This window comes from Actinokineospora lacus (genome assembly GCF_053813445.1).
In genome coordinates this window covers 57,672-113,037 of sequence record NZ_JBQERA010000018.1, presented here as the reverse complement: position 1 = coordinate 113,037, position 55,366 = coordinate 57,672, and the positions used below count along the sequence as shown (strand labels likewise).

Sequence of the window (55,366 nt, the reverse complement as noted above, 5' to 3'; positions counted from 1 at the left end):
CTGCCGACGCAAACGCGACGGCGTCTGTCACGCCACCCGAGGCGTCGCCCAGATGCGCAACCTGGCCATGACGGCTTGAACGACCACCGGCCGCAGGCGACACCGCTATCACTCCCTTGCCCCGCCAAAACTCTCGACCATTACGGGACAACCTTTAGGAGGGGCAGCGAACTGGTCCGCCGCATCGGGGCCGATGCGGTGACACGATCAAAGAACGACGTGGCGTGGATCCCGATCGGGGGCGTGGGCAAAGCCAGCTGGTTCGATACGCCCAGCGGCACCGTATGAGCGAAAGTATCAGCCACGACTGTCAACTGCGAGTGGTCGCACACGATCGCCAGATCGTGGTCCTCAACGTCGACGGGGACCGCACGCCGATCATCGCCTGGGTGACCGGTGCCAGGTGAACGGGAAGCCACGGCCCGAAACCCAGTTCCTGCACGGGAGAGCGCAGCACGGGTGGTAGTGCGTCGAGCGCGTGCCACGGTTGCTCGGACACGGCGAGGAAGACCACGTCCGGTGCGAGTCGGGCCAAGACCTCGGCGAACTCACCGCCGTGCAGCGACTCGACGATGTCCGCGCGCACCGTCCCGGCCCGGCCGACCTGGTGCGCCGCCGATCGGGCCAAGTTCGCGGCCCGATCGGTGTCTCGGCCGACCAACGGAAGTGACAATGGGCGTCGACCGTTGCCGCGAGTTCCGCGGTCTTGCGCGCGACATCACCCGTTCCGACGGTCACCACACGGTTAAGCGTCGCAACGTCTTCTGCCGCTCGATGACCCGGTGTCCGTGGCCGACATTAGCCAACGGTTGTTCGCACGTCGATCCCTGAAGCCGCGAGAATTGTTGTGTGTGAAGGGAACCGACAAAATATGGTCGCCTTGCCCGATGACTGTGGTTCACTACTCGTGACGTTCGCAGGTTCTTAATGGGGGGCACCAAGATGGTGGGACAAGCGCCGCGCGGGAGCGGTTGGCGCTCCAACCCGGCGCGCGTGTATTACCTGCTCACTTGCGGCGGCGGCGTCTTCTTCTCTATGGCCTTCACCCTCGCGCTGGTCTACCAGATCCAGGTGGTGCACCTCTCGCCCCTGCAGCTGGTCGTCATCGGCACGGTCATGGAGTTGACGTGCCTCCTGGGCGAGGTCCCCACCGGCATCGTCGCCGACCTGTACTCGCGCAGACTGTCCGTCCTGATCGGGTTCACGATGATCGGCGTGGCGATCGTGCTCCAAGGGGCCGTTCCCAACTTCTGGTGGATTCTCGTCGCACAGGTGATCTGGGGAATCGGCTTCACGTTCACCTCGGGGGCGGTGGAGGCGTGGATCACCGACGAACTCGGCGACGACGCCATCGCCCACGTCTTCACCCGGGGCCAGCAGCTCGAACTGGGCGCGATGGTCCTCGGCGCGGTGCTCGCGGGCGCCCTGGGACTGATCAGCCTTCAGACGCCGATCGTAGTCGCCGGGATCGGCTACTTGGCGTTGGCCGCGGTGCTGGTGCTGGTCATGACCGAGCGGAACTTCGCCCCCGCCCCGCCGGAGGACCGCGGCTCCTTCCAGCACATGTACGCCATGCTCCAGATTGGCGTCGACCAGGCCAGGCGGCGGCCGGTGATCCGGTCGTTCCTGCTGATCAGCCTGCTGGTGGGCCTGTCCAGCGAGGCGTTCGACCGGCTGTGGACGGCCCGGATACTCCAGGACTTCCCGCTGCCGGAACTGCCCGGCGTGTCCGGTGCGGTCATCTGGTTCACCATCTTCGCCATCGTCGGCCAACTCATCGGCCTGGCCACCAGCCTGATCGTGCAGCGGGTTCGCGCCGATTCGGTCAACTCCCCGCACCCGTCCGGCCTGCTGGCCACGCTGACGATGGTGCAGGTGGTCGGCATCCTTGGCATGGCGCTGTCCGGCAGCCTCTGGTTCGCCCTGGCGGCGCTGTGGGTCAAGGAGGCGGCGCGGGCGGTGTCGATGCCGCTGGAGGCCGCCTGGCTCAACCGCAACATCGATTCGGGGTCGAGGGCCACCATGTTGTCGGTCAACAATCAGTTCAACGCCATCGGCCAGGTGGTCGGCGGTCCGCCGCTGGGTGCGCTGGCGGGGCGGACGTCCATCCCGGTGGCCCTGCTGTTCTCGGCGGGCATCCTGGCCCCCGCCTCCTACCTGTTCGCCCGGCTGGGCAGGCTGCGCGTCAAGGACGGCGCCGACCCGACCACGCCGACCCACACGGTGCCGTGACATGGATACCGCAGAAGTACTCGCCGTCGCTTGGTTCCGCTACCTTGGCAAACCCATGTGGGCGTGAAGCTCGATTTCTTCAAGACCGGTGGGGGATTCGAGGAATCGGCTTCAACGGCATCCGCGGCGACATCGGCGCCGTGGGATCAGAAGATAAGGCAGGACTCTGCGGCAGGCTCACAGACTGATCATCGCCGACACCCAGAACAGGAAGAGCGGAACCCTCTGTTCGCGAGACCACCGCTGAGAACAACGCGCCCCACGGGTCAGTGTCGCCTCAAGCGAGACTGTCAGCACGTCGTGGACGAACAGCGCCAGCTTTACCGTTGGCGAGAGCGTCAATGTCGAGATTGGCATCCCCGGCGTAGCGGGCGTGAAGGGTGGGCCATCGTTCAATTGCACTCACGGGTGGAGTTCGACCAAACTCAGGAACGCTCAGTCGCGCTGTCCGTGGAAAGCGGTGCAGGTCAATGTTCCCGCGCACTCGTGGAAACAGCCTATATGTGGAGTTCGATAGATTGTTTTCAGCCGTTGGGCAAAAGCAAGCCTGACGGGTCGACGGGAGGCCGCTGTCGAACCTTGCCATTAACCTGCCGCACATGGCTGGTAGGACTGGCTGGCAGAGCCTCCAGGATGTGTGGGGGTGGGGACCTCCGTCGGTAGTCGCCTCTGCAATGCGAGTGGTCCGATCGGGTACTACGCTGCGTGGCAAGTGGGTCCGCCATGCCGGTTTTCCATACTTCGGCCTCCGCTGATCGGGTGGCCACTGCCGCCTATTTGGGGCTGACACCTCAGGTTGGTATTCTCTCAGAGCTGGTCTCATGTGGCGTTGGGGTGTGGGATGGTGAGGGGTCATGGTTGACCGGTTGGCGTCGAGGTTGGTGCCCGACGAGCTTTGGGTCTTGGTCGAGCCGCTTGTGCCGGGGTTCGTCGCGCGTCCGCAGGGGGGTGGGACTGCCCCGGTGGATGACCGGGTGGTGTTCACCGCAATCGTGTTCGTGTTGACCAGTGGTTGTCGGTGGCGGGACATTCCCCCCTCGTTCGGGGTGTCCGCGCCGACAGCTCACCGCCGGTTCACGCAGTGGACCGAAGCGGCGTTGTGGCGGCGTCTGCACCAGGCGGTCCTGGACAGGCCCGGTGCCCGGGGGCTGGTGAACTGGTCGCGGGCGATCCTGGACAGCGCGAGCGTCCGGGCGGGGAAAGGGGACCTCTGAGCGGTCCCAGCCCTGCTCAGCAGGGGCAAGCCTGCTCGGAGATCCACACCGACCGCCCTCGTCTGCGTCGAGTGAATCGCCAATCACCACGTGAGACAGGATTTTATAGCTGGTCCATTCGGGGTGCCCTGGCGCTCGTGCTTTTCGGGGTTGAAGCGCTGTGGCATGCTCGAAAACGGAGACTGGGTGGACGATAAGGACGGTGGGGGTCTAATTCTCTTTTCGATTCCGATGTGGGGAGTCCGCTGAATATGCCGGTTCCCTGAACGCGATCGCGAGCGTTGATAACACTGTGGGGGGATGTGCGACATGCTCGGCAGAGGTTGTGGTGAGGGTGGGGTTGACCTGTGCTGAGCAGGGACGTCACCCTCGGCCTGCCCGCCCTGGGTATCGGCGGCCTGTCGGAGAACTGGCTGCTGCGCGAGGCAGGCGACCTGCACTGGGAACTCGTCGGCGAGCACTTCGGCGTTCCGGTGTCCGCGCTGGCGGACGAGGACGGGGTGCGGCTGCTGCCCGCGTTCGTGCGGGTCCAAGTGGTCGCGGGCAGCTCGCTGGCCGGCTTCGCCGAGCGGGACAGGGCGAGGCTGACCGGCCAGGTGTCCCGTGTGGACGATCATACCTTCGTCGGTGACGTGCGCTTCGAGACCGGCGCCGACCACGTCGACGTTCGGCTGATGACCGTCTTCGTCCGCCGAGGCGCCGGGAACGTCCTGGTGCCCGGCCTGCCCACGCTGATGGGGCCGCCGCCGGGCGAGCCCGATCCGGACGCAATGGAGTTCCACCGCAGCTTCCGTGACCGCACCGACCGCGCGGAGGCGGGCAGGCCGCTGCGCACCGAGCTGCACGAGCCGAACCCCTACATCGATCACAACGGCGCGGGCCTGCTCTACTTCGCCTCCTATCCGCACATCAACGACCAGTGCGAGCGCCGCCACCTGCACGGCCTGCTCGGCGTGACCGGCGCGGACTGGTCCGCCGAGGCGGCCACCGTCGCTCGCGACATCGTGTACCTGGGCAACTGTGGCACCGGCGACACCGTCCGGGTCCGGCTGAACTCCTGCGCGTTCCTGCCCGGCCACTGCGTCGAGCTACTGTCCACACTGCTCCGCGAGCGCGACGGCGCTGTGCTGGCCCAGGTCCGCACGCTGAAGCAGGTCGCGCCCACCAGCCCGTTCGCCGCGCTGTGGGCGGCTTCGGACGAGGTGGGGTCCGCGCAGGCGCCGGAGCGGAGCCACCGCGGGAAGGTCCTCGTCAACGACCTGTTGCCCCTGCTGGAACAGGTGCTCGACCTCCCGGTCGGAACCCTGGCCCCGGACGACGACCTGCGCGGGCGCGGACTCGACAGCTTCGCCCTCGCCACCTTCGCCACCACCGCGGCTCGAACGTTCGCCTTGGACGTCGACGCCGCGACGCTGTTCCCCGCCACCACCGCCACGGCCATGACCGACCTGCTCTGCGGCCGGGACGCCCAGGCCCTCCCCAGTCCGGTCACCGGTTCCGCCGCCACCCCCATCGCCATCGTGGGAATGGCGGGCCGCTTCCCCGGCGCCGACGACATCAACGCCCTGTGGGACCTGCTGGGCCGCGACACCGACGCCACCGGGCCGATCCCGGCTGATCGCTGGTCCACCGCCGAGCACCCCGACCTGGTCGACCGCGCCGCGTTGCTGAGGGACATCCGGCGGTTCGACCACTCGTTTTTCCGGATCAGCCCGCGCGAGGCGGCGCTGATGGACCCACAGCAGCGGCTGCTGCTGGAGACCTCCTGGGCCGCGGTCGAGGACGCCGGGTGGGACCCGACGTCGCTGGCGGGCAGCCGGACCGGCGTGTACGCCGGGGTCTGCCACACCGACTACGCCGCCGTCGTCGCCCGCCGTGCCGACCGCGACGAGCCCTACCTGGGCGTGGCGGTGTCCCCGTCGCTGGTGGCCAACCGGGTCTCCTACGTCCTGGGCCTGCGCGGACCCAGCGTCGCGATCGACACCCTGTGCTCGTCGTCGCTGGTCGCGCTCGCCGACGCCGTCGCCGCGCTGCGGGCAGGGGCCTGCGAGCAGGCGCTGGTCGGCGGGGTCAACGTGCTCTGCGACCCCGAGCGCCACCGGGCCTACCACGGCGCGGGCGTGCTGAGCCCGCGCGGCCGCTGCCACACCTTCGACGACGGTGCCGACGGCTATGTGCGCGGCGAGGGGGTCTGCGCGATCGTGCTCAAGCCGTTGGACCACGCCTTGGCCGATGGCGATCGGGTGCACGCGGTGGTCCGCGGCGCGGCGGTGAACCACGGCGGTCGGGCGCGCTCGCTCACCGCGCCCGACCGCGACGCCCAAGCCGACCTGCTCGTCGCCGCGCACATCGACGCAGGCATCGACCCGCTCACCGTCGGATACCTGGAGGCGCACGGCACGGGCACCCGGCTCGGCGACCCGATCGAGGTCGCGGGCATGCGCGCCGCCTTCGACCGCCTGCACGGGCAGTGGGGCCGGACCCCACCGTCCGCGCCGCACTGCGGTGTCGGCTCGGTGAAGACCCGCATCGGCCACCTGGAGGCCGCCGCCGGTCTTGCCGGGGTCGTCTCCGTGGTGCTGGCGATGCGCCACCGCACGCTGACCGCCCCGCGGAACCTGACCACGCCCAACCCGATGCTGCGCCTGGACGGCTCGCCGCTGCGCCTGCAACGCGAACGCGCCGACTGGCCCGAACCGCCGGGCGGCGGACCGCGCCGGGCCGGTGTCAGTTCCTTCGGCATGGGGGGGACCAACGCCCACGTCGTGCTGGAGGAGGCCCCCACCGCCGCACCGGCTCAGCCCATGGACGGCCCGGTCGTTGTGCCGCTGTCGGCATACACCGCCGAGGCCCTGCGCGACACCGCCACGAACCTGCTCGACGCCCTCGCCGCGGACGACTTGCCCCTGGCTTCGGTGGCCCGCACCCTGCGCGACGGCCGGGCGCCGCTGCCGGTGCGCGCCGCGGCCACGGTCGCCGACAACGCCGAGCTGCGCGAGTTCCTGCGCGGCGTCGCCGCCGGGCACACCGAACCCGCGGTGGACGGCACCGCCGCTCGATGGGTTGCTGGGGCGGACGTGCGCTGGGCCGAGCAGCCCGACGCACCCACCGCCCCACCGGTCTCACTGCCCACCTACCCGTTCCGCCGCGAGCGGCACTGGATCGACACGGCCCCGGCCACCGCCAAGGCCCGGGGACCTGCGCCGACGTTGCTCGCGACCCGTTGGGAGACAACGGCTGTTACCGCGGGCTCCGCGCCGGACGGGCCGGTCGTCGTGCTCGCCACCCCGGCCGCTCTGGACGTCGCCACGCTGCTGGCGGGGGACCACGGCGTGGTGCTGGCGCCGGGCGTCCCCCCGCCCCCGGCGCCCGCGCCCGCCGCGATCGTGGACCTGGTCGACTGGACCGACCCCGGTGCCTTCGCGGGCGAGCGGATCTCCGCCCTGCGGACCCTGCTCGCCGCCCACCCCCGCGCGGGGGTGCGCTGCGTGCACGCGGCGGGCGCGGCGTCCTCGCCGGTCGCCGGCCTGTACCGGGCGCTCTCCGGAGAGATGCCGGTGGTCTCCGCCCGCACCGTCCGGGTCGACGGCGACACCGCCGACCTGGTCGCCGCCGTCACCGCGGAACTCGCCACGGCCGATCGGCACACCGAGGTCCGTTACACCGGCCGCGAGCGCCGCGTCCCGGCGCTGGTCGCCGTGCCCGCGGGAACCGGCCCCGACCCGCTGCGCGACGTCGGCACCGAGCCGGTGCTGATCACCGGTGGCCTCGGCGGCATCGGGCTGCGCCTGGCCGCGCACGTCGTCGGCCGGGGCACGCGCAGGCTGGTGCTGCTCAGCCGCACCGGCAGGCCCGTCGACGCGGCGGGGGAGCGGGCGCTGACCGACCTGTCCGATCGCGCCGACGTCACCGTGCTGGCACACGCCCTCGACGACGCCGACTCGCTGCGTGCGCTGCTCGCCCCGCTCGGCACCCCCCGCGCGGTGTTCCACTGCGCCGGGACCATCCGCGAGCCGCACTCATTCCTCGTCGGTGACCAGGACGCCTTCGACGCGGTGCTCGCGCCGAAGGCGCGCGGCACCGAGGTGCTGTGGGAAGCCCTGCGCCAAGACCCGCCGCGGCTGCTGGTGCTGTTCTCCTCCGTCGCGGGCGCGGTTCCGCGGCTGGCGGCGGGCAGGCTCGACTACGCCACCGCCAACGCCGCCCTCGACACGTTCGCCGAGGACACCACCACCGGCGACTGCTCCGTCCGCGCCCTGCGCTGGCCGCTGTGGGAGGGCGTCGGCATGGGCGCGCACACCTCCGGGGCCGCAGCGGCCGGGCTGCCCGACCTCGACGCCGACACCGCCCTGGCGCTGCTGGACTCCGCGCTGCGCACCCCGGCGCCCGCGGTCCTGCTGCCGTGCCTGCTCGACCCCGCCACCGACCTGTCCGATCTGCTGTCGCCCCCCGCGCCGGCACACACCGCCGCGCCGCGCCCGGTCCCGGAGCGGACCGGGATGGATCTGCGCGCCCTGACGGCGGTGGTCTCCCGCGCGACCCGCGTCGACGCGGCGCTGCTCGGGCCGGGCTCCGTGCTCGCCGACCTGGGCGTGGACTCGCTGCTGATGGCCGTGCTCGTTCGCGCGTTGGAGGCCGAGCTGGGCGTCCCGGTGGACCCGGGCCTGCTGCAGGAACACCCGACCCTTGCGGGCCTGGCCGCCGCCCTGCCCGCCCCGGAACGCGGCGCCGAACCCGTCCCTGCGACCCGGAGCGCGCCCGTGGTGGTGGCTACGCCCGCGCGTGCCCCGACCGGACCGGTGCCGGTCGCGGTGATCGGCCTGGCCTGCCGGTTCCCCGGCGCGCCGGACGTGGCCGCGTTCTGGGACAACCTGGTGTCCGGGCGCGACTGCGTCACCGAGGTCCCGGCCGAGCGGTGGGACACCGCGGCGCTGTACGACCCGAGGGGCGGCCCCGGCCGCAGCACCAGCCGGTGGGGCGGGTTCCTCGACGACGCCGCGCTGTTCGACCCCGCGCACTTCGGGTTCGACGAGGCCACCGCGCCGCACCTGGACCCGCTGCTGCGCAAGACGATGGAGGTCGCCGAGGAGTGCCTGCGCGACGCCGGGTACCGCGACGAGGAGGTGCGCGGCGCGCGGGTCGGGGTCTTCGTCGGGGCCCGCGCGGCCACCTACCGCGAACACCTGCGGCCGCTGGGTCGCGAGTCGGTGCTCGGGCTCAACCAGAACTTCATCGCCGCCCACCTCTCCCAGCACTTCGACCTCACCGGGCCGAACATGGTCGTGGACAGCGCCTGCTCGTCCTCGCTGGTCAGCGTGCACTTGGCGGCGCGCAGCCTGGCGACCGGCGAGTCCGACCTGGCCATGGCCGGTGGCGCGGACATGCTCCTGGACGAGGAGCAGTACGTGATGCTCAGCGCGATGGGCGCGCTGTCGCCGACCGGGCGCTGCCGCGCTTTCGACGAGTCCGCCGACGGGTTCGTCCCCGGTGAGGGCGCCGGGATGGTGCTGCTCAAACGCCTCGACGACGCCGAGCGCGACGGTGACCGGGTGCTGGCCGTGCTGGAGTCCTCCGGGGTCAACAACGACGGCCGCACCATGGGGCGCACCACCCCCAACGGCAAGGCACAGCGTGCGCTGGTCACCGACGTGCTGGCCAGGGCGGGCATCGATCCGCGCACCATCGGCCACGTCGAGGCGCACGGCACCGGCACCATGATCGGCGACCCGATCGAGCTGCGGGCGCTGACCGCCGCGCACCGGGCGGCCACCGACGACCGCGGGTACTGCGGCATCGGCAGCGTCAAGAGCTCGGTGGGCCACCTGCTCAGCGCCGCGGGCATCGCCGGGTTCATCAAGACGGTGCTCGTCCTGCGGCACGCGATGCTGGTTCCGACCCTGCACTGCGACCGGCCCAACCCCCGGTTCGCCTTCGCCGGGTCGCCGTTCTTCCCGGTGCGCGGGGTCCGTCCGCTGGATACCTCCCGCGGCCCGGGGCGGGCGGCGGTCAGCGCCTTCGGCTTCGGTGGCACCAACGCCCACGCCGTGCTGCGCCGGGGCACCCCTGACACCGGGCGGCCACCGCTTCCCGTGCCGGAGTACCGGCGCGCGCGGTACTGGCACTGCCCCGAGGGCGGCCCCGCCGACCGGCCGCGGGCGGCCTCCGCGCGCCGCCGCTCGGCACGCCTCGTGCTCACCCCGGCCACCGCCATCGGCGGCGCGGCGCACACCTGACCGACCGCGCACTGGGAGACGACAGTGGATCACACTCGCGCACTGCGCTGCGCGCTGTCCCTCGACTGGGACAACCCGCTCGTGGACGACCACCGCGTGCACGGTGTCCGCACCCTGCCCGGGGTCGCGTTCCTCGACCTGGTGTGCCGCGCCCTGGCCGAGGACGGCGTCGACCTGTCCGGGGTGGAGCTGCGCGAGGTGTTGTTCACCGAGCCGGTGGTCACCACCGAGGGCGTGGGCCGGGAGCTGCTGCTGACCATCGAGCCGGACGGCGACGGGTCCAGCGTCACCGTCGTGAGCAGGCGCGTCCCCGAAGGCGGCGAGCCGGAGGCCGGGTGGACCACGCACGTGCGGGCCCGCCTGCGCCGCACCACCACCCCGCTCACCGGAGACATCCCGGACGAGCCCGCGACCCCGGTGCGGGACGTGGACGAGTGCTACGCGGCGGGCCGCGCGGCCGGTGTCGCCCACAGCTCCTACATGCGCTGCCACGGCACCCTGCGCGCGCAGGGCGGCCGGATCGTCTCCCACATCCGCCTGGGCGAGGAGGCCGCGAGCGCCGACGACGGGTTCCTGCTGCACCCGGCCCTGCTCGACGGGGCCACCATGCAGGCCTACGCCGAGGTGTTCTCCGCTGAGGACGCCGACGGCCGCCCGCTGATCCCGTTGCACGTCAACGCTTTCCGTGCCGCCGGCCCGTTGGGCGCGGCGTGCTCGGTCGACCTGCGGCTGGCCGAGGTCCGCGCGGGGGCCGATGTCGTGCGCGCCGACCTGGACCTGCGGTCGGACTCCGGCGAGGTCATCGCGCGGCTCTCCGGCCTGACCTACAAGCGGGTGCGCTCGACCTCGGCCATCACCGGGCTCACCGGGTCCGCGCGGCCCGTCGTCGACACCCCGGTGGCGGCACCCGCCCCGGTGCGGGCCGTGGCCGACGGCGCGCTGGTCGACGCGCTGGTCGAGCTGGTCAGGGCCACAGCGGGGGACCCGGCGCTGGTGGTGGAGCCCGACCGCGGGTTCTACGAGCTGGGCCTGGAATCGACCCACCTGCTCGCCTTGGTGCGGGCCATCGAGGTCCGCTTCGGCGTCGAGCTGTACCCGACGCTGCTGTTCGAGCACCCCACGGTGGACGACGTCGCCGAGCACCTGCGCACCGTGCTGCCCGCCGCCCCGACCACGGGGGCCGTCGAGGTGCCCGCGCCACCGGGCCGGACCGGGATGCTCACCGGTCTCTGGCAGAGCGCTCCCGCTCCCACCGCGCCGCGGCTGGGCACCACCGTGGTGGTCGGCGACGCTCCCGAACTGGTGCGCGCGCTGCCCGGCCGCGTTGTGACCGCGCCGCTTGGCGCCGACTTCGGCGCGCTGTTCGCCGACTTGGACCCGGACGCCGTCTTCCACGTCTTCCCCGCGGGCGACGGCGACGTGCCCGCCGCGGTCGGCGCGGCGTGCGCGCAGGTCATCGCGTTGGCGAAGTCGTTGGCGCGCAAGCCGAACCGCACGCCGCTGGTGCACGTCTCCGCGACCCCGACCGCCGCCGCCGTGGCGGGCCTGGCCCGCACTGCCCGCGTCGAGCACCCGCGCCTGGCGGTCACCGCTGTCGAGTGCGACGGCGTCCTGGACCCCACCGCGCTCCTGGCCGAGGCGGGGGAGCACGGTGAGCACTGGGTGCGCCACGACGGCGGCAGGCTCGTCCGCCGGTACTCGCCGTTCGAGGGCTCCGACTCGGTGCGGCCCAAGCCCGGCGCGGTGTACCTGATCACCGGTGGCGCGGGCGGCATCGGCCGCGCGGTGTCCACCTGGCTCACCGGCGCGGGTGCCCGCGTCGTCGTGGCCGGTCGCACCGAGCCCGCCACCGCGCTGCCCGCCGGGGTCGAGTCCATCCGGGCGGACGTCACGTCGAAGTCTGATGTGGACAGCTTGGTCGCGGGCGTGCTCGCCCGGCACGGCAGGCTCGACGGGCTCGTGCACGCCGCGGGCGTGCTGCGCGACGGCCTGCTCACCGGGGTCGACGCCGACGACCTGGCCGCGGTGCTGGCCCCGAAGGTCACCGGGATCAGCGTGCTGGAGGCCGCGACCGCCGGGCTGGACCTGGACTTCCGCGTGGTGTTCTCCTCCGTGACCGGTGTCGCGGGCAACGCGGGCCAGTCCTGCTACGGCGCGGCCAACGCCTTCTGCGACGCGCACGCCCGCGCGCACGGCTGGGTGTCGCTGGCCTGGCCGCTGTGGGCCGAGGGCGGCATGTCCACCGACGCCGCCACCGAGGCCGTGTTCGGCAGGCAGGGCCAGGTGCCGCTGCCCACCCCCGAGGGCATCGCCGCCACCGCCGCCGCGCTGGGCGCCGCCGGGCGTGAGGTCGTGGTCCTGCACGGCGATCCCCAGCGCGTCGCCGAATCCCTGGGCCTGCGCCCCGCCGACCCGCCCCGCCCCGCTCCCGCCACGTCCGCCGCTCGGGCCGCCGAGCCGGTGGCCGCGGGCGCCGAGCCGATCGCGATCGTCGGCCTCGCGGGCCGGTATCCGATGGCCGAGAACGTCGACGCGTTCTGGGACAACCTGGTCTCCGGCCGCGACTGCGTCACCGAGGTGCCGCCCGATCGCTGGGACCTCGCCGGGTTCTACTCCGCCGAGCGCGCCCCCGGCCGCTCCTACGCCAAGTGGGGCGGATTCCTCGACGAGATCGCCGACTTCGACCCCGGCTTCTTCCGGATCACCCCGCGCGAAGCCGCGGGCATGGACCCGCAGGAGCGGCTCTTCCTGCAGGCCGCCTGGCACGCCATGGAGGACGCGGGCACCACCCGTGCCGATCTGGCGGGCACCTCGGTCGGCGTGTTCGCCGGGGTCATGTTCACCCAGTACCAGATGCTCGGCCTCACCGCGCCGGAGCGGCTGGCGGTGCTGCCCACCTCGTTCTCCTCCGCGGTGGCGAACCGGCTGTCGTACTTCCTGGACCTGCGCGGGCCGAGCCTGTCGGTCGACACCATGTGCTCGTCCTCGCTCACCGCGCTGCACCTGGCCTGCGAGAGCCTGCGCTCCGGGGACTGCGACGCGGCGTTCGCGGGCGGGGTCAACGTCATCGTCCACCCGTACAAATACCTGCACCTGAGCCAGGTCGGGTTCGTCTCCACCGACGGCCGCTGCCGGGCGTTCGGCGCGGGCGGCGACGGCTACGTCCCCGGCGAGGGCGTGGGCGTCGTGCTGCTCAAGCGCCTCAGCCGGGCCGTCGCCGACGGCGACCGGGTGCACGCGGTGATCACCGGCAGCGCGGTCAACCACGGCGGCCGGGCCGCGGGCTTCTTCGCTCCCGGACCCGCCGCCCAGTCCGCGGTCGTGCGCCGTGCCCTCGACCGCGCCGGGCTCGCCCCGGCCGACATCGGCTACCTGGAGGCGCACGGCACCGGGACCGAGCTGGGCGACCCGATCGAGGTCAGCGCCCTCACCGCGGTGTTCGGCACGGACACCGAGGTGCCGGTGGGGTCGGTGAAGACCGGCATCGGCCACCTGGAGTCGGCCGCGGGCATCGCCGGGCTCACCAAGGTGCTGCTGCAGATGCGCCACCGCACCCTCGCCCCGTCCCTGCACGCCGAGCCCGCCAACGCCGCCATCGACTTCTCCGCGACCCCGCTGCGCGTGCAGCGCACGGCCGAACCCTGGTCCGCCAAGGGGAACGCGCCGCTGCGCGCGGGCATCAGCGCATTCGGCGCGGGCGGCGCCAACGCCCACGTCGTCGTCGAGCAGCGACCCGATCACCTGCCTCCCGGGACCGCGGCCCCGGGACCGCACGCGGTCCTGCTCTCGGCCCGCACCCCGGTCGCCCTGCGCGCGCTGGCCGAGCGGTACCTGCGGATGCCCGCGGGCGCCGACGTCCTGCCGGAGGTGCTGGACCTGGCCGCGCAGGTGCTCGGCAGCCGCGTCGACCAGGGGACCGCCCTGGACGAGCTGGGCTTGGACGCGGCTGACCTGCGCAAGCTGGAGAGCGCGCTGGCCGAGCGGTTCCCGGCCGCGTCCCCACGGGTTGACGCGGGCGGCACCCTCGCCGCCTTGGCGGGCACCCTCACCCGGACCGCCCGCGCGGACCTCGCCGACATCGCCCACACCACACAGGTCGGTCGCGAGCCGCTGGCCGAGCGAGTGGCCGTGGTCGCCACCGACACCGCGGACCTCGCCGCCGCCCTCCAGGCGTTCGTGGCCGGGGAGGCCGACGCCCGCCTGCACCGGGACAGCGCCACCGCGGGGGCACGGGCGCCGAGGTCCGACGACCCGCACGCCCTCGCGGCGGCGTGGGCCGGTGGCGCGAAGGTCACCTGGCCGCGTCCCGCCGGGCGCGCGCCGCGCAAGGTCGCCCTGCCGCTCTACCCGTTCGACCGGGTCCGCTGCTGGGTGGACGTCGACCCGCCGACGTCCACCGCGGTCCCGGCAGGCACCGCGGTCCCGGGGAGCATCGCGGTGCCCATGGCCGAGGTCGGCGGGCTCCCGGTCGCCACCACCGACGACATGGAGCCGCTCGTGCCGGTGTGGCGCCCGGCGCCCGCCGGGGTTGGCCGCGGCAGGCCCGGCCCGGTGCTCGTCCTGTGCGCGCCGTCAGCGACGGCGCTCGCCGCCGACCTCGCCGCCCGCCTCGGCCGCGCCACCGTCGTCGAGCTGAACAGCGCCACCGCGGAGCTGCCCGTCCCGGGCGCGGTCTACCTGCTCGCGGGCCGTCCCGCCGCGGGCTCGGAGACCGCGCGCACCGCGGAGGCCGAGGTGACCGTGCGGGCGCTGGCCCGGCTCGCCAAGCAGTGGGCCACCGCCCCGCGCGTCGACTGGGTCGTGGTGACCGAGGGCGCGCTGCCCGCGCCCGGCCGCCCGGTCACCCAGCCGCACACCGCGGGCCTGGTCGGCTTCGCCCGCGTGCTGGAGAGCGAGTTCCCGGCCTGGACCGTCCCGGTCGTCGACCTCGACCCGGCGTGCGTGGACGCGGCGCTCGTCGCCGCCGAGCCGCCCGCGCGGGGTGTGCGCGCCGCCTACACCGGACGTGTCCGGCACCTGCCCGCACTCGCGCCCGCCCCGGCCGCCGAGCCCGGTGAGGTGCTGCGCAGCGGTGGGCACTACCTGGTGATCGGCGGTGCGAGGGGGATCGGGCTCACTGTCGCGAAGTCGTTGGTGGACAAGTACTCCGCGCGGGTGACGTTGCTCGGACGGTCCACATTGGACGACGAAAGGGCTCTCGCCGTGGCGGCGCTCGGCGACCGCGCGCGCTACCTGCGCGCCGACGCCGCCGACCCCGCGGAGCTGGCCGCCGCGCTCGCCGAGGCCGAGATCCGCGGCCCAGTGCACGGCGTGCTGCACGCCGCGCTGGTCCAGCGCGACCGGCTGGTGCGCGGGCTCAGCGACGAGGAGCTGTCCGCCAGCCTGGCCGCCAAGGCAGGCGTCGCGGCGGCGCTCATGGACGCCCTGGCCGACCCCACCGCCGGGCGCGCCCCGGACTTCGTCCTGTTCTTCTCCTCCGCCCAGTCCTTCCTCGGAGACCCGGGCTTGGCCAACTACGCGGCCGGGTCGGTGTTCCTCGACTCCTACGCCCATGCCCTCGACGCCCGGCTGCCCCTGCGGGTGCGCTCGGTCGACTGGGGGTACTGGGGCACGGTCGGCGCCGTCGCCGACGAGCGGCACCGGGCGGGGTTGGGCGCCGCCGGGTTCGCCGTGATCACGCCCGAGACCGGGTTCGCCGCGCTGGAGCGGGCGCTGCGCACCCCGGCGCCCCAAGTCGTGGTGGTGCCCGGAACCGGGGAGCTGCGGCGCAGGATGGGTGCGGGAACGCTGACCCCGACCCAGGTGCGGGCCATTACCCACTACCACGCCGCCGACGCGGCGATGACCAGGCTGGCCCGCGGCGCGCTGCTGGCCCTGTTCGACGACATGGGCGCCTGGCGCGGCGCGGACCCGGACGCCGCCGAGGTGGCCGCCCGGATCGGCGTCACCCCGCGCTACGCCCGGCTGCTGGAGACCCTGCTCGGCATGCTGGTCGGCGCGGGCGACCTCACCGAGGTCGGCGGGCGGCTGCGCCCGGACCCGGCCGCGCTGGCCGGGGCACGGGCCGGTGGGCACCTGGACCGGTTGGCCGGGCTGGCCGAGCGGCACCCGGGCGCGGCGGTGTTCACCCGGCTCCTGGCGCGCTGCCTGGCCGCCTACCCCGCGCTGCTGCGCGGCGAGGTGCAGGCCACCGACCTGCTGTTCCCCAAGTCCGGCACCTCGCTGATGGCGGGCATCTACCGGGAGAACCCGGTCAGCGACGTCTACAACGACGTCCTCGCCGACCACGTGGCCGCACACGTCGAGCGCGCCATCACCGGCGCGGGCGGTGAGCCGGTGCGGGTCGTGGAGGTCGGCGCCGGGACCGGCGGCACCTCGGCCGGGCTGCTGCGCGCGCTCGACCGGTTCGCGGACCGGGTCGAGTACTGGTACACCGACCTGTCCGCGGCCTTCCTCGCCCACGGCAGGCGGCACTTCGGCCAGGGCAGGCCGTACTTGAGGTTCCGCAGGCTCGACCTGGACGCCGACCCGCTGGCGCAGGGCTTCCCCGGCGGCGGCTTCGACGTCGTCGTCGGCGCGAACGTGCTGCACGCGACCGCCGACCTCGGTCGCGCGTCACTCCACCTGCGGGCCCTGCTGCGCCCGGGCGGTGAGCTGGTGCTCAACGAGCTGACCACGGTGACGCTGCAGGCCACCATCACCTACGGCCTGTTCGACGGCTGGTGGGCCCACGACGACACCGCGCTGCGCCTGCCCGGCTCCCCGCTGCTCGACGTCCCCGGCTGGGACGCGCTGCTGCGCACCTGTGGGTTCGACGGCGTCACCGCCTACCCGACCCCGGCCGACACCGACCGCAACTTCCAGCACGTCATCGCCGCCCCCGCCACCGTCCCGACCGTCGCCGCCCCGGCGCGCGAGGCGGTGGGTGGCGACACCGGAGGCATCGGCGACACCGATGACCTGTCCCGGCGGATCTTGGAGATCACCGAGGCCGCGTCCGGCATCCCGGTGTCCGAACTGGACCTCGACCGCGAGATCGGCGAGTACGGCTTCGACTCGGTCAGCTACACCCTGCTGGCCGCCACCCTTGGCGACCGGCTCGGCGTGGACGTCACCCCGGCGCTGTTCTACGAGACCGCCACCCTGCGCGACCTCGTCGCCCGGCTCGCCGCGGAGCACCCCGGCCTGCCCGCCCGCACCACCGCCCCCATGGCCACCACCCCGCCCCCGGTCGGCGCGCCGGCCTCGGCGAGCACCCTGGCGCCCGTCCCGGCGCCGCGGCCGGTCGAGGCGCCGGTGATCATCGGCATGGCCGCGCGGCTGCCCGGCAGCCGGGACCTGGCCGACTACTTCGCCCGGGTGGTCGCGGGGGAGGAGCTGGTCGGCCCGGTGCCCGCCGACCGGTGGGACCCGGGCGCCCTGCCCGCGGGCGTGATCGCCGCGCGCGGTGGGTTCATCGATGGGGTTGACGAGTTCGACCCGCTGTTCTTCGGCATCTCCCCGCACGAGGCCGACGGCATGGACCCGCAGCAGCGCATCCTGCTGGAGGGAGTGTGGGCCGCGCTGGAGGACGCCGGGATCGCCCCGGGCTCGCTGGCGGGCAGCGACACCGGGCTGTTCATCGGCGCCGGGTCCACCGACTACGACGAGGTGCGCCGCGCCGCGGGCGTCGATGTCGACGCGCACGCCGCCACCGCCACCACACACTCCATCCTGGTCAACCGGGTGTCCTACCTGCTCGACCTGCACGGGCCGAGCGAGCCGGTGAACACCGGGTGCTCCAGCTCGCTGGTCGCCCTGCACCGCGCCGCCGTGGCCATCCGCGCGGGTGAGTGCGAGGTGGCGGTTGCGGGCGGCGTCAACCTCATGCTCACCCCGCACAACCACACGCTGCTCAGCGGCACCGGCATGCTCAGCCCGCGCGGTCGGTGCAGGCCCTTCGACGCCGAGGCGGACGGCTTCGTCCGCGGCGAGGGCTTGGGCCTGGTCGTGCTCACCACCGCCGCCCGCGCCAGGTCGGGCGGGCACCGGGTGCGCGCCCGGCTGCTCGGCACCGCGGTCAACCACGGCGGTCGCGCCCGGTCGCTGACCGCCCCCAACCCCACCGCCCAGGCCGCCGTCGTCGTGCGCGCCCACGAGCAGGCGGGCACCGACCCGGCCACCATCGGCCACCTGCAGACCCACGGCACCGGCACCGAGCTGGGCGACCCGGTCGAGGTCAACGGCCTGCGCTCGGCCTTCGACGAGCTGCGCTCCCGCCGCGGTGACACCGCTCCCGCCGCGGGGACCACCGCACTGGGCGCGGCCAAGGCGAACATCGGGCACCTGGAGTCCGCCGCGGGCGTGGCCGGGGTGATCACCGCCGTGCTCGCCATGGAGCACGCCACCATCCCGCCGATCGCCGGGCTGGGCAGGCAGAACCCGCACCTGCGCCTCGACGGCGGGCCGTTCCGGCTGCCGCGCGCCGCCGAGCCGTGGCCCGAGGGCGCGACCCCGCGCCGCGCGGCGGTCAGCTCCTTCGGCTACGGCGGCGTCAACGGCCACGTGGTCATCGAGCAGGGCGACGCCCCGGCCCCGGGCGCGCCGCTGGCCGAGCCGGTCGCGTTCCCGCTGTCGGCCCGCACCGCGCGGGCCCTGCGCCGCACCGCGTCCGCGCTGCGCGAGCACGTCGCCTCCGCCGAGGTCGACCTGGCCGACGTCGCGCACACCCTCCGCCGCGGGCGCGACGCCATGGCCCACCGCGCCGTCGTCGTCGCGGGCGACCGGGACGCGCTGCTCGCCGGGCTCACCGCCGTCGCGGAGGGCCGCCCGGTCGCGGCGTCGGGCGAGGCCGCGCGTTGGGTGGCGGGGGAGCGGGTCGAGTGGACGCCGGTCGGGCGCCTGGCCTCCCTGCCCACCTACCCGTTCGAGCGCCGCCGCTGCTGGGTGACCCCGTCGGGGGCGGAAACCGTTGAGCCCCAGAGCTTCGCGCCGCGTTGGGTGTTGACCGAGGAGCCGGAGCCGATCGCCGCCGATAGTCCACTGTGGATTGTCGGGGGCGGTCCGGTGGCGGACGCGCTGGCCGCGCACCACCGCGGCGGCGCCGTGCACCGGGTCGCCGCGGGCGCCTCGACCGATCACCTGCCGTCACCGGGCGCGGTGTACTTCGTCGCCGCCGACAGCGGCGCGGTGACCGCCCAAGGCGTGGCCGAGGCCGAGCGCACCGGCGTGCTGGCCCTGTTCGAGCTGGTCAAGGCGCTGCTGGCCCGTCCGGCCTGCGCGGGCGAGCTCGCGTTGACCGTTGTCACCTCGGGGGCCTTCCCCGTGACCGGGCCGGTCACCGCCCCCGCCTCCGGCGCGGTGTGGGGGCTGGTCCGCTCGCTGCGCGCGGAGTGCGAGCGCTGGCGCGTCGCCGCCGTCGACGTCGCCCCCGGCGAGTCCGCCGCCGCGATCGCCGCGGCGGGCGTCGGCGACCACGCCCTGCGCGGCGGCCACTGGTACCGGCAGGAGCTCGTCCCCGTCGCGCAGCCCGCGATTGCGCTGCCGGTCCGGTCGGACGGCGCCTATGTCGTCTTCGGCGGCACCGGCGACCTCGGCCTTGACGCCGCTGAGTGGCTCTCCGCCGAGGGCGCGCACGTGGTGCTGGTCGGCCGCTCCGCGCCCACCGGGCACCGCGCCGACCGGATCGCGGCCCTCGACCGCGTCTCCGTCGACCACGCCGACGCCACCGACCCGGACGCCGTGCGCGGGGTGCTCGCCCGCGCGGCCTCCCGCGGCCCGGTGCGCGGCGTGGTGGTGTCCGTGGCCGTCGACCGCGACCGGTCGCTGGCCGCGATGGACGCCGCGTGGTTCACCGAGGGCCTGGCCACCAAGAGCCGCGCGCTCGCCGCGGTCGCGGAAGGACTGGCCGGGCACGCGCCCGACTTCCTCGCCGCGTTCTCGTCCGTGCAGTCCTTCCTGGGCAACCCCGGCCAGGCCGCGTACGCCGCCGGATGCGCGGCCCAGGACGCCCTCGTGCACGCCTTGGCCGAGCGGCTGGCGCACCCCGTCCGCGTCCTCGACTGGGGCGCGTGGGCCGGGTCGGCGCTGGCCGAGCGGCACCGCGACCGGGTGGCCGCGGCCGGGCTGCGCCCCCTTCCGCCCCGCGCGGGGCTCGACGCGCTGGGCCGCGTGCTCGGCGGACAGGAGATCCAGGTGGTGGTCGTTTCCGGCGATGACGGGTTCCTGCGCCGCATCGGCGTCCAGACCGGCCCGGTGCCCGCCGAGCCTGCGACCCCGACCCCGACCCCGGCCCCCGGCTCTGGCTTCGCTGCTCCGGCTCCGGCCACGCCTCCTGTCTCCGGCTTCGCTGCTCCGGCTCCGGTGCCCGTGGCTCCGCCCGCCGCGTTCGGCGCGGACCTGCTCGCCCTGGTCCGCGAGGTCGCCGGGGTGACCGCCGCCGAGATGGGCCCGGACGACGAGCTGCGCGACTTCGGCTTCGACTCGATCGCCTACACCCGGCTCAGCCACCGGGTGAACGCCCGGTGGGACATCGACGCCACCCCGGCCACCTTCTTCGGCGTCGCCACCGCGGCCGAGCTGGTCGCCAAGGTCGGCGCCGACTTCGCCACCGAGCTGGCCGCCCGGTACGCGCCCGAGGCCCCGGCCGCCCCGCAGGCCCCGGCGGAGCCCGCCACCCCGACCCCCGCTCCCGCCGCCGTGGTCGGTGAGGGCGCCGACGAGGCCGTGGCGATCGTGGGCATGTCGGGGGTGTTCCCCGGAGCCGACGACGTCGACGAACTGTGGGCGCGGCTGGCCGCCCGCGACGACCTGGTGTCCGAGGTGCCCGCCGACCGGTGGGACTGGAAGGCCATCGACGGCCCCGCCGAGCCCGGCGAGTTCCGCACCCCCGCGCGCTGGGGCGGGTTCGCGCGCCGGGTCGACCTGTTCGACGCGGGGTTCTTCGGCATCTCACCCACCGAGGCCACCGCGATGGACCCGCAGCACCGGCTCGCCCTGCAGGCGGTCTGGGGCGCGGCCGAGGACGCGGGCATCCGCCCGTCGGCGCTGGCGGGCACCGGCACCGGGGTGTTCCTGGGCTGCGGCACCTACGACTACTTCGAGGTCCAGCACGCGCTGGGGGTCCCGGTCGACGGGTACGGCACGGTCGGCCGCGCGCACGCCATCCTGGCCAACCGGGTGTCCTACCTGCTCGACCTGCACGGCTCCAGCGAGGCCATCGACACCGCCTGCTCCTCCTCGCTGGTCGCGGTGCACCGCGCCGCCGAGGCCATCCGGCACGGCGCCTGCGACCTGGCCTTCGCAGGCGGGGTCAACGTGATCGCCTCGCCGACGCTGTTCGTCGACATGGCACAGGCGGGCATGCTCAGCCCGCGCGGGCGCTGCCGCACCTTCGACGCCTCGGCGGACGGCATCGTGCGCGCCGAGGGCGTGGGCGTGGTGCTGCTCAAGCGGCTGTCGCTGGCCATCGCCGACGGCGACGTCATCCACGCCGTGCTGCGCGGCAGCGCGGTCAACCACGGCGGGCGCACCAACTCCCTCACCGCGCCGAACCCGGTGGCGCAGACCGCGTGCGTGGTCGCCGCGCACCGCCGGGCCGGGGTCGACCCCAGCACGATCGGCTACGTCGAGACGCACGGCACCGGCACCGAGATCGGCGACCCGATCGAGGTCGACGGCCTGCGCGCCGCCTTCGCCACCCGCTACGCCGACCTCGGCCTGCCCGCCCCGGAGCGGCCCCACGTGGTGCTGGGCGCGCTCAAGAGCAACACCGGGCACCTGGAGGCCGCCGCGGGCGTGGCGGGCCTGATCAAGGTGCTGCTGGCCATGCGCCACCGCGCCATCCCGGCCAACCTGCACCTGGAGGAGCCGAACCCGCACCTGCGGCTCACCGGCGGCCCGCTGCGCCTGCCCACCGGCACCGAGCCGTGGGCGCCGGTCCGCGACGGCGAGCCGTTGCGCGCGGGCGTGAGCTCCTTCGGCCTCGGCGGCGTCAACGCCCACCTGGTGGTCGAGGAGTTCCGCGAGGAGCCCCGCACCGGCGCCGGGCCGCAGGTGTTCGTGCTCTCGGCCAGGGACGGCGACCGGTTGCGCGCCGCCGCCGAGCGGCTGGCCGCGTGGTCGCGCACGGCGGGCGTGGTTCCCGCCGCGCTCGCCCGCACCCTCCAGGACGGCCGCGAGGTCCATGCCCACCGACTCGCCGTCGTCGCCGACGACCTCGTCGGCCTCGCCGACGCGCTCGACACCTGGCTGGCGGGTGGCTCCGCCGCGGGCGTGGCCGCCGGGACCGGTGCGGACCCGACCATCGCCGACCTGCTCGAGGACTCCGAGGGGCTGGACTACCTGCGCGCGGTCGCCGCCTCGGGCAGGCTGGACAAGCTCGCCCGGCTGTGGGCCGGGGGCGCCGACGTGGACTGGGCCGCGCTGCGCGCCACCGACGCCCCGCGCAAGGTCCCCGCGCCCACCTACCCGTTCGCCCCGACCAGCCACTGGCTCACCCCCGGCGCCCGGTTCGACGCGGTGCAGGCCCAAGCCCTCCCGGGCGCGGGCCAGGTCACCGCGCCCGCGCCCGCGCCCGCACCCGTGCCGGAACCCGCGTCCGCCGAACCCGCCGCTGTGCCGCTGGCGGTGCGCGGCACCCCGGAGGACGACGTGGTGACGCGCGTCCGCGAGGTGCTGGCCGCCCACCTGGGCGTGGCCACCTCGGCCCTGCCCGCCGACCGGGTGCTGAGCGATGCGGGGGTGGACTCGCTGGCGCTGCGCAGGCTCAGCAGGCGCTTGGCCGCCGACTACGGCGTCGACAACGTCGGCCCCCGGTTCACCACCGGGCAGACGGTGCGCGCCGTGGCGAAGTCCATTGTGGACAGACTTGGTCCGTTGCCCTCCACCGAGCCCGCGCCCGAGCCGGAACCGGCGGCGCCGCGGCCTGCCCCGGCGATCGCGGGTGAGCTCGACACCCTGCTGGCGGGGCTGCACACGGGCAGCATCAGCGTCGACGCCGCGCTCGCCGAGCTGCGCAAGGGGGCGGACCGATGACCGCCGCCCTGCGCGACCTGCTCGCCGCCGTCGCCGCCGGGGACGTCCCGGCCGCGACAGCCGCCCCGCTGTTGCGCGGGCTGCTCGACCTCGACCGGACTGCCCAAGTCGCCGCCGGGCCGCTGGTCCCGTCCGCCGAGCCGTACCCGCTCAGCCGCGGCCAAGCCGCGCTGTGGGCGATCCACGCGACCACGCCCGGCGCCACGTCCTACAACCTGCCGCTGGGCCTGTGGCTGGGCCGCGACGTGGACCGGGACGTGCTGGCGGAGGCGCTCGCCGCGAGCATCCGCAGGCACCCCGACCTCGGCGTGTCCGTCCACAACGGACCGGATGGTCCGTGGCAGCGGGTGCTCGACCGTCCCGCCGAGGTGCGTGGGCTCGACCTCTCGCACGTCACCGACGCCGAGTTCGCCACCCGCGTCGACCGGCTCACCCACCAGGCGTTCGACCTCGAGGACGACCCACTGCACCGCACCTGGCTGATCGAGGCCCCCGGCGGCGACTGGTTGCTGTTGCTGGTGTTCCATCACCTGATCACCGACGGGGTGTCCAGCCACCTGCTGCTGCGTGACATCGTGGCCTGCCACACCGCGCTCGCCGCGGGCGGTCCGCTGCCCCCGCTGGAGCCCGCCGCGCCGTACCGCGAGTTCGTCGAGTGGCAGCGCGGCATGCTCGCCGGGCCCGAGGGCGAGCGGCACCGCCGCTGGTGGGCCGAGCGACTCGCGGGCGTCGACAGCGCGCCCGTGCTCGACGCCATCGCCGACCACCGCCCGGACGCCCCGCCCGCGCACACCGGCGGCGAGATGGTTCGGCTGCGCCTGTCCGAGGCCGAGTGGGCGGCGGTCACCGCCGCCGCACGCGGCGTGGGCACGTCCACCTTCGGCGTGGTGTTCGGCGCGTTCGCCGCGCTGCTGCACCGCCATAGCGGCCACCCCGACATCAGCGCGATGGTGCCCACCGACGGGCGCCCGAGCCACCGCTTCGACCGCACCGTGGGCTATCTGATCAATCCGGTGGTCGTGCGGGTGGCCTGCGACCCGGACATGACCTGCGCGCGGCTGTTCACCGCCGTGCGCGACCAGCTCTCCGACGCCGAGGAGCACGCCGCCTACCCGTTCGCCGCCGCGATCGATGACCTGCGCCGCTCCGGCGACCCGGCCGCGGGCGTGGACATCGGCTTCTACCTGCAGCAGGGCGTGGGCGGCGACCAGGACATGGCCGCCGGGCAGACGGTGTTCCGCGACGCCATGGAGCTGACCCAGGAGGGGGAGAACCCGCTCGTCGTCGAGGTCGTCGTGCGCGGCCCCGGGGCGCTGCTCTACGTCAAGTACGACCCGGCCCGCTTCGACCGCGCCACGGCCGAACAGCTCGCCGAGCACTACCGGCTGCTGCTCGTCCAGGCCGCGAGCGACCCCACGACCCGGCTGCGCGACCTGGCCCCGGCCACCCCCGGCGAGCGGGCCGCGCTCGCCCGCGCCAACGACACCCGCCGCGACCGCCCGCGCGGCACGAGCGCCGCCGAGCTGGTCCTCGGCCAGGTCGAGCGCACCCCGGGCGCCCTGGCCGTGGCCGACGGCGACCGCACGCTGACCTACGCCGAACTGGGCGGCCGGGTCCGCGCCCTGGCCACGGCGCTGCGGGACGGCGGGGTGCGCCCCGGCGACCTCGTCGGGGTCTTGGTCGACCGGCACGTCGACCTGGTCACCGCGCTGCTCGCCGTGCAGGCGGCGGGCGCGGCGTACGTGCCGCTGGACCCGGCCTTCCCGGCCGCGCGGCTGGCGCACATCGCCGCCGACGCCGGGCTGGTCGCCGTGCTGGTCGACCCGGCCGCCGCCGCCCACCTGCCCGCCGCCGCCCCCGGCGCCCGCGTCCGGCTCGACGCGGTGGACTGGGCCGCGGCCAGCCAGGACGCGCCAATCCCTGGCGCGGACGACCAGCTCGCCTACGTGCTCTACACCTCCGGTTCCACCGGCAAGCCCAAGGGCGTCGAGGTCACCCACGGCAACCTGGCCAACCTGCTCACCGCCATGGCCGAGCGGCCCGGCTGCGCCGCGGGCGAGACCCTGCTGGCCGTCACCACCGCCGGGTTCGACATCGCGGGGCTGGAGCTGCTGCTGCCGCTGACCGTCGGCGCGACCGTCCACGTGGCGCCGTCGGGCACCACCCGCGACGGGTTCGCCCTCGCCGAGCTGGTCGACCAGGTGCGCCCCACGATCGTGCAGGCCACCCCGGCCACCTGGCGGATGCTCCTCGCCGCGGGCTGGTCGGGCCGGGTGCCCCGGGTGCTCTGCGGCGGCGAGGCGCTCGACCGGCCGCTGGCCGACGCGCTGCTGGGCCGCTGCGACGAGCTGTGGAACATGTACGGGCCCACCGAGACCACCATCTGGTCCACCGCGCTGCGCGTGCGCCGCGGCAGGCCGATCACCGTCGGCACCCCGATCGCCAACACCACCGCCACCGTCGTCGACGCCGAGGGGGCGCCGGTGCCCTTCGGCGCGGTCGGCGAGCTGCTGCTCGGTGGCGACGGCGTGGCCCGTGGCTACCGCGACCGCCCGGAGCTGACCTCGACCCGGTTCGTCGGCGGCCACTTCCGCACCGGCGACCTGGCCCGCTGGACCGCCGAGGGTGAGCTGACGCTGCTCGGCCGCGCCGACCGGCAGGTCAAGCTGCGCGGGCACCGCGTCGAACTGGGCGAGGTCGAGGATGCCCTGCGCCGCGCGGGTGGGGTCGAGGACGCGCGGGTCGTGCTGCGCGAGGACACCCCGGGCGGCCCCGCCCTCATCGCGTTCGTGGTGCCCAGGCAGGACCCCGACGCCGCTGCCACCGCAACCGACCGCGCCCGCGACTGGCTGCCGGAGTACATGGTCCCGGCGCGGACCGTCGTGCTGGAGCGGTTCCCGCTCACCCCGAACGCCAAGGTGGACGTCGGCCCGCTCGGGGCGCGCCCGCTGGCGGAGCTGGTCTCGCAGTTCGGCCACCCCGCTGCTGCCGCCCCCGCCGCCGTGCCCGCCCCCGCTCCGGGGCCCGCGGTGTCGGGAAGCGGCCTGGTCGAGCTGTTGCGGGAGGTCGCCGCCCAGGTCGCGGGCGTGCCCGCCGCGTCGATCCCGGTGGGCACGCCGCTGGGCGAGGCGGGTTTCAACTCGATCAGCTTCACCCGGCTCGCCGTCGCGCTGCGCGAGCGGTTCGCGATCACCGTGCGCCCGACCGCCTTCTACTCGCACCCGACGCTGACCGCGCTCGCCGCGCACCTGACCACCACCCACGGCGCGGTGCTCGCGCCCGCCGCCCCCGCCGCCCCCGCTGTGGTCGCCGCGCCGCGGCAGGCGGGCCGGGAGAGGGCCTACCCGCCGATCGCGGTCATCGGCGTCGGCGGCAGGCTGCCCGAGTCCGACTCCATCGACGAGTTCTGGTCGAAGCTGGCCGCGGGCCAGGACATGACCCGCCCGTACCCGGTGGAGCGCGGGTTCTCCGACCGGCTGTTCCCCGAGGGCCTGCGCGGGTCGTTCGTGCGCGACGTGGACGCCTTCGACGCCCCGCTGTTCCGGGTGTCCCGCCGCGAGGCCGCGCAGATGGACCCGCAGCAGCGCCTGCTGCTGCACGCCGCGCACGAGGCCGTGCTCGACGCCGGGTACGCGCCCGCCTCGCTGGCGGGCACCCGCGCCGGGGTGTTCGTCGGCATCAGCGGCGCGGACTACCTGAGCCTGCTCGGCCCAGGCGATCCGGGCATGGGCGACCACTTCCTGCTCGGCAACCTCGCCTCCATCGCCGCCAACCGGATCTCCTACGTCTACGACCTGGCCGGGCCCAGCACCATCTTCGACACCGCCTGCTCCAGCTCGCTGGTCGCGATCCACCGCGCGGCCCGCGCCCTGCAGCGCGGCGACTGCGAGACCGCGCTCGCGGGCGGTGCGAACCTGCTGCTGTCCCCGCACGGCTTCACCGGCCTGCGCCGGGCGGGCATGCTCAGCCCGGACGGCCGGTGCAAAACGTTCGACTCCGCGGCCGACGGGTACGGGCGCGGCGAGGGCGTGCTGCTGCTCATGCTCAAGCCGCTGGACAGGGCGCGGGCCGACGGCGACCCGGTGCACGGGGTGCTGATCGGCTCCGCGGAGAACCACGGCGGGCGCACGCACTCGCTGACGGTGCCGAACCCGCGCGCGCAGCGCGAGGTCGTGCTCGCCGCGCACCGCGCCGCCGCCGTGCCGCCGGACACCATCTCCTACGTCGAGGCGCACGGCACCGGCACCCCGCTGGGCGACCCGGTGGAGGTTGACGGGCTCACCGACGCCTTCGCCCGGCTGCACACCGAGTGGGGCAGGTTGGTGGTGCCCGGGCGCACCGCGCTGGGATCGGTGAAGTCGGCCATCGGGCACCTGGAGGCGGCGGCGGGCGTCGCCGGGCTGGTGACCGTGCTGTTGGCCATGCGCAACCGGGTGCTGCCCGGACTGGTCGGCCTGGGCACGCCCAACCCGATGCTCGACCTGGCGGGCAGCCCGTTCCGCCTGCAGACCGCCACCACGCCGTGGGTGCCGCCCGACGGGGTCCCGGCGCGCGCGGGCATCAGCTCGTTCGGCATGGGTGGCAGCAACGTGCACGTCGTCGTCGAGCAAGCCGCGGCTGAAGCGGGGGAGAGGTAGATGGACCAGGGGACCACGGCACCGCGGCTGGTCGTGCTGTCGGCGGCGGGCGTCGAGCAGCTCGACCGCTACCGGCTGGCGTTGTCGGCCTGGCTGCGCGCGCACCTCGACGACCCGGCGGCCACCATCGACCGGGTCGCCCACACCCTGTGGGTGGGCCGTGAGCCACTGACCACGCGGCTGGCCGTGGTCGCCGCCCACACCGCCGACCTGGCCGAGCGCCTCGATTCCGGCGAGGGCGTGCTGCGTGGCCACGCAGCCCCCGCGGGCTCGGGCAGCGACACCGCGCCCGCGATCCCGCGCGACGCGCACGATGCCGCCCGGCTGTGGGTGGCGGGCACCCCGGTCGCCTGGCCCCCGGCAGGCTCCCCCGTGCCCGCCCGGCTCTCGCTGCCCTCCCCGCCGCCCGCGACCCGCGCGTACTGGATCGACCCGCCCGCCTCGCTCGACCCGCCCGCCGCACCCGGCGAGCGCGTGCTGACCGGGGAGGAGTTCTTCCTGCGCGACCACGCCCTGGGCGCGGTCAAGGTGTTGCCCGCCGTGGCCGCTCTGGAGTTCGCCGCCGCCGCGGCCGCCGCGGCCGGGCACGGGCGGGTCACCGGGATCGCGAACGTGCTGTGGGCGCGCCCGGTGCTCGTGACCGGGGAACCGGTGGCCGTGCGGGTGGTGCTGTCCCCGCGCCGCGACGGCGTCGCCTACGAGCTGCGCCGCGTCGACGGCTCCGCCGCCGGGGAGATCTGCTCGGCGGGCACCATGCGCTTCACCGAGCCCGGCCCGGCGCCGACCGTGGACCTCGACGCCGTGCGCGTCCGCCTGCCCCACACCGCGACCGCCGATGAGGTCTACGGCGTGTTCACCACTCTCGGCGGCGGCTACGGCCCGAGCCTGCGAGGCATCACCGGCGTCCACCACCGTCCCGGCGAGGCGCTGGCCACCGTCGCGGTGCCCGCCGCCGCGGGCCGCGGCGCCGAGGGGTTCACCCTGCACCCGTCGCTGCTGGACGCCATGCTGCAGGCCGCGTTGTGGACCTCCGGCGACCCGCGCGCCGCCCGCGAGCGCGAGCTGCCCTTCAGCCTCGACGCCGCCGACGTCTTCGCGCCGCTGCCGGACCGCGGCTACATCCACGCCGTGGCCACCGCCGAGGGCCACGACCTGTCCCTCGTGGATGACGACGGGCGGGTTGCCCTGCGGCTGCGCGGGGTGCGCACCCGGTCCGTCGCGGGCGCCGCGGTGCTCGACGGGTCGGTCCCGGCCACGCACCTGCTGGCCCAGGTCTGGCACCCCAGCCCGCCGACGCGAGGCGAGCCGCCCGCCCGGGTCGTGCTCGTCGGCGACGACCCGGTGCTGGCCGCCGCGCTCGGCGCGAAGGAGACCGCCGACCGCGCTGTCACCGACGGCACCGACCCCGTGGTGGTCGTGCGCACCGCGCAGGCCGACCCGCTGCCCGGTGTGCTCGCCCTCTTCCGCGCCTGGGCCGCCCGCCCCGCGCGCGGCCCGGTGCGCCTGGTGCAGCTGCTGCACCCCACCGGTGGCGTCGACGACGTCCGCACCCTCGCCCTGGAGGGCCTGGCCCGCACGCTGGCCGCCGAACACCCCGACTTCCGGCTCACCGTGCTCAGCGCCCCCGACACGGACTCCTGCTCGACCGCCCGCCTGGTGGCCGACGAGGCCACCAGCGACTGGGCGCCGCTGGCCCGGCACACCGGCGCGGGCCGCGAGGTCCCGCGCTGGGAGCCGGTCACCCCCACCGCCGCCCCGATCACCCCGCGCGCCGGGCACACCTACCTGGTCACCGGTGGCGCCGGGGCGCTGGGCAGGCTTCTGGTCGCCCGCCTCGGCGGCCCCGCCCGCTACGTGCTCACCGGCCGCGCCGCCACCGCCGACCTGAGCGGGTTCGACGGCGTCGAGGCGCACTATGCGCAGTGCGACCTCGGCGTCCCCGGTGCGGCCCAGGCCTTGGTGAGCACCGTGCGCGAGCGGTTCGGACCGGTCCACGGCGTGTTCCACCTGGCGGGCACCACCCGCGACTCGTTCCTGCTGCGCAAGACCGACGACGAGCTGGCCGCGGTGCTGGGCCCGAAGGTGCGCGGCACCCTGGAGCTGGACGCGGCCACCGCGGGCGAGCCGCTGGAGTTCTTCATCGCCTACTCCTCGATGTCCGGCGCCGCGGGCAGCCCCGGCCAGGGCGACTACGCCTACGCCAACCGGTTCCTCGACGCGTTCGCGCGGTGGCGGCGGGCGGCGGGCAGGCCGGGCCGCAGCCTGTCGCTGCTGTGGTCGCTGTGGGCAGACGGCGGCATCAAGGTCGACGCCGACGAGGCCACCCAGCAGCGGCTGGCCCGCCGGATCGGCCTGTGGCCGCTGCCCACCGACGCCGCCTTCGACGCCTTGGACCGCGCCCTCGGCCACGACGGCACCGCCGTGCTGATCGCGCACGGCGAGCTGGACAAGCTGCGCGCCGTCCTCGACCCCGCCCGGCCCGCCGAGCCCCCCACCCCGGCCGCCGAGCCGCCTCCCGTCGCGGTGGTCGACAACGCCGCGGCCGAGGACTTCCTGCGCGCGGTGCTGGCCGGGGTGTTCGCCCTCCCGGCCGACGAGCTCGACGCCGACACCGCCTTCGAGCAGTACGGCATCGACTCCATCCTGATCATGGACCTGACCCGGCGGCTGGAGGAGCATTTCGGATCGCTGCCCAAGACCCTGTTCTTCGAGTACCAGGACCTGCGCTCGCTCACCGGCTGGTTCACCGACAACCACGCCGCCCGCATGGCCGAGCTGGTCGGACCGGTGGAGCCCGAGCCCGCCGCCGAACCGGTTGCCGCGCGGCCGGAACGGACCGCGCCCGCGCGGCCCGCGCCGGTCGCCGCGCCCGCGACCACCGCCCCGCGCCCCGGGGCGGCCGAGCCGATCGCCATCGTCGGCATCGCAGCCCGGTTCGCGGGCTCGCCCACGCTGGACGCGTTCTGGGCGCACCTGCGCGCGGGCGCCGACCTGGTCACCGAGATCCCCGCCGACCGCTGGGACTGGCGCGACTACGACCAGGCCACCCCCGCCGACCGGGCCGCCCCCTACAGCCGGTGGGGCAGCTTCGTCGACGGCATCGACCGGTTCGACCCGCTGTTCTTCGGCATCTCCCCGCGCGAGGCGCAGATCATCGACCCGCAGGAGCGGCTGTTCCTGCAGGCCGCGTGGCACGCCGTGGAGGACGCCGGGCACACCCGCGCCGACCTGCGCGAGCTGCGCGCCGGGGTCTACGTCGGCGCCATGTACGGGCTCTACCAGCTGCACGAGGCCGCCGACGGGCGCATCGGCGCCTCATCACACGCCTCCATCGCCAACCGGGTCTCCTACACCCTCGGCCTGACCGGGCCCAGCCTCGGCGTGGACACCATGTGCTCGTCCTCGCTGACCGCCATCCACCTGGCCGTGCGCGACCTGCGCTCGGGTGAGACGGAGGTGGCCGTCGCAGGCGGGGTCAACCTGCACGCCCACCCGTACAAGTACCGCTTCCTCGGCCAGGGCGGGTTCACCTCCAGCGACGGCCGCTGCCGCAGCTTCGGCGCCGACGGCGACGGGTACGTTCCCGGCGAGGGCGTCGGCGCGGTCGTGCTGCGCCCGCTGTCGGCGGCGCTGCGCGACGGCGACCACGTGCACGCGCTCATCCTCGGCACCAGTGTCAACCACGGTGGCCGCACCAACGGGTTCACCGTGCCCAACCCGGTCGCGCAGGGCGACCTGGTGGCCCGCGCGCTCGCGGAGGCGGGCGCCGACCCGGCCACGCTGGGATACCTGGAGGCGCACGGCACCGGCACCGCGCTGGGCGACCCGGTGGAGATCCGCGGCCTGGCCCGGGTGCTGGCGGGCAGCGGCCTGGCCGCCGGCGCGCTGCCGATCGGGTCGGTGAAGTCCAACATCGGCCACGCCGAGTCCGCCTCCGGCATGGCCGGGCTGGGCAAGGTGCTGCTGCAACTGCGCCACGGCGAGTTGGTGCCCTCGCTGCACGCCGACCCGCTCAACCCCAACATCGACTTCGAGTCCACCCCCCTGCGCGTGCAGCGCGAACCGGCTCCCTGGCCGCGCCGCGACGGGCTGCCGCGGCGCGCGGGCCTGAGCTCCTTCGGCGCGGGCGGGGCGAACGCCCACCTGGTCATCGAGGAGTTCGTCCGCGCGGAGACCCCGCGCACCGCCACTGGTCCGTGGGTGTTCCCCGTGTCCGCGCAGACCCCCGAACGCCTCGGCGTGGTCACCTCCGCGCTGGCCGATGCCGTCGAGGGCGGCCCCGGCGACGCGGTGTGGCTGGCCGACGTCGCGCACACCCTCGTGGTCGGGCGCGAGGACTTCCCCGAGCGCCTGGCCGTCGTCGCGTCGAACGCCGCCGAACTGGCCGCCCGCCTGCGAGCGGGCGCGGGCGAGGGGGTGTGGACCGGCAGTGCGCGCGGTCGCGGCAAGCGCCCGGCGATCGCCGCCGGCGCGAGCCCGCGGGACGCCGCCGCCGCGTGGGCGGCCGGTGCGACCCTCCCGCGCGCCGCGGACCCGGACCGCAGGCGCGTGCCGCTGCCCGGCTACCCGTTCGAGGAGCTGCGCTGCTGGCTGACCGAGGAGTTCTGGTCGCCCACCGCCCGCACCGCGACCGCGCCCAAGCACCCGCTGCTGGGCGAGATCGACCCCGCGCGCAGCCTGGACGGGCTGGCGTTCGAGAGCCGATTCGGCCCCGAGCACGCCTACATCGACGGCCACCGCGTCCGCGACACCCGGCTGCTGCCCGGCGCCGTGCTGCTGGAGCTGGCCCGCGCCGCCGCCGAGCGCGCGGGCGTGGCCGCCCCCGTGGTGCTGCGCGGGGTGCGGTGGCTGCGCCCGCTCGTGGTCACCGACGCCGAGCGCGCCTTGGTGCTGCGCCTGACCCGCGACGGCGACGGCGTGGCCTTCACCGCCCACGACGACGGCGGCACCCTCCTCGCCGAGGGCTCGGCCGCCACCGCCACCGAGCCCATCGACTCCACTGTGGACATCGCCGGGCTGCGGGCGCGGTTGACCCGCGGGCACGACGGCGGGCGGATCTACGCCGACCTCGACGCCGCGGGTCTGCACTACGGCCCCGCCCTGCGCGCCGTCGAGTGGATCGCCGCGGGGGACCGGGAGGCGCTGGTGCGCCTGCGCGTGCCCGCGGAGGCGCGGAAGTTCAGCACCCCCCTGCACCCCAGCCTGGTCGACGGCGCGCTGCACGCCCTCGCCGTGCTGCGCGAGGCCACCGGCCCCGCGATGGCGCCCTTCGCCGCCGCGGCGGTCGACTCCGCCGACGCGCTGGCCGAGACCGGCTACGCGCACGTCCGCGAGGTCGGCCGCGACCGCTACGACCTGGTGCTCACCGACGACACCGGCCGGGTCCGCGCCCGGCTGCGCGATCTCGCCCTGCGCCCCGCCCCCGTCGAGGGAACCGCTGTGCGGCCCCCCTCGCCGCCCGCCGATGACCCCGCGGCTCCCGAGCCCGACGTCGAGGGCCTGATGTTCACCCCGCACTGGTCACCGCTCACCTCCCCGGTGACGCCCCCCACCGCGGGCACCACCTGGCTGGTGCACGGCCCCGAGGCCGCCCCGCTCGCCGACGCCGTGGCCGCCGCGCTCGGCCAGGACACCCTGCGCGTCGACCCCGAGCAGGTGCACACCCTCGACGGGCGGCCCGCGCCCGCCCGCGTCCTGTTCCTCACCGGCCCCGCCACCGGCCGCACCGACGACCAGGCCGCGCTGGAGACCGCGCAGCGCCGCGGCGTGCTCGCGCTGTTCGCGCTCGCCAAGCGGTTGCAGCGGCTCGCGGCGCCGGTCCGGCTCACCGTGGTCACCCAGGACGCGGTGGCCACCGCGGCTGAGCCGGTGCGCAACCCGTTCGCCGCCGCCACCCACGGCCTGGCCCTGTCCCTGGGCCGCGAGCACCTCCGCTGGACGGTGTCCGTGGTCGACGCCGCCACCACCGACGCGCAGGCCGCGGTCGCGCCGGTCGTGCTCGCCGCCCCCGCGGGCGGCCCGTTCGCCGTGCGCGGGGGCGCCCTGCTCGGCCGTGCGCTGCGCCCGGTCGAGCAGGCCCCGGTGGGCGCCGCCGTGCGCGACGGCGGGGTCTACCTGTTGCTCGGCGGTGCCGGGGGCATCGGGCTGGAGCTGACCGCCTGGCTGGTGCGCCACCACCGCGCCCGCGTGCTGCTCGTCGGCCGCGGCGAGCTCGACCAGGCCCGCCGCCACCGCGTCAGCGCCATCGACCCCAGCGGCGCGCTGGTCTCCTACCACCGCGCCGATGCCGCCGACCCGGCCGCGCTGCGCGCTGTCGTCGACACCGCCCTGTCGCGGCACGGGGCGCTGCACGGCGTCGTGCACGCGACGATCGTGCTGCGCGACCAGTCGGTGGCCGCCATGACCGAGGAGGGGTTCCGCGCCGCGCTGGAGGCCAAGACCCGGACCTCCGTCGCCCTGCGCGCGGCGCTGGCGGGGGTGAGCCCGGACTTCGTGCTGTTCTTCTCCTCTGCTGTCGCCCTGTCCGGCAGCGCGGGCCAGGCCAACTACGCCGCCGGGTCCGCGTTCGCCGACGCATTCGCCCAGCACCTCGACGACGTGCTGGCCTGCCGGGTCGCCGTCGTGGACTGGGGCTACTGGGGCACCGTGGGCATCGTCGCCGACGACGAGCACCGCGCCCGGCTGGCAGCCTCCGGCATTCACTCCATCGACCCGGCCGAGGGCATGGCCGTCGTCCGCCGCGTCTTGGGCCGCCGCGACCGGCAGGTGCTCGCCATCAAGGCCGACGCCGACGTGCTGGCCGCCGCGGGCGTCGACCTGGGCGGCACCGGCGCGGACACTGACGACCGGTCTCTCGTGCCCGCCCTGGCGGCGCTGCCCCCGGTCCAGGACCCGGTGTCGGCGGCCGACCAGCGCTCACTGCGCGAGACGCTCGTCGGCTGGACCTGGACGCTGCTGTCCGCCGACGGCCTGTTCGACATAGCCTCCACTGAGGACGGCTTGGCCGTCCGCCTCGGCGTGGACGCCAAGCAGCGCAGGCTGTTCGGCGAGTTGGTCCGCATCCTGGCCGCGGACGGCTACCTCGCGGGCAACGGCGGGGTGTTCACCGCCCCCGGTCGCCCCGTCCCGGCCGACCCGCGGGCCGACCTGGCCGCGCTCTGCGCCCGGGCTTCGGCGCTGGCCGGGGTCGACAAGCTGCTCGTGCCCTGCATGGACGGGCTGCTCGGCGTGTTGCGCGGCACCACCCGCGCCACCGACGTCCTGTTCCCCGGCGGGTCTGTCAGGCTCGTCGAGGACGCCTACCGGGGCAGCCCAGTGGTCGATCGCGCCAACGAGCTGGTCGTGGGCGCGCTGCCGGAGAGCGCCGGGTCGGGGTCGCTGACCGTGCTGGAGGTCGGCGCGGGCACCGGCGGCACCACCGCGAGCCTGCTGCCCGCGCTGGCCGCCTCCGGCGCGCGGGTCACCTACGTCTACACCGACATCTCGCCCGCGTTCCTGCGCCACGGCAAGGAGCGCTTCGGCGCCGAGTTCCCGTTCGTGCGGTTCGAGAAGCTCGACGTGTCCACCGACCCGCTGGCCCAGGGCTTCACCGCCGGGTCCGTGGACGTGGTGGTCGCGGCGAACGTCCTGCACGCCACCCATGACCTGCTCGCCACCCTCGGCGCGGTCGGCACCCTGCTGCGCCCCGGCGGTCGCCTGATCCTCAACGAGGCCACCGCCAACACCGTCACCACCACGTTGACCTTCGGCCTGCTCGACGGCTGGTGGCTGGCCCGCGATCCGCACCTGCGGCTGCCCGGCACGCCGCTGCTGTCCGCCGCGGGCTGGCGGCACGCCCTGGGCCTGGCCGGGTTCGCCCGCGTCCGCGCCATCAGCGCCGACGTCAGCGGCGCTCAGCACGTGGTGGTCGCCGAGACCCCGACCGCCGCGGTGGCCCCGGTCGCCGGGCCCGCCGCCGTTCCGGCCGCGGGCCCGCCCCCGGTCGTCACCACCCCGGTGGGGGCAGGCGGCGATGACCTGGTCGAGGTCGCCAGGGACCTGGTGCGCGACGCGTTCGTCGCCGTGCTCGACATCCCGCGCGACCGGCTGTGGCTGGACGAGACCTACGAGGGCTTCGGCGTCGACTCGCTGACCGTGCCACGCGTGGCCGACCTGCTCGGCGAGAGCGTCGGCGAGCTGCCCGCGACCCTGCTGTTCGAGCAGCCCACCATCCGCGACCTCGCCGATTTCCTCGTCGAGACCCGCGCCGAGCAGCTGCGCGCCCTGCGCCCGGCCGCACCGGCCGCCCCCCATGCCCCCGAGGTCACCGCGGCGCCGGTGGTCGTCGAGCGGTCGACCGGCGCGGACACCCGTGTGGTGGACACCCGCGTCGCGGTCATCGGCATGGCGGGCCGCTACCCGCTGGCCGAGGACGTCGAGCAGTTCTGGGCCAACCTGCGGGCCGGGCGCGACTGCGTCCGCGAGGTCCCTGCCGACCGGTGGGACTGGCGCGCCGAGGGCTCGGTGGACGGCAGGCCGGTGAGCCGCTGGGGCGGCTTCCTCGACGGCATCGCCGAGTTCGACCCCAAGTTCTTCCGCATGACGCTGACCGAGGCACGGGTGACCGACCCGCAGGAGCGCTTGTTCCTGCAGACGGCCTGGCACACCATCGAGGACGCCGCCTACCCGGTCGCGCGGCTGCGCGGGCAGCGCGTCGGCGTCTACGTCGGCGTCATGTACGGGCACTACCAGCTGATGGAGGGCGCCGACGGCCTCGCAGGCGGCATGGGCTACGCCTCCATCGCCAACCGCGTCTCCTACGCGCTGGACCTGCGCGGTCCGTCGATGGCCGTGGACACGATGTGCTCGTCCTCGCTGACCTCGGTGCACCTGGCGTGCGAGGCCCTGCTGGCGGGCGCCGCTGACCTGGCGCTGGCGGGCGGGGTCAACCTGACCCCGCACCCGCGCAAGCACCGCCAGCTCGCCGCGGGTGGGTTCACCGGAACCGACGGCCGCTGCCGCAGCTTCGGCGACGGCGGTGACGGCATGGTCCCCGGTGAGGGGGTCGGCGCCGTGCTGCTCAAGCCGCTGGCCGCCGCCGAGCGCGACGGGGACCGGGTCCTCGGCGTCATCCTCGGCTCCGCGGTCAACCACGGCGGCAAGACCGGCGGCTACGCCGTGCCCAGCCCCACCGCTCAGCGCGAGGTCATCACCGCCGCGCTGGCCCGCTCGGGTGTCGACCCGGCGTCGCTGTCCTATGTGGAGGCGCACGGCACCGGCACCGCGCTCGGTGACCCCACCGAGGTGGCCGGGTTGACCAGCGCCCTTGGGCAGCGCGCCGACGCCGTCGCGATCGGTTCGGTGAAGTCCTCGGTCGGCCACCTGGAGTCGGCGGCGGGCATCGCCGCGCTCACCAAGGTGCTGCTGCAACTGCGCGAGCGGAAACTGGTGCCCTCGTTGCACGCCGACAGGCTCAACCCCGCCGTCGATTGGGCGTCGGCGCCGGTCCGGGTGCAGCGTGAGCTCTCGCCATGGACCGCGGACACCCCGCTGCGGGCCGGGATCAGCGCCTTCGGCGCCGGTGGCTCCAACGCGCACCTGGTCGTCGAGCAGGCGCCCGAGCCTGCCTCGGCCACGACTTCCGGCCCCTGGGTGTTCCCGCTGTCCGCCCGCGACCCGGAGGCGCTGGTCCGCGTCGTCGTCGCCTTGCGCGACCACCTGCGCGCCGCCGGGGCGGATGGCGTGGACGCGATGCCCGCGCTGGCCGAGGCCGCCGGGGTGCCGCCGACCGCGGGCGACGCCTCGCTGGACGAGCTGGGCGTGGACCCGACCGCGCTGCTGCGCCTGCGCACCCGGCTCGTCGAGCTGGGCGGCGACGACCGGGACGTGCACGGCGGCGAGTCGCTGCGCACCCTGGCCGCCCGCGTGCCCGGCGGCGCCCGCGCCACCCTCGACCGGGTCGCGCACACCCTGCAGGTCGGCCGCGAGGCCATGGCCCACCGCCTGGCTTTCGTCGCCCACGACAGCGGGGACCTGACCGACCAGCTGACCGCCGTCGCCGAGGGGCGCGCCGCCGGGTACGCCGGGGCGGTCACCACCGAGCCCGGCCCGGCCACCGCCCCGACCGACACCCACGACACCGCCCGCCGCTGGGCGTCCGGGCAGGACATCGACTGGGCGGCGGGGCGCGCCGCGACGCCCCGACCGGTCTCCCTGCCCGGTTACCCCTTCGCCCGCACCCGCTGCTGGATCGACGTCGCCCCCACCGCGCCATCCGCGCCCGCCCCGGTGGCGGGCGAGCTGCGCGAGGCGGTGCTGGGCCTGCTCGCGGGCGTCACCGGGTTCCCCGCGTCCGGCCTTGACCCGACAACCACGTTCCACGATCACGGCCTGGACTCGCTGGGCCTGATCCGCCTGGCCGGGGAGGCCACCGACGCCTTCGGCGTCCCGGTCGGCCCCGACCAGCTGCTGGCCACCCCCACCCCGGCCGCGCTGGCCTGCTGGCTGGCCGACCAGCGGCCCCAGCCTGCCGCCACCGCCCCGCCGCCCGCCGCGGCGAGCGAGGACGACCCGGTGGTCATCGTCGGCATGGCGGGCATCCTGCCCGGTTCCGCCGACGTCACCGGGTTCTGGGCGAACCTGGCCCGCGGCGGCGACCTGATCAGCGAGGTCCCGGCCGACCGGTGGGACGCCCGCGCCCACTTCGGCGACCCCGCCGAGCACGCCGACCGCACGCGCGTCACCCGCGCCGGGTTCCTCCCCGGGGTCGCCGAGTTCGACCCGCTGTTCTTCGGCATCTCCCCGCGCGAGGCCCGCTGGATGGACCCGCGGCAGCGGCTGCTGCTCAAGTCGGTGTGGTCGGCGCTGGAGGACGCGGGCGTCGACCCGGCTTCCCTCGCGGGCAGCGACACGGGCCTGTTCGTCGGCGTCGGCGCCTCCGACTACGCCGAGCTGGTGCAGAGGTCCGGCACCGGCACCGACGCCTACGCCGCCACCGGCCTGACACCGTCGATGTTGGCGAACCGGGTGTCGTTCCTGCTCGACCTGCGCGGCCCGAGCGAGCCGGTGGACACCGCCTGCTCCTCGTCACTGGTCGCCCTGCACCGGGCCGCCGAAGCGCTGCGCCTGGGCCACTGCGGGCTCGTCGTCGCCGCCGGGGTCAGCGTGCTGCTGTCGCCGGGCGCGTTCGCGTCGCTGGAGCGGGCGGGCATGCTCGCCCCGGACGGTGTCGGCCGCGCCTTCGACGCCGACGCCACCGGCTACGTCCGCGGTGAGGGCGTCGGGGCGGTCGTGCTGACCACCCTGTCCCGCGCCCGCGCCGAGGGCCTGCCGGTGTTGGCGGTGCTGCGCGGGACGGCGGTCAACCACGGCGGCCGGTCCAACTCGCTCACCTCGCCCAATCCCGCCGCCCAGGCCGACGTCGTGGTCAAGGCGCACCGGGTGGCCGGGGTCGACCCGTCCACCATCGGCTACCTGGAGACCCACGGCACCGGCACCGTCATCGGCGACCCGGTGGAGATCCGCGGCCTGCGCGAGGCGTTCGGCACCCTCTACGCCGACTGGGGCCTGCCCATGCCGACCGCCCCGCACTGCGCGCTCGGCGCGCTGAAGAACACCATCGGCCACCTTGAGCCCGCCGCGGGCATCGCCGCGCTGATCCGCGTGCTGCTGTCGCTGCGCCATGGTCGCATCACCGGCGACCCGCACGGGCCGGTGCCCAACCCCGGACTCGGCTTGGACGGCACGCCGTTCGAGGTCGCGCGGGCGGCCCGCGATTGGCCCGCGCCCGCCCCGGGCGTCCCGCGCCGCGCGGGCATCAGCTCCTTCGGCTACGGCGGGGTCAACGCCCACGTGGTGCTGGAGGAGTTCCAGCAGGCCCAGCCCGCGGGTGATCACCCCGTCGTGCTCGTCCTGTCCGCGCGCGACCCCGAGCGGCTGCGCGCCCTGGTGAAGTCCTTTGTGGATGCCCCGGGGCGGTGGGCGCACGACCTCGCGGGAACCGCGCACACCCTGCAGGTCGGCCGCGCCGAGCACGCGCAGCGCCTGGCCTTCGCGGCCACCACCGGCACCCAGGCCCTCGACCTGCTGCGCGGGTACCTCGCGGGCACCGCCGCCGGTGTCCACACCGGAACCGCCACCCGGGCCGACCGCCCTGGCCCGGCCACCGGCCTGGATGACGACGCCACCGCCGCGGCCTGGGTGCGCGGTGCCGAGGTCGACTGGTCCGCCCGGTGGACCACCACCCCGACCCGCCGGTCCCTGCCCACCTACCCGTTCGCCCCGGAGCGCCACTGGTTCACCGACGGCGGCCCGGCCCCCGCCGAGCGGCCCGAGATCAGCCTCTTCGGTGTCGACTGGGAGCCGCGGCCGGTCGAGGCCCCGGCACCGGCGGGCCAGGTGCTCGTCTTCGGCGAACTGGCCGTGCCGGGTGCCGTGCGCGTGCGGGCGGGCGTGGACTACCGGATCGACGGCCCCCGCGCGGAGATCCGCCCGGGTGCCGCGGGCGACTACGTCCGGCTGCTCCGCGACCTCGCCGGTCGCGGGACCCCGGTGGCCCGGGTCGCGCACCAGTGGCCGCTGTCGCTGCCCGGCCGCCAGGACACCGGGATCGAGTCGGTGTTCCTGCTGGCCAAGGCCATGATGACGGCAGGGGTGCCCGTCCCGACCCGGGTGCAGGTGCTCGTCCCCGCCGACGGGTCCGCGGAGTCGTGGGGAGGGTTCGACGCCGCCTTGCGCGCCGCCCTGCCGGGTACCGCTTTCAGCGCTGCGCGGGTGGCCGCCGGTGTCGATGAGCGGGCGCTGCTCGCCGAGGTGACCGCCTGTCGTGTCGACGCCGCCGTGGTCCGGCTCGATCACACCGGACGCTCGGCGCAGGTGCTGCGCGAGCTCCCGGGCGACCCGGTCGAACCCGGGCCCGCCCTCGACGGCGGCGTGCACCTGGTGACCGGTGGCCTCGGCGGCCTCGGCGTGATCCTGGCCGAGGACCTGCTGTCCCGCGGTGGCAGGGTCGCGCTGACCGGGCGGTCCGAGCCCGGCGCCCGGGCGACCGAGCTGGACCGGTTGCGCGGCCTCGGCGAGGTCGAGTACTTCCGCGCCGACGTCACCGACGCCGCTGCCATGACCGCCGTCGTCGACGCCGTGCGCGCCCGTTGGGGTGCCCTGACCGGGGTCTTCCACCTGGCGGGCACCGCGTCGCGGACCCCGTTGCCGCACAAGGACGTCACCGAGCTGCGCGAGCACCTGCGCGCCCGCGTCACGGGCACCGCCGTGCTCGACCGGGTCACCGCGGGTGAGCCGCTGGCGGCGTTCGTGCTGTTCGGCTCGCTGGCCGGGCTGCTCGGCGACTACGGGCTCGTCGACTACGCCGTGGGCGCCCGGCACCTCGACGGCGCCGCCGCCGAGCGCGAGGCGCTGCGCGTCGCCGGGGAGCGGCGGGGGCGCACCATCACCATCGACTGGCCGATGTGGCGCTCCGGCGGCATGCACGTCGACGCCGAGGACGAGCGCCGCTACCTGGCCACCACCGGGTTCCGCTACCTGGAGGCCGAGGACGGCCTGACCGCGATGCGCCGGGTGCTGCGCTTGGGCCGCACCCAGGTCGCGGTCCTGCCCGGCGACCCGGACCGGATGCGCGAGCTGGTCGAGGGCACGCGCCTGCGCGAGGAGGCCGCGCCGGTCGCGGCCCCGGCGGCCACCGCCGCCCTCACCCGGGCGCGCGCGTCCTCGGACGTGCTCACCGAGCTGCGCGGCGTGGTCGGCGAGGTGCTGGGCCTCGACGGCGCCGCGCTCGACCCCGACGCCGGGTTCGGCGAGTACGGGCTGGACTCTTTCGGCCTGCAGTCGCTGGCCGCCGCGCTGCTCGACCGCCACGGCATCACCGTCGCCACCACGACCCTGTACGGCGCCAACACCCTGTCCAAGCTCGCCGACCACCTCACGACCGAGTTCCCGCAGGCCGCGGCGACGGTGACCGAGCCGCCCCCGGTGCCCGAGGCGCCCGCCCCCACGGCAGCCGCGCCCCGGGCAGCGCCGCGGCGGGACGATGGCGAGCCGATCGCCATCGTCGGGCTCAGCGGCAGGTTCCCCGGCTCCGCCGACCTGGCGGGATTCTGGGCCGACCTCGCCGAGGGCCGCGACCTCATCACCGAGACCCCGCCCGCCCGCTGGGACTGGCGCGAGGTCGCCCGCACCTACGGCGGCACCGCCCGCTGGGGCGGGTTCCTCGACGACGTCGACCACTTCGACCCGCGGTTCTTCCGGATATCCCCGGCCGAGGCGCAGGTCATCGATCCCCAGCACCGGCTGTTCCTGCAGCACGCCTGGGCGGCGCTGGAGGACGCGGGCCAGCGCGCCGACCGGTTGTCCGGGCGCAAGGTCGCGGTGTTCGCGGGCGTGCAGTTCACCGACTACGAGGCCATGGTCCTGCGCCGCGGCGACCGCGACCCCAACCCGCACACCGGCACCGGCCTGGCCCGCACCATGCTGGCCAACCGCGTGTCCTACCTGCTTGATCTGCGGGGCCCCAGCGAGACCATCGACACCGCGTGCTCCAGCTCCCTGCTCGCCCTGCACCGGGCCGTGCGGTCCCTGCGGGCGGGCGAGACCGAACTGGCCATCGCCGGTGGGGTGAGCCTGGTGCTGTCCCCGCAGACCGTGGTGGCGGGCACCCGCCTGGGCGTGCTGTCCCCGGACGGGCGCTGCAAGACCCTCGACGCGGGCGCCAACGGCTACGTCAAGGGTGAGGGCGTCGCGGTGCTGGTGCTCAAGCCGCTGTCCACGGCGCTCGCCGACGGCGACCGGGTGCACGCGGTGATCCGCGGCAGCGCGGTCAACCACGGCGGCCGGGCGTCCTCGCTGACCGCCCCGAACCCGCTGGCCCAGGCCGACCTGCTGGTCGAGGCCTACCGCGACGCGCGGGTGCCGGTCGAGACGGTGTCCTATGTGGAGCTGCACGGCACGGGCACCAAGCTGGGCGACCCGGTGGAGATCGAGGGACTGGCGCGGGCGCACCGCGTCCTGGCCACCCCGGGCGTGGACGCGGTGGAGTGCGGCGTCGGCACGGTCAAGAGCAACATCGGGCACCTCGAACCGGCCGCGGGCGTGGCCGGGGTGGTGAAGGTCGTGCTGGCCATGCGCCACCGGGTGCTGCCGCCGACCCTGCACATCGTCGAGCCCAACCCGCTGGTGGACTTCACCGGCACCCCGTTCGCCCCGGTGACCGAGGCCCGCGAGTGGGCCCCGACCGCGGGCGGGCGGCCGGTGCCGCTGCGCGCGGGCGTGAGCTCCTTCGGCTTCGGCGGCGTCAACGCGCACGTCGTGCTGGAGGAGGCGCCGCGCGCCGCGACCGCGCCGAGCAGCGGCGCCGAGGTGTTCCTGCTCTCGGCCCGCGACGAGGACGCCCTGCGCCGCTACGCCGAGTCCGTCCTGGCGTTCCTGGAGGGCACCACCGCCCCGCTGTCCGCGATCGCGCACACCTCGCAGGTCGGCCGGGTGCCGATGGCGGTCCGGCTGGCCGTCGTCGCCGATTCGGTGGACGCCCTGCGTGAGCGGCTGACCGCGTTCACGGCGGGCAGGACCAGCGCCAAGACCGCCGGTGACGGCCAGGAGTGGCTGACCGAGCCCGAGGGCGCGGCCTACATCGCCCGACTCGCCCGCGAGGGCGGGCTCAAGCGCCTCGCCCGGCTGTGGGAGGGGGGCGCGGAGATCGACTGGACCGCGCTGCGCGCCGTGCCCGCCGCGATCACCTCCATCCCGACCTACCCCTTCGCCAAGGAGAGCCACTGGCTCGACGGCGAGCAGGCGCCCGCCACCGCGACCGCGGCGACCCGCCTGCTGGCCAGGCACTGGGAGCCCGCGCCGCTTCCCCCCGCCGCGCTGCCCGGCGGCGACCTGCTGGTGCTCGCCGACGAGCACTCCGCCCCCCTCGCCGCCACCGCGTTCCCCACGGCCCGCGTGCTGCTGCTCGACGGCGACGACGAGGCGGCCGGGCTGCGCGCGGTCGCCCGGGCCGGGACGGCCACCACGGTGGTCGACCTGGTCGACGCCGCCGGGCCGCGCACCGACACGGCCGGGGTCGACTGGGCGCGGGTGGTGCTGCTGCGCGAGCTCGTGGCCGCCCACCGCCGCGGGCCGTTCGCCTACCTGCACCTGACCCGCGGGCTCACCACGTTCGGCGCGGTCGAGCCGACCCTGCGGGGCGCGGTGCAGGCCGGGTTTGTCGCGATGCTGCCCGGCGAGTACCGAGGGACGCGCGCCCGCACGGTGGACGTCGACACCCTGGACCTGGCCGCGGTGCGCGCGGTGGTCGCCGCCGAGCTGGCCGCGGGCGACGGGGAGTCGCGGATCTGCGTGCGCGAGGGCCTCCGGCACGTCCCGGTGCTTCGCGAGACCACCCCCACCGGGCGGATCGGCGCGTGGACCGAGGGCCTCGGCGACGGGGTCGTCGTGGTGACCGGGGGAGCCGGTGGCCTCGGCAGGCTGCTGGCCGCCGAGCTGGTCGAGCGCGGTGCCACCAAGCTCGTGCTGCTGGGCCGCTCGGCGCTGCCGGACCCGCAGACCTGGGCCGCTCGTGCCGAGGACCCGGACGCCACCGCGGCGGAGCGGGCGAGGTTCACCGATCTCGCCGCGCTGGTGACGCCGGGCGTGCTGGTGCGGGCCGAGTCGGTGGACGTGGCCGACGCCGCCGCGGTCGCCGCCGCGCTCGGGCGGGTGCGCGCCGAGTGGGGGCCGGTCATCGGGCTCGTGCACTGCGCGGGCGTGGGTCTCATGACCGACCCGGCGTTCCTCGGCAAGCGGGTCGCCGACATGCGCGCGGTGCTCGCCCCCAAGGTCGAGGGCACCTCCGCGCTGCTGGCGGCCTGCGCGGGCGACCCGCTGCGCTTCGCCGTCCTGTACTCGTCGGTGTCGGCGGCGGTGCCCGCCCTCGCGGCGGGGATGAGCGACTACTCCGTCGCCAACGCCGTGCTGGACCGCGTCGCCGAGCACCGGGCCGCCGCGGGCGGCCCGCTCGTGGTCCGCGCGCTGGACTGGCCGAGCTGGCGGTCGGCGGGCATGCCCGAGGTCGACACCCCGGTCTACCGGGACCTGGGCCTGCGCGGACTGGACCCCGCCGTGGGCCTCGACCTGCTCGACCGGGCCATGGCCTGCGCCGAGCCGGTGGTCCTGCCCTGCGCGGTCGACCCCGAGCGGTTCGACGCCCGCGCCCTGACCCAGGTCGCCGTGCCCCGCGCCGCCGAGGTCACACCCGCCGCCCCCGCACCGGTACCCACCGGGCCCACCTCGGACGCGGCGCTGCTGCCGACGGTCACCCGGGTGATCGCGGGCGTGCTGCGGCTGGCGCCCGAGCGGGTCACCCCGGACGCGGGCTTCGCCGACCTGGGCCTCGACTCGATCATGATCGCCCAGGTGGTGGCCGCCCTGGAGCGCGCGCTGGGCGTGCCGGTGGAGCCCTCCGCCCTGCTGGAGAACCCGACCGCAGCCCGCCTCGCCGCCGCACTGGCCGACGTGGTGCCCGGCACCGCGGCGGGCCCCGAGCCCGCCGTGGCGCCGGTCGCCCGCCCGGTGGCCGCCGAGCGGGCGCGGGCGAGCCGGGACATCGCGATCATCGGCATCGCCTGCCACTTCCCGGGCGCCCCGGACCACCGGGCGTTCTGGCGGAACCTGGTCGCGGGCGTCGACTCGGTCACCGAGGTCCCGGCGAGCCGCTGGGACGCCAACCGGCTGTGGTCGCCGCTGGCCGAGCCCGGGCGCACGGTGAGCAAGTGGGGCGGCTTCCTGGACGACATCGAGGACTTCGACCCCGAGTACTTCAAGCTCGACGCCGCCGCGGCCCCGCACATGGACCCGCTGTGCAGGCAGTTCCTGGAGGCCGGGGCGGAATGCCTCGCCGACGCGGGCCTGACCCCCGCCGACGTGGCGGGCAGCAGGCTCGGGGTGTTCGCCGGGGCCCGTGCGGCCAACTTCGGCGCCCACCACGGGCAGGCCGGGCCGCACTCGATCAGCGGCATGGCGCAGAACTTCATCGCCGCCCACCTGTCGCACTTCCTCGACGTGCGCGGGCCCGCGCTGGTGCTGGACTCCGCGTGCTCGTCGGCCCTGGTCGCGGTGCACACCGCCGTCGCGGGGCTGCGCACCGGCGAGACGGACCTGGCCTTGGCGGGCGGGGTCGAGGTGCTGCTGGACGAGGTGCCCTTCATCGGGATGAGCGAGGCCGGGGCGCTCTCGCCCACCGGGCGCTGCCACACCTTCGACGAGCGCGCCGACGGCATCGTCCTCGGCGAGGGCGTGGGCATGCTGCTGCTCAAGCGACTCGACGACGCGCTGCGCGACGGCGACCGGGTGTACGCGGTGATCGAGGGCAGCGCGGTCAACAACGACGGCCGCACGATGGGCATCACCACGCCCAACCCCGACGCCCAGCGCGAGGTGATCGAGCGGGCGCTGGCCGACGCGGGCGTGCGGGCCTCGGCGCTGGGCTACGTCGAGGCGCACGGCACCGGCACCATGATCGGCGACCCGATGGAGCTCAAGGCGCTGACCGCCGTGCTGCGTGCGGACACCGCTGAGACCGGGTTCTGCGGGGTCGGCAGCGTCAAGACCAACATCGGCCACACGCTCAGCGCGGCGGGCATCGCCGGGGCGATCAAGGTGGCGCTCTCGGTCTGGCACGGGCAGCTGCCGCCCACCCTGCACTGCGCCACGCTCAACCCCCGCTTCAGGTTCGCGGACTCGCCGCTGTACCCGGTGCGCGAGGCCACGCCGTGGACCGGCAGGGGCGGGGTGCGCCGCGGCGGGGTCAGCTCCTTCGGGTTCGGCGGCACGAACGCCCACCTGGTGCTGCGCCAAGCCCCGGAGGGGCACGTGCTGACCCGGGCCGAGCTGCCCGCGCCCCGCTACCGCCGCAGGCGGTTCTGGTTCGGCGAGCAGGTCCCGGCCGCCGCCGCGCCCGAACCCGCCGCCTTCTTCGAGCTGCAGTTCTGAGGGGATCCGATGCACAGTGGGCTGGACGGGCTGACCTGCGCCGTGGTGGTGCGGGGCCAGGACCCGGTGCTGCGCGACCACCGCGTCCACGGCACCCGGGTACTGCCCGGCGTGACGTTCCTGGACGTGGTCTTCCGGGTGCTGCGCGCCAAGGGCGTGGACACCGAGGGCGTCGAGCTGCGCCGCGTGCTGTTCCAGGCCCCGGTCGCCGCCGGACCGGACTACGACACCGACCTGCTGCTGCGGTTCACCGCGGACGGGCCGGGCCGGTACCGGCTGGCGGTCACCGGGGCCCGGCACCGGCACGGGCGCGCCGCCGGTGCCCCCGTGCCGGTGCTGGCCGCGGACGTGCTGCTGGGGCAGGCGTTCCCGCGGCACACCACCGACCTCGACGCGCTGCGCCGGGGCCGGGCCACCGCCGACATGGCCGACCTGTACGCGCTGGTGCGCCACACCGGCATCGAGCACGGCGACTTCATGCGCGGCCGGGGCACCCTGCACGTCGGCCCGGACGACCTGCTCGCCGAACTGTCGCTGGGCCCGGCCGCGGCGGCGCACTGCGCGCACTTCCCGCTGCACCCGGCGGCCCTGGACGCCGCGACGCTGCTGCCCACCCGGTTCGCCCGGACCGCTCCGGGGGAGGGCACCCGCCCGTACATCCCGATGCTCATCGGGTCGTTCCGGGCCCGCGGACCGCTGGGCCCGGCCACCCTGGTGCACGCCCGGCCCCCCGCCCACTCCGGCGCCGACGCCGACCTGACGACCTGCGACCTCGACTTCTACGATGAGCACGGGGTGCGGCTGGCGTGGCTGCACGGCCTGACCTCCAAGCGGGTCCGCGACGCCGCCGCCATCACCCGCCTCGACCTCGACGCGGAGCCGGTGACCGCCGCGCCCGTCACCTCTGCGCCCGTCACCGCCGCGCCGGGCCCCGCCGTGCCTGTGGCAGGGCCGCCGAAGCCGCCCGCCGTGCCGCCCGCCGCGCCGGGCGTGGCACCGTCGAAGGCCCCGGCGCCGCCCTCGGCAGGGCCGCCGGAGCCTGCCTCGGAGCCCGCCGCGCCTGCCGTCGACCCGCGTGCCGCGGTCACCGGCCTGGTCCGGGGCCTGCTCGCCGCCCGCGGCGACGAGCAGGAGCCCCGGGAGGAGGTCGGTTTCTACGACCTCGGCCTGGACTCCACCGCCCTGCTCGGTGTTTCCGCCGACCTGGAGAAGGTCTACGGCGAGCAGTTCTCCCCGACGCTGCTGTTCGAGCACAGCACCCCCGGCGCCCTCGTCGAGCACCTGCTGTCCACCGTCGGCGCCCCACCGAGGGAGGCTCCCGTCCTCCCCCTTCTGTCCACTGTGGAGAGCGCGATCCCCGCGGACGTCGTGTGGTTCCAGCCCACTTGGGTGGACGCCCCCATCGAGCCGAGCACCCCGGCCGCCGTGCTCCTGGTCGGTGACGGCGAGGTGGCCCTGCCCGCCGGGGTCCGCGCCGTGCGGGCCCGCTTCGGCGCCGCGTTCGCCACCACCGGAGACGGGTACGTGCTCGACCCCGAGTCCTCTGAGGACTGGCGCGCCCTGCTTGGTGCCGAGCCCACCACCGGGGTGCTGTGGCGCCCCACCGGCGACATCGCCGACGAGGCGGTCGCCCTGACGCACTTCCTCGCGGCGGCGCTGCGCTCCGGCCCGCGCTCGCTCGTGTACCAGAGCACCGGGCCCACCGGCGCGGTCGCCGGGCTGCTGCGCACCGCCGTGCGCGAGCAGCCCACCCTCCGCGCCATGGTCGTGCGCACCGACGACACCGCGACCGCGCTCGCCGAGTTCGCCCAGGATGACATCGAGGTCACCACTGCCCGCGGCCGCCGTCAGGTGCGCGAGTTCCACCCCACCGACGCCCCCGCGACCCCCGTCGCACTGCGCGAGCGCGGCGTCTACCTGATCACCGGGGCCTTCGGCGGCGTCGGCCGGGCGCTGGCCCGCCACCTCGCCCGCACCGCGCGTGCCCGCCTCGTGCTGTGCGGGCGCGCCCCCGACCAGGCCCTGGCCGCCGAGCTGACCGGGCTCGGCGGCGAGGTCGCCGTCGTCACCGCCGACGTCACCCGCGCCGAGGACGTCCGGAACGCGGTCGACACCGCCCACCGGCGGTTCGGCGCCCTGCACGGCGTCATCCACGCCGCGGGCGTGCTGCGCGACGGGCTCATCGCGGGCAAGGGCGCCGCCGACGTGCGTGCCGTGCTGGCCCCCAAGGTCGACGGCGCCCGCCACCTCGCCGCCGCCACGCGGGACCTGGACTTCCTGCTGCTGTGCTCCTCCTCCGCCGCCGCGTGGGGCAACCCGGGACAGGCCGACTACGCCTGCGCCAACGGCTTCCTCGACGATTTCGCCGCCACCGTCCCCGGCTCGGTGTCGGTGGGCTGGCCCGCGTGGGCGGACGGCGGGATGCCCGTCGACAGCGCGGCCCTGGCGTCGATGGGCCTCGCGCCGATGCCGACCGCCACCGCCGTGGACATCCTGCTCGCCGCCGCGGGCAGTGGGCAGCCGCACCTGGTCGCGCTCGTCGGCGACGCCGGGCGGATCACCGCGGGCTTCGCCACCGCGCCGCGTCCGCGGGCGCGGCGCGTGGAGCCCGCGCCGGAGGAGGGGCTGGTCGCCATCGTCGGCGTCAGCGGCCGGTACCCCATGGCGCGCGACCTCGACGAGTTCTGGGCGAACCTGCGCGCGGGCCGCGACTGCGTCACCGAGGTGCCCGCCGACCGGTGGGACCACGACGAGATCCACTCCGAGACCCGCGGCGTGCTCGGCCGCTCCTACGGCCGGTGGGGAGGCTTCCTCGACGGCATCGACGAGTTCGACGCCCGCTTCTTCCACATCTCGCCCAACGAGGCCGCGGTGCTCGACCCGCAGGAGCGGCTGTTCCTGCAGGCCGCCTGGCACGCGTTCGAGGAGGCCGGGCACGCCCCGTCGGCGTGGCGCGGTCGCGCGGTCGGGGTGTTCGCGGGCGTGATGTACAACCAGTACCAGTTGCACGGGGTGCGCCCCGAACCCGGACTGGTGCCCTCCTCGTTCAGCGGGTCGGTCGCCAACCGGGTCTCGCACTTCCTCGACCTGCGCGGTCCCAGCCTCGCGCTGGACACCATGTGCTCGTCCTCGCTGACCGCGCTGCACCTGGCCGTCGAGGCCATCCGCCGCGGCGAGTGCGAGGCGGCGCTGGCGGGCGGGGTCAACCTGGCCGTGCACCGCAACAAGTACCTGCTGCTGAGCCAGGCCAACTTCCTGTCCACCGACGGTCGGTGTCGGGCCTTCGGCACGGGCGGCGACGGGTACGTGCCCGGCGAGGGCGTCGGCGTCGTGCTGCTGCGCCCGCTGTCGGCTGCCCTGCGCGACGGCGACCACGTGCACGCGGTCATCCGCGCCACCGCGCTCAACCACGGCGGGCACACCGCAGGGTTCTCCGTGCCCAGCCCGGCCGCCCAGTCCGACGTCGTCGCCGCGGGCCTGGCCGCCGCCGGGGTCGACCCCGCCGGGATCGGCTACCTGGAGGCGCACGGCACCGGCACCAGCCTCGGCGACCCCATCGAGGTCACCGCCCTGGAGCGGGCCTTCGACACGCTCGGCGCGGGCCGGGGCCCGTGGCCGCTGGGCTCGGTGAAGTCGAACCTGGGCCACCTGGAGTCGGCCGCGGGCATCGCGTCGCTGACCAAGGTGCTGCTGCAACTGCGCCACGGCGAGTTGGTGCCGTCCCTGCACGCCGAGGAGCTCAACCCCGCCATCGACTGGGACCGCTCGCGGTTCCGCGTGCAGCGCCAGACCGCCCCGTGGCCCGCCCCGGCCCACGGCCCCCGCACCGCGGCCATCAGCTCCTTCGGCGCGGGCGGCGCCAATGCCCATGTCGTGCTCGCGGCGTACGAGCAGGCCCCGGCCGCCCCGGAACCGTCGCGCCCCAGGCTGTTCGCGCTCTCGGCTCGCGACGCGGACCGGCTCACCGAGCTGGCCCGGTCGGTGGCCGACCACCTCGCCGCCCCGGGTGAGGCGCTGTCGGCGCTGCGGCCACTCGTCGAGGAGCTGGTGGGCGTCCCGGTCGACCCGACCGAGCCGCTGGCCGCCCTCGGCCTGGACTACCCGCAGCTGGCCATGCTCGCCGCGCGCGTCGAGGACGTCTTCGGCGTCCGACCCGACCTCGACGGCGAGACCACCACCGGGCAGCTGGCAGGCGGACTGCCTGCCCCGGCGTCCGATGTGGACGCCGCGGCCCTGGAGCTCACCCTGTGGGCCGGGCGCGACCACTTCGACGAGCGGCTGGCCGTCGTCGCCGAGGACGCCGCCGGGTTCGCCGCCGCGCTGCGCGCCTTCCTCGCGGGGGACACCACCGCCGTCCACCGCGGCAAGCGCGCCGCGGGCGCCGCCGCGCCGCGGACCGACGACCTCGACGCGCTCGCCGCGGCCTGGGTCGGCGGCGCGCCAGTCTCCCGGCCGCTGCCCGCCACCGCGCGCAGGCTCTCGCTGCCCGGCTACCCCTTCGAGCGCACCCGCCACTGGGTGGAGACCACCGGCACCGCGGGTCACCACCCGCTCGACGCCGACCCGGTCGACCTGCCCGACGGCTCCACGGTCTTCACCGGCGCCCTGACCCCGGCCCGCCACCCCTGGCTGGCCGAGCACACCGTCGCGGGCGCCACCGTCGTGCCCGGCGCCCTGCTGGTCGAGGCGGCGCTGCGGGCGGGGGAGCGGCTGGGCTGCCCCACGGTGGCCGAGCTGGTCACCGAGGTCCCGCTGGCCGTCGCCGACGCGGACCTGCGCCTGGTCGCCGACCCGGCCACCGAGGACGGCACCCGCGCCTTCGCCCTGCACGCCCGGATTCACGGCGCGGACTGGGTCCGGCACGCCACCGGCACCCTGTCCCCGGGCACCGCCGCCGCTCCCGCCGCACCGACCGCGCAGGGCGACCCCGTCGACGTGCGGGGGTTCTACCCGGCCCTGGCCGCCGCGGGCACCGAGTACGGCCCGGCGTTCCAGGGCCTGCGCGCCGCCCACCGGCACGACGGCGGCGTGCGCACCGAAATCGTCCTGGCCGCCGGCGAGCCCGGTGACCACCTCGTGCACCCGGCCCTGCTCGACGCCGCCCTGCACGGCGTGGCCCTGGGCGGGTTCACCACCGGCCGCGCCCCGCGCCTGCCCTTCGCCTGGACCGGGGTCTGCCTGCACCAGCGCGCGGGCGCCGCCGCCACCGCCCACCTCACCCCGGTGGGGCCGGACGCGGTCGCGCTGCTGGTGACCGACGCCGACGGCCACCCCGTGCTGTCGGTCGACGCCATCGCCCTGCGCCCGTCCGCCGCCCCCGGCACCGCCGTCGCGCACCGGGTCGCCTGGACCCCGGTCGAGCTGCCCGCCACCGGCCCGGTCCGGGTCACCGTGCTCGGCGCCGACCCGGACGGCCTCACCGCCGCCCTGGGCGCGGGCGCCGACCGCGCCGACGACCTGGCCGCGCTCGCCGCGGGCCCGGTCGCCCCGGTCGTCATCGCCCCCATCGCCGCCCCCGGCTGTGACCTGCGCGCCGCCGCCCACGCCGCGGCGGGCGCCGCGTTGGACCTGCTGCGCGACTGGCTGGCCGAGGACCGGTTCGCCGCGTCGAAGCTGGTGGTGCTCACCCGCGGCGCCCACGACGCCGAGCCCGCGCTCGCCACCGCGCACGGCCTGGTCCGCGCCGCGCAGGCCGAGCACCCCGGCCGGTTCGCGCTGGTCGACTGCGCGGCCGTCGCGCTCGGCGCGCTGCGCCCCGCGCTCTCCTCGGACGAGCCGCAGCTGGCCCTGCGCGCCGACGGCCCGCACGCGCCGCGCCTCGTGCGCGGCGACCCCGCCGCCCCCACCCGCCTCGACATCGGCACCGCCGTCGTCACCGGCGCGGGCGGCGCCTTGGCCGCACCGCTGCTGCGCCACCTCGTGCACACCCACGGCGCCCGGGACCTGCTGCTGCTCAACCGGTCCGGGCGGGTCGACGAGGCCCTGCTCGCGGAACTGGCCGAGGCGGGCGCCCGAGCGGTCGTCATCCGGTGCGATGTCACCGACCGCGCCGCCCTCGCCGCCGCGCTGGCCACCGTCGACCGCCCGGTCGGGTTGGCCGTGCACACCGCGGGTGTGCTCGCCGACGGTGTGGTCACCGGGCTCGACCGCGACACGCTCGCACGGGTGCTGGCGCCCAAGGTCGACGGTGCCGTGAACCTGCACGAACTGCTGCCCGAGGCGCACCTGGTGCTCTACTCGTCGGCCGCGGGCGTGTTCGGCGGCCCCGGCCAGGGCGCCTACGCCGCCGCCAACGCGTTCCTCGACGCCCTCGCCCGGCACCGCGCCGAGGTGGGCGGACGGGCCACCGCGCTGGCCTGGGGCCCGTGGGCCGTCGACGGGGGCATGGTCGCCGACGCCGACCGGCTGCTCCGCGGCGGCATCGGCACCCTCGACGCCCCCACCGGGCTGGCCCTGTTCGACGCCGCCCTGTCCGCCGCGGAACCCGACGCCGTGCCGGTGCTGCTCGATACCGCGGCGCTGCGAGCACAGGCCGCCGCGGGCACCCTGCCCCCGCTGCTGCGCGCCCTCGCCCCGGCGGCCCCGGCCCCGGCCCGCGAGGACTTGGCCGCCCTGTCCCCGGACGCCCGCCGCGCCCGGCTGTCCGTGGTGGTCCGCGCGCAGGCCGCCGCGGTCCTCGGCTACCCGGGACCCTCGGCGATCGACCCGGACCGCTCCTTCGACGAGCTGGGCTTCGACTCGCTGACCTCGGTGGAGTTTCGCAACCGGCTGGCCGCCGCCGTCGGCCTGCAGCTGCCCGCCACCACGGTGTTCGACCACCCCACCCCGCTGGAGATCGTCGCGCACCTCGACGAGCTGCTCGGCGGCCAGGCCGGGCCCACCGACCTGCCCGCGCTGTTCGCCGAGCTGGACCGGGTGGGCGCCGCGCTCGCCGTGGCCGCCGCCGACGCGGGCACGCGCACCCGCGCCGCGGCCAGGGTGCGCGCCCTGCTCACCGCGCTCGACGGCGGCCCCGATGACGCCGAGGACGTGCTGTCCGCCTCCGACGAGGAGGTCTTCGCCCTGCTCGACGCCGAACTCGGCCGCCCGTGACCGGCCAGGAGGAATCGATGGACACCCAGCACCGGATGGGCGAGTACCTGCGCAGGGCCACCGCCGAGTTGCGTGCCACCCGCGGCAGGCTGCGCGAGCTGGAGGAGCGCGCCGCCGAGCCGGTGGCCGTGGTCGGCATGGCCTGCCGCTTCCCCGGCGGCGTCGAGTCCCCCGAGGACCTGTGGGCTCTGCTCGCCGAGGGCCGCGAGGGCATCGGGCCGTTCCCCGCCGACCGCGGCTGGGACCTGGCCGCGCTGCGCGCGGAGGCGGTGGTCGGGGTCGGCGGGTTCCTCACCGGGGCCGCCGAGTTCGACGCCGGGTTCTTCGGCATCTCCCCGAAGGAGGCCGTGCGCACCGACCCGCAGCAGCGCCTCGCCCTGACCACCACCTGGGAGGCATTGGAGCGCGCGGGCATCGATCCCACCGCGCTGCGCGGCAGGCGCGCCGGGGTGTTCATCGGCGTCATGCACCACGACTACCCGGGCGCCCAGGGCGCGGGCAGCGTCGTCTCCGGCCGCGTCGCCTACCACCTGGGCCTGCACGGTCCCGCCGTCACCGTCGACACCGCGTGCTCGTCGTCGCTGGTGGCCGTGCACCAAGCCGTGCAGTCGCTGCGCGCGGGGGAGTGCGACCTCGCCCTGGCCGGGGGTGTGACCGTCATGGCCACCCCGGACGGCTTCGTCGAGTTCTCCCGCCAGCGCGGGCTGGCCCCGGACGGCCGGTGCAAGCCGTTCGCCGCCGCGGCCGATGGCACCTCCTGGTCCGAGGGCGTCGGCGTGCTCGTGCTGCAACGGCTGTCGACCGCCGTGGCGGAGGGGCACACCGTCCTGGCGGTCGTGCGCGGCTCGGCGGTCAACTCCGACGGCGCCTCCAACGGCCTCACCGCCCCCAACGGGCCCGCCCAGCGCCGGGTGATCACCGACGCCCTGCTCGCCGCCGGGCTCGCCCCCGCCCAGGTCGACGTCGTCGAGGCGCACGGCACCGGCACCGCCCTCGGCGACCCGGTCGAGGCCCAGGCGCTGCTCGCCGCCTATGGCCAGGACCGCGTCTCGCCGCTGCGGCTGGGGTCCATCAAGTCCAACCTCGGCCACACCCAGGCCGCCGCGGGCGTCGCCGGCCTGATCAAGGTGATCATGGCCATGGCCCGCGGGGTCCTGCCGCGCACCCTGCACGTGGACGCCCCGACCCCGCACGTGGACTGGTCCGCGGGCGCCGTCGAGCTGCTCACCGAGGCGCGCCCCTGGCCCGCGGGCGAGCGGCCCCGCCGCGGCGCGGTGTCCTCGTTCGGCCTCAGCGGCACCAACGCCCACGTCATCGTCGAGGAAGCCCCCGAGGCCGCGCCCGCCCCAGAGCCCGCCCACCTGCCGCTCGCGATCTGGACCGTCTCCGGCCGCGACCGCGCCGGCCTGCGCGCCCAAGCCGCCCGCCTGGCCGAGCACCTCGCCGACAGCCCGCACGAGGCGGGCGACCTCGGGTTCGCCCTCGCCACCACCCGCGCCGCGCACGAGCACCGCGCCGCTGTCGTCGGCGACCGGGAGACCCTGCTGGCCGGGCTGAGCGCGATCGCCGAGGACACCCCGTCCGCCGCGGTCGCCACCGGCACCGCCGGTGAGCCCGGCGGCACCGCTTTCCTGTTTCCGGGCCAAGGTTCGCAGTGGGCGGGCATGGCCGCCGAACTCCTCGACACCGCCCCGGTCTTCGCCGCCCGCCTCGCCGAGTGCGAGGCCGCGCTGGCCCCGCACGTCGATTTCCCCGTCACCGCCGTGCTGCGCGGTGAGCCCGGCGTCCCCGGACTCGACCGGGTCGACGTGGTGCAGCCCGTGCTGTTCGCCGTCATGGTCTCCCTGGCCGCGCTGTGGGAGTCGCTGGGCGTCGCGCCCGCCGCCGTCGCCGGGCACAGCCAGGGCGAGATCGCCGCCGCCTGCGTCGCGGGCGCCCTCGACCTGCCCGACGCCGCCCGCGTGGTGGCCCTGCGCGGCAAGGCGCT

General features: G+C 75.9%; 7 protein-coding genes and 2 pseudogenes (1 of these 9 running past the window's edge). 8 read left to right on the top strand and 1 reads right to left on the bottom strand.

Going from position 1 to position 55,366, the window contains the following annotated elements:
* Window positions 1-310: 310 nt before the first annotated feature.
* A complete protein-coding gene (locus ACTG9Q_RS31315; RefSeq protein ID WP_455576562.1) occupies window positions 311-628 on the bottom strand; it encodes a hypothetical protein in 318 nt (105 codons plus the stop codon).
* A gap of 365 nt (window positions 629-993) precedes the next feature.
* Here ACTG9Q_RS31315 and ACTG9Q_RS31310 point away from each other — a divergent pair, with 365 nt between their 5' ends.
* From ACTG9Q_RS31310 to ACTG9Q_RS31275, 8 genes and pseudogenes are all read left to right on the top strand, one after another.
* Complete coding sequence (locus ACTG9Q_RS31310; protein WP_455576561.1) at window positions 994-2,232, top strand: MFS transporter; 1,239 nt, start codon at window positions 994-996, stop codon at window positions 2,230-2,232.
* An 854-nt stretch (window positions 2,233-3,086) separates the two neighbouring features.
* Window positions 3,087-3,493, top strand: a pseudogene (locus ACTG9Q_RS31305) (transposase); the annotation flags it as partial.
* A gap of 300 nt (window positions 3,494-3,793) precedes the next feature.
* Window positions 3,794-9,679, top strand: coding sequence for a beta-ketoacyl synthase N-terminal-like domain-containing protein (locus ACTG9Q_RS31300; protein WP_455576560.1), 5,886 nt, complete (start codon window positions 3,794-3,796; stop codon window positions 9,677-9,679).
* 24 nt (window positions 9,680-9,703) lie between these two features.
* Window positions 9,704-22,693, top strand: coding sequence for an SDR family NAD(P)-dependent oxidoreductase (locus tag ACTG9Q_RS31295; protein WP_455576559.1), 12,990 nt, complete (start codon window positions 9,704-9,706; stop codon window positions 22,691-22,693).
* Window positions 22,690-27,330, top strand: coding sequence for an amino acid adenylation domain-containing protein (locus ACTG9Q_RS31290; protein WP_455576558.1), 4,641 nt, complete (start codon window positions 22,690-22,692; stop codon window positions 27,328-27,330). The genes ACTG9Q_RS31295 and ACTG9Q_RS31290 overlap by 4 nt, the downstream gene beginning before the upstream one ends.
* A complete protein-coding gene (locus ACTG9Q_RS31285) occupies window positions 27,331-46,287 on the top strand; it encodes an SDR family NAD(P)-dependent oxidoreductase (RefSeq protein WP_455576557.1) in 18,957 nt (6,318 codons plus the stop codon).
* 9 nt (window positions 46,288-46,296) lie between these two features.
* Window positions 46,297-53,379: an SDR family NAD(P)-dependent oxidoreductase gene (locus ACTG9Q_RS31280; RefSeq protein WP_455576556.1), complete on the top strand. Its 7,083-nt coding sequence runs from the start codon at window positions 46,297-46,299 to the stop codon at window positions 53,377-53,379.
* 62 nt (window positions 53,380-53,441) lie between these two features.
* Window positions 53,442-55,366 (top strand): annotated as a pseudogene (locus tag ACTG9Q_RS31275) (type I polyketide synthase) (its annotated part continues 7,060 nt past the right edge of the window); the annotation flags it as partial.

Coding starts and splice junctions, on each gene's coding strand:
- ACTG9Q_RS31290 (WP_455576558.1), top strand. CDS start 22,690: ATGACCGCCGCCCTGCGCGACCTGCTCGCCGCCGTCGCCGCCGGGGAC.
- ACTG9Q_RS31285 (WP_455576557.1), top strand. CDS start 27,331: ATGGACCAGGGGACCACGGCACCGCGGCTGGTCGTGCTGTCGGCGGCG.
- ACTG9Q_RS31280 (WP_455576556.1), top strand. CDS start 46,297: ATGCACAGTGGGCTGGACGGGCTGACCTGCGCCGTGGTGGTGCGGGGC.